This window comes from Granulicella sp. S190, from assembly GCF_009766095.1.
GTDB lineage: Bacteria > Acidobacteriota > Terriglobia > Terriglobales > Acidobacteriaceae > Edaphobacter.
On sequence record NZ_LMUD01000002.1, the window covers coordinates 370877 to 428547 of the forward strand.

General features: G+C 57.4%; 49 protein-coding genes, 1 tRNA gene and 2 pseudogenes (1 of these 52 cut by a window edge). 32 read left to right on the forward strand and 20 right to left on the reverse strand.

Annotated features, from left to right (window positions below; translation table 11 throughout):
* The 4 genes from larC to GSQ94_RS01410 form a co-directional block, all read left to right on the forward strand.
* Positions 1–1015, forward strand: a 1015-nt coding sequence (gene larC, locus GSQ94_RS01395) for a nickel pincer cofactor biosynthesis protein LarC (RefSeq protein WP_254063522.1), incomplete at its 5' end; no start/stop codon positions are given.
* A gap of 73 nt (positions 1016–1088) precedes the next feature.
* Positions 1089–2096 carry an aldo/keto reductase gene (locus GSQ94_RS01400; RefSeq protein ID WP_158941521.1) on the forward strand — a complete coding sequence of 336 codons (1008 nt, stop codon included), beginning with the start codon at positions 1089–1091 and terminating at the stop codon, positions 2094–2096.
* A gap of 228 nt (positions 2097–2324) precedes the next feature.
* On the forward strand, positions 2325–3101 hold the full coding sequence (gene larB, locus GSQ94_RS01405; protein WP_158941522.1) for a nickel pincer cofactor biosynthesis protein LarB: 777 nt from the start codon (positions 2325–2327) through the stop codon (positions 3099–3101).
* Positions 3102–3141: 40 nt separating this feature from the next.
* Positions 3142–3393, forward strand: a complete 252-nt coding sequence (locus GSQ94_RS01410; protein ID WP_158941523.1) for a hypothetical protein — start codon at positions 3142–3144, stop codon at positions 3391–3393.
* Positions 3394–4374: 981 nt separating this feature from the next.
* Here GSQ94_RS01410 and GSQ94_RS01415 read toward each other — a convergent pair.
* The 4 genes from GSQ94_RS01415 to uxaC form a co-directional block, all read right to left on the reverse strand.
* Positions 4375–5151, reverse strand: a complete 777-nt coding sequence (locus GSQ94_RS01415; protein WP_158941642.1) for an SDR family NAD(P)-dependent oxidoreductase — start codon at positions 5149–5151, stop codon at positions 4375–4377.
* 39 nt (positions 5152–5190) lie between these two features.
* Positions 5191–5691, reverse strand: a complete 501-nt coding sequence (locus GSQ94_RS01420; RefSeq protein ID WP_158941524.1) for a gluconokinase — start codon at positions 5689–5691, stop codon at positions 5191–5193.
* 28 nt (positions 5692–5719) lie between these two features.
* On the reverse strand, positions 5720–6994 hold the full coding sequence (locus GSQ94_RS01425; RefSeq protein WP_158941525.1) for a lactate racemase domain-containing protein: 1275 nt from the start codon (positions 6992–6994) through the stop codon (positions 5720–5722).
* 267 nt (positions 6995–7261) lie between these two features.
* Positions 7262–8665, reverse strand: coding sequence for a glucuronate isomerase (gene uxaC / locus GSQ94_RS01430; protein WP_158941526.1), 1404 nt, complete (start codon positions 8663–8665; stop codon positions 7262–7264).
* A gap of 215 nt (positions 8666–8880) precedes the next feature.
* Between uxaC and GSQ94_RS01435 the strand changes: the two genes are divergently transcribed.
* On the forward strand, positions 8881–9327 hold the full coding sequence (locus GSQ94_RS01435; RefSeq protein ID WP_158941527.1) for a rhodanese-like domain-containing protein: 447 nt from the start codon (positions 8881–8883) through the stop codon (positions 9325–9327).
* Between the two features lie 41 nt (positions 9328–9368).
* Here GSQ94_RS01435 and GSQ94_RS01440 read toward each other — a convergent pair whose 3' ends face one another.
* Positions 9369–9521: a hypothetical protein gene (locus GSQ94_RS01440; protein WP_158941528.1), complete on the reverse strand. Its 153-nt coding sequence runs from the start codon at positions 9519–9521 to the stop codon at positions 9369–9371.
* Between the two features lie 172 nt (positions 9522–9693).
* On the reverse strand, positions 9694–11544 hold the full coding sequence (locus tag GSQ94_RS01445) for a hypothetical protein (protein WP_158941529.1): 1851 nt from the start codon (positions 11542–11544) through the stop codon (positions 9694–9696).
* Positions 11545–11824: 280 nt separating this feature from the next.
* Here GSQ94_RS01445 and GSQ94_RS01450 point away from each other — a divergent pair, with 280 nt between their 5' ends.
* Together GSQ94_RS01450 and GSQ94_RS01455 are read left to right on the forward strand one after the other, a co-directional pair.
* Positions 11825–13987 carry a glycoside hydrolase family 20 zincin-like fold domain-containing protein gene (locus GSQ94_RS01450; protein ID WP_158941530.1) on the forward strand — a complete coding sequence of 721 codons (2163 nt, stop codon included), beginning with the start codon at positions 11825–11827 and terminating at the stop codon, positions 13985–13987.
* Positions 13988–14043: 56 nt separating this feature from the next.
* Complete coding sequence (locus GSQ94_RS01455; RefSeq protein WP_158941531.1) at positions 14044–15387, forward strand: Hsp70 family protein; 1344 nt, start codon at positions 14044–14046, stop codon at positions 15385–15387.
* Between the two features lie 25 nt (positions 15388–15412).
* Here GSQ94_RS01455 and GSQ94_RS01460 read toward each other — a convergent pair whose 3' ends face one another.
* Complete coding sequence (locus GSQ94_RS01460; protein ID WP_158941532.1) at positions 15413–16333, reverse strand: BadF/BadG/BcrA/BcrD ATPase family protein; 921 nt, start codon at positions 16331–16333, stop codon at positions 15413–15415.
* A 121-nt stretch (positions 16334–16454) separates the two neighbouring features.
* Here GSQ94_RS01460 and GSQ94_RS01465 point away from each other — a divergent pair, with 121 nt between their 5' ends.
* The 5 genes from GSQ94_RS01465 (at position 16455) to cobA (ending at position 24789) form a co-directional block, all read left to right on the forward strand.
* On the forward strand, positions 16455–20582 hold the full coding sequence (locus tag GSQ94_RS01465) for a sodium/solute symporter (protein WP_158941643.1): 4128 nt from the start codon (positions 16455–16457) through the stop codon (positions 20580–20582).
* A 115-nt stretch (positions 20583–20697) separates the two neighbouring features.
* Positions 20698–21372, forward strand: a complete 675-nt coding sequence (phoU, locus tag GSQ94_RS01470; protein WP_158941533.1) for a phosphate signaling complex protein PhoU — start codon at positions 20698–20700, stop codon at positions 21370–21372.
* A 280-nt stretch (positions 21373–21652) separates the two neighbouring features.
* Positions 21653–23377, forward strand: a complete 1725-nt coding sequence (gene cobG, locus GSQ94_RS01475; RefSeq protein WP_158941534.1) for a precorrin-3B synthase — start codon at positions 21653–21655, stop codon at positions 23375–23377.
* 9 nt (positions 23378–23386) lie between these two features.
* Positions 23387–24028 (forward strand): bifunctional precorrin-2 dehydrogenase/sirohydrochlorin ferrochelatase, encoded by a 642-nt coding sequence (locus GSQ94_RS01480; RefSeq protein WP_158941535.1) that lies wholly within the window; start codon positions 23387–23389, stop codon positions 24026–24028.
* The gene (gene cobA, locus GSQ94_RS01485; protein WP_158941536.1) at positions 24025–24789 is read left to right on the forward strand and encodes a uroporphyrinogen-III C-methyltransferase; all 765 of its coding nucleotides are present in this window, start codon (positions 24025–24027) and stop codon (positions 24787–24789) included. Before GSQ94_RS01480 ends, cobA begins: the two co-directional genes overlap by 4 nt.
* On the opposite strand, the gene GSQ94_RS01490 is transcribed toward cobA, so the two are convergent.
* Positions 24779–25645, reverse strand: a complete 867-nt coding sequence (locus GSQ94_RS01490; protein WP_158941537.1) for a PEP-CTERM sorting domain-containing protein — start codon at positions 25643–25645, stop codon at positions 24779–24781. The two genes, cobA and GSQ94_RS01490, sit on opposite strands and share 11 nt — an antisense overlap.
* A 485-nt stretch (positions 25646–26130) precedes the next feature.
* Here GSQ94_RS01490 and GSQ94_RS20945 point away from each other — a divergent pair, with 485 nt between their 5' ends.
* Entirely contained in the window at positions 26131–26640 is a 510-nt protein-coding gene (locus GSQ94_RS20945; protein WP_174240864.1) for a hypothetical protein, read from the forward strand.
* A 100-nt stretch (positions 26641–26740) separates the two neighbouring features.
* Here GSQ94_RS20945 and GSQ94_RS01495 read toward each other — a convergent pair whose 3' ends face one another.
* The 3 genes from GSQ94_RS01495 to GSQ94_RS01505 all read right to left on the reverse strand — a co-directional run bounded on the left by GSQ94_RS01495 (position 26741) and on the right by GSQ94_RS01505 (position 29585).
* Positions 26741–27508 (reverse strand): phenylalanine 4-monooxygenase, encoded by a 768-nt coding sequence (locus GSQ94_RS01495; RefSeq protein WP_158941538.1) that lies wholly within the window; start codon positions 27506–27508, stop codon positions 26741–26743.
* Positions 27509–27685: 177 nt separating this feature from the next.
* Positions 27686–28600, reverse strand: coding sequence for an IS110 family transposase (locus tag GSQ94_RS21230; protein ID WP_256369949.1), 915 nt, complete (start codon positions 28598–28600; stop codon positions 27686–27688).
* 184 nt (positions 28601–28784) lie between these two features.
* Positions 28785–29585 carry a MarR family transcriptional regulator gene (locus GSQ94_RS01505; RefSeq protein WP_158941539.1) on the reverse strand — a complete coding sequence of 267 codons (801 nt, stop codon included), beginning with the start codon at positions 29583–29585 and terminating at the stop codon, positions 28785–28787.
* An 80-nt stretch (positions 29586–29665) separates the two neighbouring features.
* Between GSQ94_RS01505 and GSQ94_RS01510 the strand changes: the two genes are divergently transcribed.
* From GSQ94_RS01510 to GSQ94_RS01520, 3 genes are read left to right on the forward strand one after another with little or no spacing between them, the layout of a single operon-like run.
* Entirely contained in the window at positions 29666–30637 is a 972-nt protein-coding gene (locus GSQ94_RS01510) for an alpha/beta fold hydrolase (RefSeq protein ID WP_254063525.1), read from the forward strand.
* 11 nt (positions 30638–30648) lie between these two features.
* Complete coding sequence (locus tag GSQ94_RS01515; RefSeq protein ID WP_158941541.1) at positions 30649–31668, forward strand: alpha/beta hydrolase; 1020 nt, start codon at positions 30649–30651, stop codon at positions 31666–31668.
* Between the two features lie 33 nt (positions 31669–31701).
* Positions 31702–32154 carry a VOC family protein gene (locus GSQ94_RS01520; RefSeq protein WP_158941542.1) on the forward strand — a complete coding sequence of 151 codons (453 nt, stop codon included), beginning with the start codon at positions 31702–31704 and terminating at the stop codon, positions 32152–32154.
* A 1158-nt stretch (positions 32155–33312) separates the two neighbouring features.
* Here GSQ94_RS01520 and GSQ94_RS01530 read toward each other — a convergent pair.
* Positions 33313–34101 carry an NAD(P)H-dependent oxidoreductase gene (locus GSQ94_RS01530; RefSeq protein ID WP_158941543.1) on the reverse strand — a complete coding sequence of 263 codons (789 nt, stop codon included), beginning with the start codon at positions 34099–34101 and terminating at the stop codon, positions 33313–33315.
* 136 nt (positions 34102–34237) lie between these two features.
* Here GSQ94_RS01530 and GSQ94_RS01535 point away from each other — a divergent pair, with 136 nt between their 5' ends.
* Both GSQ94_RS01535 and GSQ94_RS01540 read left to right on the forward strand, forming a co-directional pair.
* On the forward strand, positions 34238–34606 hold the full coding sequence (locus GSQ94_RS01535) for a helix-turn-helix domain-containing protein (RefSeq protein WP_158941544.1): 369 nt from the start codon (positions 34238–34240) through the stop codon (positions 34604–34606).
* A gap of 432 nt (positions 34607–35038) precedes the next feature.
* Positions 35039–35536, forward strand: a pseudogene (locus GSQ94_RS01540) (hypothetical protein); the annotation flags it as partial.
* Between the two features lie 81 nt (positions 35537–35617).
* Here the strand turns inward: GSQ94_RS01540 and GSQ94_RS01545 are convergent.
* Both GSQ94_RS01545 and GSQ94_RS01550 read right to left on the reverse strand, forming a co-directional pair.
* Positions 35618–36616, reverse strand: coding sequence for a polysaccharide deacetylase family protein (locus GSQ94_RS01545; protein ID WP_254063527.1), 999 nt, complete (start codon positions 36614–36616; stop codon positions 35618–35620).
* 114 nt (positions 36617–36730) lie between these two features.
* On the reverse strand, positions 36731–37495 hold the full coding sequence (locus GSQ94_RS01550; protein ID WP_256369950.1) for an SDR family oxidoreductase: 765 nt from the start codon (positions 37493–37495) through the stop codon (positions 36731–36733).
* Positions 37496–37724: 229 nt separating this feature from the next.
* Here GSQ94_RS01550 and GSQ94_RS01555 point away from each other — a divergent pair, with 229 nt between their 5' ends.
* Positions 37725–38342, forward strand: coding sequence for a TetR/AcrR family transcriptional regulator (locus tag GSQ94_RS01555; protein ID WP_158941546.1), 618 nt, complete (start codon positions 37725–37727; stop codon positions 38340–38342).
* Positions 38343–38720: 378 nt separating this feature from the next.
* Here GSQ94_RS01555 and GSQ94_RS01560 read toward each other — a convergent pair whose 3' ends face one another.
* The 3 genes and pseudogenes from GSQ94_RS01560 to GSQ94_RS01565 all read right to left on the reverse strand — a co-directional run bounded on the left by GSQ94_RS01560 (position 38721) and on the right by GSQ94_RS01565 (position 41398).
* Entirely contained in the window at positions 38721–39980 is a 1260-nt protein-coding gene (locus tag GSQ94_RS01560; RefSeq protein ID WP_254063545.1) for a chromosome partitioning protein ParB, read from the reverse strand.
* 25 nt (positions 39981–40005) lie between these two features.
* Positions 40006–40326 (reverse strand): annotated as a pseudogene (locus GSQ94_RS21235) (hypothetical protein); the annotation flags it as partial.
* A 121-nt stretch (positions 40327–40447) separates the two neighbouring features.
* Positions 40448–41398: a LysR family transcriptional regulator gene (locus GSQ94_RS01565; RefSeq protein ID WP_158941547.1), complete on the reverse strand. Its 951-nt coding sequence runs from the start codon at positions 41396–41398 to the stop codon at positions 40448–40450.
* 264 nt (positions 41399–41662) lie between these two features.
* Here GSQ94_RS01565 and GSQ94_RS01570 point away from each other — a divergent pair, with 264 nt between their 5' ends.
* On the forward strand, positions 41663–41983 hold the full coding sequence (locus GSQ94_RS01570; protein WP_158941548.1) for an AlpA family transcriptional regulator: 321 nt from the start codon (positions 41663–41665) through the stop codon (positions 41981–41983).
* Between the two features lie 133 nt (positions 41984–42116).
* Entirely contained in the window at positions 42117–43361 is a 1245-nt protein-coding gene (locus GSQ94_RS01575; RefSeq protein WP_158941549.1) for a site-specific integrase, read from the forward strand.
* Positions 43362–43513: 152 nt separating this feature from the next.
* Here GSQ94_RS01575 and GSQ94_RS01580 read toward each other — a convergent pair.
* Positions 43514–43589 (reverse strand) — tRNA-Ala (locus GSQ94_RS01580).
* 210 nt (positions 43590–43799) lie between these two features.
* Here GSQ94_RS01580 and GSQ94_RS01585 point away from each other — a divergent pair.
* Genes GSQ94_RS01585 through GSQ94_RS01595 form a run of 3 tightly spaced genes read left to right on the forward strand, consistent with a single transcriptional unit; the run spans position 43800 to position 45557 of the window.
* Positions 43800–44501: a sigma-70 family RNA polymerase sigma factor gene (locus GSQ94_RS01585; protein ID WP_158941550.1), complete on the forward strand. Its 702-nt coding sequence runs from the start codon at positions 43800–43802 to the stop codon at positions 44499–44501.
* Positions 44498–45172: a zf-HC2 domain-containing protein gene (locus GSQ94_RS01590; RefSeq protein ID WP_158941551.1), complete on the forward strand. Its 675-nt coding sequence runs from the start codon at positions 44498–44500 to the stop codon at positions 45170–45172. The genes GSQ94_RS01585 and GSQ94_RS01590 overlap by 4 nt, the downstream gene beginning before the upstream one ends.
* Before the next feature lie 28 nt (positions 45173–45200).
* Positions 45201–45557: a nuclear transport factor 2 family protein gene (locus GSQ94_RS01595; protein WP_158941552.1), complete on the forward strand. Its 357-nt coding sequence runs from the start codon at positions 45201–45203 to the stop codon at positions 45555–45557.
* Here GSQ94_RS01595 and GSQ94_RS01600 read toward each other — a convergent pair.
* A complete protein-coding gene (locus GSQ94_RS01600; protein WP_158941553.1) occupies positions 45554–46102 on the reverse strand; it encodes an AAA family ATPase in 549 nt (182 codons plus the stop codon). The two genes, GSQ94_RS01595 and GSQ94_RS01600, sit on opposite strands and share 4 nt — an antisense overlap.
* Positions 46103–46300: 198 nt before the next feature.
* Here GSQ94_RS01600 and GSQ94_RS01605 point away from each other — a divergent pair, with 198 nt between their 5' ends.
* From GSQ94_RS01605 to GSQ94_RS01620, 4 genes are all read left to right on the forward strand, one after another.
* Positions 46301–48109 (forward strand): tetratricopeptide repeat protein, encoded by a 1809-nt coding sequence (locus GSQ94_RS01605; RefSeq protein WP_254063531.1) that lies wholly within the window; start codon positions 46301–46303, stop codon positions 48107–48109.
* 140 nt (positions 48110–48249) lie between these two features.
* A complete protein-coding gene (gene rnc / locus GSQ94_RS01610; RefSeq protein ID WP_158941554.1) occupies positions 48250–49080 on the forward strand; it encodes a ribonuclease III in 831 nt (276 codons plus the stop codon).
* A complete protein-coding gene (lepB, locus tag GSQ94_RS01615) occupies positions 49077–49934 on the forward strand; it encodes a signal peptidase I (protein ID WP_158941555.1) in 858 nt (285 codons plus the stop codon). The genes rnc and lepB (GSQ94_RS01615) overlap by 4 nt, the downstream gene beginning before the upstream one ends.
* A 296-nt stretch (positions 49935–50230) precedes the next feature.
* On the forward strand, positions 50231–51319 hold the full coding sequence (locus GSQ94_RS01620) for a hypothetical protein (protein ID WP_158941556.1): 1089 nt from the start codon (positions 50231–50233) through the stop codon (positions 51317–51319).
* Positions 51320–51322: 3 nt separating this feature from the next.
* On the opposite strand, the gene GSQ94_RS01625 is transcribed toward GSQ94_RS01620, so the two are convergent.
* Entirely contained in the window at positions 51323–51460 is a 138-nt protein-coding gene (locus GSQ94_RS01625) for a hypothetical protein (protein ID WP_158941557.1), read from the reverse strand.
* A 172-nt stretch (positions 51461–51632) separates the two neighbouring features.
* Between GSQ94_RS01625 and GSQ94_RS01630 the strand changes: the two genes are divergently transcribed.
* From GSQ94_RS01630 to GSQ94_RS01645, 4 genes are all read left to right on the forward strand, one after another.
* On the forward strand, positions 51633–54536 hold the full coding sequence (locus tag GSQ94_RS01630; protein ID WP_158941558.1) for a S53 family peptidase: 2904 nt from the start codon (positions 51633–51635) through the stop codon (positions 54534–54536).
* A 30-nt stretch (positions 54537–54566) separates the two neighbouring features.
* Complete coding sequence (locus GSQ94_RS01635; RefSeq protein ID WP_158941559.1) at positions 54567–54989, forward strand: energy transducer TonB; 423 nt, start codon at positions 54567–54569, stop codon at positions 54987–54989.
* A 304-nt stretch (positions 54990–55293) separates the two neighbouring features.
* Complete coding sequence (gene lepB / locus GSQ94_RS01640; RefSeq protein ID WP_158941560.1) at positions 55294–56094, forward strand: signal peptidase I; 801 nt, start codon at positions 55294–55296, stop codon at positions 56092–56094.
* 43 nt (positions 56095–56137) lie between these two features.
* Positions 56138–57671, forward strand: the 5' portion of a protein-coding gene (locus GSQ94_RS01645; RefSeq protein ID WP_158941561.1) for an AsmA family protein. 158 nt of this gene lie beyond the right edge of the window; only the first 1534 of its 1692 coding nucleotides appear in the window; the start codon lies at positions 56138–56140; its stop codon lies beyond the right edge, outside the window.

The window sequence follows — 57671 nt, forward strand, 5'->3', positions numbered from 1 at the left end:
ACACACCCACGGCCGCTCCCTCTCGGTCATCCGTGACCTCATCAACGCCGCCTCCTTAGACCCGGCCATCAAGCAAACCGCAATCCACACCTTCGAGCTACTCGGCGCTTCCGAAGCCAAGATCCACAACGTACCCATCGAAAAAATTCACTTCCACGAGGTAGGCGCGGTCGACGCCATCGTCGACATCGTCGCCGCCTCCGCCGGCATCCACGCTCTCGCTATCGAAAAGTGGTACGCCTCCCCCATCAACGTCGGGGGCGGCATGGTCGACTGTGCCCACGGTCGCTTCCCCGTCCCCGCCCCCGCCACCGCCGACCTCCTCCGCGGCCTCCCCACCTACTCCGCCCACATTGAAAAGGAGCTCGTCACCCCAACTGGCGCAGCCATCCTTCGGACCATCGCTCCCACCTTCGGCCAGCAGCCCACCATGCGCGTCGAACACATCGGCTACGGCGCCGGCACTCGCAACCCCGCCAACTTCCCCAACGTCCTCCGCCTCAGCATCGGCGAAGCCGACCAAACACCGCACACCATCCCCGCCGAAAAACCCTCCGCAAAACCCAATCACCCTCACGACTCCGAAACCGTCACCGTCCTCGAAACCGCACTCGACGACCTCTCCCCACAGATCCTCGCCTACGTCTCCGAGACCGCCCTCGCACAAGGCGCGCTCGACGTCATGCTCACGCCCGTCATCATGAAAAAAGGGCGCCCCGGCACCCTCCTCACCGTCCTCTGCAATCCCTCCGACAGCCCTGCCCTCCAGCAGCTCATCCTCCGCGAAACCAGCACCCTCGGCCTTCGCATCCGTCAGGACAGCCGCGTCTGCGTCGATCGCCACCACACCCACGTCACCACACCCTACGGCGAAATCCGCGTCAAGATCGGCACCCTCGACGGCCAGGAGTGCAACATCGCGCCCGAGTACGAAGACTGCCGCGTCGCCGCTACAAAACACAACGTCCCCTTGAAGCTCGTTCAACAAACCGCCATCGCCGCCTACCTCAAATAGCCGGCACCCAGCCCTCTCGCACAAAGACGCATCCAACCATCAGGCAGCCAACCGCCCACGAGGAGCACACAGCATGGAGCGAAGAGACTTTCTCAAGACAGCAGCCGCAGCCAGCGTAAGCGCAGCGATCCCCGCGCAATCGCAAGCCCCCAGCCACCCCATCAAGCGCCCTGAATCCCCCGACATGATCTATCGCGAGCTCGGCACCACCGGCGAACGCGTCTCCGCCATCGGCATGGGCGGCTATCACCTCGGCAAACAGAAGGACCCCAACGAGAGCATTCAACTCCTCCACGCCGGCATCGACCGCGGCCTCACCTTCATGGATAACTGCTGGGACTATAACGACGGCATCTCCGAGGTCCGCATGGGCCAGGGCCTACGCAACGGCTACCGTCAAAAAGTCTTTCTCATGACCAAAATGGACGGCCGCACCGCGGACGAATACAACAAGCAGCTCGAGCAATCCCTGGGCCGCCTCCAGACCGACATGATCGACCTCGTCCAGTTCCACGAGGTCATCCGCATGGAAGACCCCGACCGCATCTTCGCCCCCGGCGGAGCCATCGAAGCCGCCATCGCCGCCCGCAACGCGGGAAAGATCCGCTACATCGGCTTCACCGGCCACAAAGATCCCGCCGTCCACCTCCGCATGCTCGAGACCGCGCAAAAGCACAGCTTCCACTTCGACACCGTCCAGATGCCCATCAACGTCATGGACGCGCACTTCCGCTCTTTCACCAAAGAGGTCATACCCGTCGCTCTCAAACAAGGCATCGGTATCCTCGCCATGAAGACCTTCGGCGACCACTTCATCCTCGCCAGCAACACCGTCCAGCCCATCGAAGCTCTCCACTACGGCCTCACCCAACCCGTATCCGTCGTCATCACCGGCATCGACAATCAGCAGATCCTCGATCAGGCCTGCGAAGCCGCCCGCACCTTCAAGCCCCTCGACCAGACCCAGATCAGCTCCCTGCTAGCCCGCACCGCCACGGCCGCCAGCGAAGGCAAGTTCGAACTCTTCAAGACCACCAGCCACTTCGACGGCACCGCCCAAAACCCAAAGTGGCTAGGATGAAGCCGCTAGGATAAAAAAAGCACAATAGTCTGACATCCGCGCCTCCAGCCTCAAAAAGTGACTACAAAACACCACCGAAGCACCAGGCTACGACACCAACCACCACGTTAAAACCACAGACTGCAGACCGCCACTTCACTCGGGTGCCCCATATCTCGATTTTGAGATGTGGGCATTCGCGAAGCGAACCAACTCATACTCCCACCACGAAAGTCCAAGCAACATCCAATGAACAAAACCACCCTCCTCGAACTCCTCGCCGCCGTCCAATCCGGAACAATCACCCCCACCACCGCCTCCCAGCGCCTCGCCGACATGCCCTACGAGGACATCGGCCACGCCCGCATCGACCACCACCGCACCCTTCGCCTCGGCCTCCCCGAGGTCATCTACGCCCAGGGAAAGTCCCCTCAGCAGACCACTGAGATCTTCACCCGCATGGCTGCCGCAGGCACCGACGTCCTCGCCACCCGCGCCAACGTCGAGACTGCCGCTATGGTTCTGGCCGCCCACCCAAAAGCCATCCACCACCCCTCGGCCCGCGCCATCACGCTCAGGCAATCCACTCAGGCAGACCCAAAAGGCCACATCGCCATCCTCAGCGCCGGAACCAGCGACCAGCCCATCGCCGAAGAGGCCGCCGTCACCGCCGAACTCTTCAACACAACAGTCACGCGACTCTACGACGTAGGCGTAGCCGGACTCCACCGCCTCCTCTCCGTCCGCGATCAACTCACCCAGGCTGACGTCGTCATCGTCTGTGCCGGAATGGAGGGAGCCCTCCCCTCCGTCGTCGGCGGACTCGTCGGCGTTCCCGTCATCGCCGTCCCCACCTCCGTCGGTTACGGAGCCAGCTTCGACGGCGCCGCTGCCCTTTTGGGAATGCTCAACTCCTGCTCCCCCAACGTCACCGTAGTAAATATAGACAACGGCTTCGGCGCGGCCTACACTGCCGTATTAATCGCACGAGCCTCGGTCCGCCGTAGCGGAACCGGGGAGGTATAGCCAGAGAGTCATTGGCAATCGTGTCGAAAGGCGGTCTCAAATGCTTCCGAATGGCGACAAACCATGGGCAAAAAAGCTCGCTGCCACCGTCATCTGCGTCACGGTTGTCGCTCTGATCGCCCTGACCTTCTTCCTTGAGAGCCGCAACATGCTACACATCCCTGAGATGGTTGGCATCTTTCTCCTCTTCCTCACCATCGTTCCACCAAACCTTGCCATCCTCTACCCCTGGATCCTCCCCAATCCACGCCCAACCAGCAACCACCACCCCACCAAATCACCCGTCCGCTAAACCCTATCCTCCACCTCCAGTACCGCAAGCCTCGCAGCCGCGGCCGACGACGCTCGGCCACAAAAACCAGCCACAACAACCGGTCACAAAGACCAGCCGCAACAACCGTCATCTCGACCGAAGCGGTTCACAGTCTCATCGTGAAGCGCGCAGTGGAGAGCCCCCCGCATTTTGTCTTAGCTTCGTTCTTAACACGTCAAAGCGCTCGTCTCTTGCGTCTGCCTGCCCCTTTGTTTGCCCTCCGTCGTTGCTTGCCCTTCTGTCGTTGCCTGCCCTTCTGTCCTATTGTCAATTCGAACCAATAGAAATCCACAGTCAACCGAACCCCGTCAACCCGGCCACAACAACCGGTCACAAAGACCAGCCACAACAACCGTCATCTCGACCGAAGCGGTTCACAGTCTCATCGTGAACCGCGCAGTGGAGAGACCCCCGCATTTTGTCTTGGCTTCGTTCTTAACACGTCAAAGCGCTTGTCTCTTGCCTCTGCCTGTCCCTTTGTTTGTCATTCCGCAGCGAAGCGAAGGAGTCTGCTGTTTTCCCACCATCAAAATCATCCTGAGTACCTTCGTTTGTCATCCGTTAAATTCGCGGTCGAAGTCGCCTTTGCCCTTTGCAATTGTTCTTGCGTTTTCCTGCCCTTTTGTTGTCATTCCTCAGCGAAGCGGAGGAATCTGCTGTTCCTTCCACCACTGTCAAGCCCTAAAGCTCATCAAATCCATCAAAATAATAGAGATAGCTGTGGCGCATGAGTTCCAGCTGACCAGCTACACTTAAAAAGCACGATAAAAAATGCATGTCGCGCCCAAGCTGCTCTTGGCCTCTAAACCACCTATTTTCAATATTTTAGCCTTAAACCCTTTGAATTGAATATTTTGCGATGCACCACTCCCTGTAAACTATAAGAAACAAAATACTTACGCGCAAAATACCCCCAAGGGGGAGGGGAGGGGGAGAAGGTCGACGAAAAAATGCAAAGACCTACTGGTTCACTCCGCTGGCAAGAAAACCGCCATCCACCACCAGAATCTCGCCCGTAACAAACGTCGAGGCATCGCTTGCAAGATAGATCGCCGCGCCCACCAGCTCTGAGGTCTTCCCGAACCGTCCCATGGGAGTCCGCATCAGCAACTCTTTGCCACGGTCACTCTCATCCAGCAGCTTCTGGTTGAGCGCCGTCCGAAAGACACCGGGAGCGATCGCATTCACGGTCACGCCCTGCGAGCTCCACTCCACCGCCAGGGACCGGGTCAACGCGCCAACCGCTGCCTTGCTCGCCGCGTACGCCGTGACCTCTTTCAGGCTCACGAACGTGTTCAACGAGGCGATGTTGACGATGCGTCCGTAGCCGCGCTCCAGCATATGCTTGCCGAAGATCTGGCAGGCCCGCAGCGTTCCCGTAACGTTCGTATCCATGATCCCGTCCCAGGTCTCCTCCGTCACGGTCAGCGTAGGCTCCCGCTTGATCTTGCCCGCACAGTTGATCAGGATATCGACCTTGCCGAACTCCTTCACCGTCCCATCCAGCAGCGCCTGCAGGGTCGCACGGTCGGCCACATCCGAGGCCAGCCGCAACGACCGCCGCCCCGTCGCCTCGATTGCCTTCGCCGCCTCATCCACCTGCTCCATCCGCCGCGAGCTCGCCACCACGTCTGCCCCCGCCTCTGCCAGCCCAATCGCCATGGCCAGTCCGATACCCGAGGTACCCCCCACCACCACCGCAGACTTACCACTCAAATCAAACAACGGATGCCCCATCGAATACGCCTCTTTCTCTCTCAAAAATCTTCTAAAAAATCAGACCTTCATAGCCGGTAACTGGACCAGAATCTCGCTCACAATCTGCTCAGGCGGTCGGTCGTTCCTGATCCGAACGGCATCGGTAGGGATCTCCAGCGTTGCAAGTTGACTCTCCAGCAATTTCCCGGTCATGAACTCATGCTTCCGCTCCGCGAGACGAACTGCCAGCATCTCCTTCGACGCCTCCAGCACCACAAAGCTTACCGTACCCTTCGGCATCCCCGCCTGAAGCGTCGTCCGGTAACTAGCCTTCAACGCCGAACACGCCATGACGCCGCTCTTCCCCACCGCATACCAGCCCTCCAGCACATGGTTCAGCGTCTCTAGCCACGGCTGACGATCTTCATCCGTTAGCGGATGTCCCGCAGCCATCTTCTGCTTGTTCGCCAGCGGATGGTAGTCGTCCGCATCCGCAAACACCGCATCTGTCCGCTCCGCCAGGAGCATCCCGATCGTACTCTTGCCCGACCCGCTCACTCCCATCAACACAACTACCATCTAGCAACACCCTCCAATCGGCACACCATCAGGCCTGGAAGCGACCCTCATAAGCCCAGAGCCCGAGACCAGGATTGGAGATGTAGAAGATCTCCTCCCCATCCACCATGTTCCAACCGTCCGCAAGCACGGCAGGGTCATACTTCGCCGTCATCTGCCCCAGATCGCCATACTCGAAGTGCACACCCTCAATCTCCTCCCGCGTCAGGTGCCCCGGGCAGTACCGAATGGTAAACCGCCCCTCGCTCGACCCATGAATAAGGTGGGCAGCCGCGCTAAGATTGCCGGCGAGTTGTGCATCCTCCTTGACTGCCTGAAGAGTACGGGGGGTACCGCAGTAGCCGTACTTTCGAATCAATACATCGATCGCTGCATCTTCGCCAAACTCGTGGACTCCAGGAGCAAGAACTATCAGTTCAGCACCATCGGCAAGCGCCATGCGAGTGCGATAGATGCTCTTATTTCCGAGCCAGGTGCTCTTGAACTCATGAGGATCGAGGAAGACAACTGCCTTCTTGATCTCGCGGTCCATCATCTTGAAGTTCACCTTGAGGCTGAGAGCTGCAGCTAGTTCGAAGCACTCTGCGTCATCACCAATGGAGAGGCCGCGAATGACCAGCCTCCCTTCTGTGTTCTTTGCTATTACAGTCTGCACGTAGACGATCGGGAGATGCTGAGCGAAGTGTTCGCTGGCGTAGTTGAGCACGCGGCGAACGGGGGTATCGGCGCGGCCCATCATGCGCTCCATCCCGTATACCGCGCCGAGGAAGTGGCTGCGATGAATGCCGATGGATCCTCCGGTGCCGACGAAGATGTTCTTGTTGTAGTTGGCCATCCCGACGACTTCATGCGGAACGACTTGGCCTATGGACAGGATGAGATCGTGGCCGCCGTCGCGCAGAAGCTTGTTGACCTGTGCGGGCCAGGTGTAATCGAGCTTTCCTTCGCTTACTTCGTACATGAACTCGCCTGGAACTTCACCCAGGGTGACGACGTCGTTGCGCCAGTCGTGGTTACGAAAGAGGGATCGCGGAGTAGCGCCGTACATCGTCGCTATCTCGTGATCTGTCATCGGTTTATGAGTCCCCAGGGCGGGGAGGATGCCGGTGAGTTTCTCTCCGTAGTACTGCCATGCCAACTCGGTGAGGGTGCCGCTCTGGGAGTGCATGCGAGTGAAGTCCGGTGGAACTGCAAGGACTTTTCTGCGTTCGCCAAGCTTATCCAGGGCCTGAAACAGGTTCGACTGTACTTCGGCGGGCGACATCTCTGTTGTTGGGCTTCCCGCAGCAAAAAAGAGGCTCATGGACTTTGATCTTACTCCCGGGTTACATAGATGCTTTAGGCTGACAGGTTCACTTGCTGAAAAAAATTCTGGGACCTTGCTGAGATTTTTTCCTCTGTTTTACAGGGTTTTTCGATGGGGGTTCCTGAAAAGGTGCGTTTTGGTGATGGTGTTTTGCTGGTGTAACTGTGGTGCGATGCATGGCTAACGTGGTTCGCAAGCCGCGCTTATTTCGTAGTCGAAAGATACGCCACGTCTTAGAACTTTATTTGTGGCCTTCCGCGTGCGTTAGAGCTTGTAGGCCTTTCTGACGAGGTTCACGGTGAGGTCCTGAATCACTTCAAACGCTTCGTCCTCGTCGATGCGATGCTCGGCCGCCAGACGCGAGAGAAAGGCGCAGTCGATGCGACGGGCTACATCGTGGCGCGAAGGGATGGAGAGCAGGGCGCGAGTGTCGTCATTGAAGCCGACCGTGTTGTAAAAGCCTGCGGTTTCGGTGGCCTGTTCGCGGAAGCGCATCATTCCCTCCGCCGAGTCGTGGAACCACCAGGGAGGGCCGAGTTTGAGTGCTGGGTAGTGGCCCGCGAGGGGCGCAAGTTCGCGCGAAAAGGTGGTCTCATCGAGGGTAAAGAGGATGAAGGTCAGGCGCTGATCGTTTCCGTAGCGATTGAGCAGGGGTTGAAGGGCGCGGACGTACTCCGTCTGGGAGGGGATGTCTGCACCCTTGTCGCGTCCGAACTTTTCGTAGAGCTTGCGGTTGTGATTGCGGAATGAGCCTGGGTGGAGCTGCATGATGAGGCCATCTTCCACACTCATCCCCGCCATCTCAGTGAGCATCTGAGCCCGGAAGTGCTCCTGCTCCTCCGGTACGGAGCGCCCTGAGATGATGCGGCCGTAGAGCGAGGCTGCTGCGGCAGGATCAAGATCTACAGTGAGTGCGGTGGGATGGCCGTGATCAGTTGCAGTCGCCCCCATTGACTTGAAGAAGGTACGACGGTTGCGGAGAGCATTGAGATAACCCTTCCAGGTGCCTGTATCTTCACCGGTGATCTCTCCGAGCTTCTCGATGTTGTTCAGGAAGCCTGCGTAGTCGGCATCGATCACGGCGTCCGGACGGAAGGTGGGTAGAATGCGCCCCTTCCAACCCGACTCCCGAATCGCTTTGTGGTATTCGAGGGTATCGAGGGGGGTGTCGGTGGTGGAGAGAACTTCGATGTTGAACTGCTCGTAGAGAGCGCGTGGGCGGAACTCCGGGGTCTGAAGTTTCTTTGCGATGATCTCGTAGTACTCGTCGGCGTTGTCAGGGCTGAGTCGCCTGGAGAGGCCAAACTGATTTTCGAAGGAGTAATCCAGCCACAGGCGCGTGGGGGTGCCGCGAAAGAGATAGTAGTTTTTGGCGAAGAGGCGCCACACCTCCTTCGGGTCGACCGAAGCTTGCCCTCCGTCAGCCTGGGGAATACCTAGCGACTCCAGCGAGACTCCCTGCGAGTAGAGCATGCGAAAGATGTAGTGGTCGGGCTGAATGAGGAGCGCCGCGGGGTTGGCGAAGGCTTCGTTCTCTGCGAACCAGCGTGGGTCAGTGTGTCCATGGGGAGAGATGATGGGCAGGCTTCTGACTGTCTCGTACAGTTTCGCGGCAATCGCCCGTGCTTCGCGATCAGCAGGAAAGAGCCTGTTTTCGTCGAGAATCATCCTTCATCACCTCGTGAGAGTGTCTAACCGTGTTTTCTTTGAGAACCCGGCCTAATGAGCGTATCAAAGATTTGGCCGTACCTCGAACAAATGGTGCTGCTCCGCAAAATCGGGCGTTGTGACGCTCTGTGGAGTCTTATCGGATCGCTAGATTGGGACAGACCAACAACTGGCTCCCTAGAGTAGACATCTAACCCGGTGACTGAGAGGAATGGATGACAACGATAGCGATCGTTATAGGAGTGCTTTGCGTCTTGCTTGCGGGGTGGTTTGCGGTAAGGCGCTTCCTCGCGAAGCGCGAAGTACAGGCAAGGAGCATCGACGCCGAAACGCTCTACAAACTGCTCGAGGATAAACAAGTTTTGCTATACGACGTTCGTCAGCCGCTGGATTTTCTTGCACACCCGGAGATTATTCCAGGGGCGAAGAGGATTGCGCCAAAGGACATCGAGGAACACACAGCGTCATTTTCCCGTGATCAGAACTCCGTCATCTATTGCACGGGAGGTGATCACGAGACCAGCCATATGGTCTTAGGGAAGGCGCGGGCGCTGAACTTCTCGCGGGTAAAGCTGCTTCGCGGGGGGATCGCCTCATGGAAGGAAAAGGGATATCCGGTGGAGGCGTTTACCGATTCGTTTCATCTCGACACGCCAAAGTAGACCGTGGCGGGAGCGCCTGTCTCGGCTCACCCCTCTTGCAGCTAGAGAACGCTCTTGACCTCGGCAACAAATGATCCAATGGGATTGGTCAGGGTGCTCTTTGCGATCGTTCCCAAGGATTCGCCACGACGGTACATGAGGTACGCTGCGACAACGCCAGAGATGACTGTGGCATACAGGATCAATTTGTTCACAGAATTCTTCGGTTCAACTTGCCGCTCTAATTCCATATCTTCTCCTTTGGCTGACTTCTGAATCCATAGGATGCAGATTCTACGAAGGTGGAACGAGAGCCATTGCGCTGCGGCTTTTTAAAGAAGAAAAGGCATCCCGAGGGATGCCTTTTCTCTTTGATGGCAGATGCTATTACGGGAGGTAGTAACGGAGGCTGGTGAAGACCATATTGTTGCTGGCCTTCGGCGCACCGTAAGTGGCAGTAGCAGATCCAAATGTGCCGCTAGTCAAACCGGACCAGCCTACCCGCTGAAGGTAGCTGTACTGCATGGTGTACTGCAGACGGCCGAATTTGGGGTTGTTGTAGAAGCGATATACGAACTCGCCGGTGAGCTCGGAGATTGCACGGGTTGCTCCCAAGCAGCTTGCGGCCGTGCCAGGGCTGTAAGGGGGGTTTCCGGAGACGCCGATGCTGCCAAGGCCGGAGGTTGGGGTTGTAGGCAGCGTCTCGATGCCGCAGCCAGCATTGGAACTGGAGATAGGTGCGTAGCCGACGAGCTTGCCGGCATCAGCACCTACAGTGCTGAGGTAGGTGGTGCGCTGTGCGTATTCCGTACCATAGTAAGCATCAAGATCGAGCTTCTTCTGCGGGTGAAGTTCGAGCGAGCCCAGGAACTGGTAGTTCTTGATAGGCTCGAGCGTTCCGTCGGGATGGGCAGTGACATCAGGCAAGGTAGAGGTGCCATAGCGGCCAACACCCGTGCCGCCGAGGCCGTGAAGGCCGAAGTCAGCAAAGTGGGTGACGGGAACGCGGACGTTAGCAAAGAATCCGCCGCCAACCTTCGTATTGTTGGTGCCACCAGCAGCAGATGGCGTGGCGAGAGTCTGGTTGGGATAGTAGCGATCACGGAACCAGCGACCCAAGCCGCCAGCCTCAAAGTGACCGTACTTCGCGTCGTAAGTAAACTTGACGATTACGTCTGGCGCGACGTTGTTGGAGTAGTTGGCAGTCAGGTTATAGAGACCGCCACCCGCACCAGCGTTTCCGATGAAAAAGTTCGCATTTGCGTTTGTGGCCGAGTAGATAATCTCAGCCTGCTCGACCGCGACCGCACCAGTAAAGCCACCGATCTTCTGCTGGAAGCGTACACCGGGCTGACGCTCCCAGCTGAAACCGACGTTGTACTGTGCGTCGATGGTAGCTGGCAGGTTCTCAGTGCGGTTATCCGTGCTCTTCTTGGTTTCGGTGACGAGTGACCACATCTGACCGCCAGTTACTGTAAATCCGCTGTTGGTTCCAGCCTGAGCGAAGATCTGGCGCTGGCGAAGAACGTAGCTGTTGCTCTGGTTTTCGTTGCTGCTGGCTCCTGCTCCGAGGAAGTCCGCTTCGACGTAACCTGCGAAGTGGAATGGTCCGGGGTTAGCCTGGAAGAGCGCACCGATTCTGCTCTGACGGCCGGAGAAGTTGAACTCGCTGGTGTTGGACTGAGCTGCGCCAGGGTAGGGGGTAGCATTGAAGGGAGTGTTGACATCAGCGTTGAGCGAGCGCTGACGATAGACTGATTCAGCCGCGAAGAAGCCTACCGGTGTGATGGCGACGCCCTTGTAGTGGATGGCCAGAGGCGATTCGAGTTCGTCTGAGATCGTCTTCTTGGTGTCGCTGATGGTCTGGGCGAGGCCGACGTTGGTGGTCTTGAGGTCGGTCACGGTGCTGTTCAGGCTGGAAACGGCGTCCGCGTTGGTCGAGACCGTGGTTGTGAGACTGTCAGCCTTGGCCGATGCGCTGGCAGCTGCTGCCTGGGCATCCTGAGCGGACTGCTGAGCGGTCGCGAGCTTCGCGTCCTTATCAGCATTCTGCTGTTTGAGGGCATCGATCTGCGCCTGCTGGCTCAGCATCTGCTCGCGCAGTTCGCGGATTTGGCGTGCCAACGGGCTCTCGACCGGGGCCTTCTTGTGAGCAGCCGCCTTGCCGGTCGTCTTTTTGGTGGCCGTGCTCGTCTGCGCCTGGAGCGATATTGAACTGATCACCAATATCGCGGCCATAGTCGCTCGTAGTTGCTTCGTCATGGAACCTCGCAGAAATTTTGAAAAGGCACAAGGACATCAAGAAAACGGGCCAGGCCTTGCAGGCCTCTCCAACTTTCTTCCTTTGCTCTTTGTTCCATGCTCACAAAGGTGTGTGAACGAGGAAATAATTTGTGCGGTATTCATGGAGAAAACACACTTCTCTTCGTTAATATTCGGTGAATGACAGGTGGTGTCGTTCGTGTTTGAGATGGATTTGGATACTGCAGATCGCGCAGAAGTGATTTAGGTTATCTCTATGTCCTCTCATCGCTTCGGTGCCCTGCTGGCCAGTTTTTGCCTATTCACTTCCAGCGTTTTTGCGCAATCGCCTCTTAAATTGATCCCGATTCCGCGTGAGGTTCATGCAACGGGGGATTTGGCGTTGTTGCACGGTGTTCGCATCCTCTGTGCAGCGCCTTGCTCTGCCGAGGATCAGTTTGCCGCAGATGACCTTGCGATGGCTTTGCAGGAGCGCGGGGTGCAAGCTGCTTCGGCGACGGGGGTTTCGATAGAGCTGGTGCGAGTTGGAGCTCACCCCGAGGCTCGGTTCAGCGACGAGATGAAGGCTGAAGGCTACATGATCTCGGCAAGCGGAGGCGGCTTGACGGTGATTGGGGATTCGGCGGCGGGAGTTTTTTATGGAGCGCAGACCGTCAAGCAATTGATTGAGGGAGATGGTGCACGCGCCGTTTTGCATGCGGCGAATGTGAGGGATTGGCCGGCGATGAAATATCGCGGTCTGGATGATGACCTGTCGCGGGGCCCGGTGACGACCCTGGAGTTTCAGAAGCATCTGATCCGGACGCTGGCTGCCTATAAGATCAACCTGTACTCTCCGTACTTTGAACACACGCAGCAGTATGCTTCGAATCCGCTGATGGCGCCTCCGGGTGGGAGCGTGACGGCGGAGGAGGCTCGAGAGCTGGTTGCTTATGCGAAGCAGTATCACATCGATGTGGTGCCGGAGCAGGAGGCGTTTGGGCACCTGCATCACAACCTGACGTGGGAGCAGTATCAACCGCTAGCTGAGACACCGCATGGCGCTGTACTGGCGCCGGGGCAGCCTGAATCGATTGCGCTGATCAAGCAGATGTTTACCGAGCTCGCTGCGCTTTATCCGGGGCCGTTTTTGCACATTGGCGCGGATGAGACGGTTGATCTTGGGTTGGGACAGACGAAGGCGGATGTTGATACCCGGGGACTCGCACCGGTTTACCTGGATTTTTTACAGCGGATCGTTACGGAGTTGAAGCCGCTCAACCGCCGCTTTTTGTTTTGGGGAGATATCGCACAAGACTCGCCGGATCTGCTGAAGGGGCTGCCGCAGTCCTTCAAGGACTCCACAATCGCGATCGCCTGGGTGTATAGCCCGGAGGCTCGCGGATACGATCGCTTCCTGACTCCGTTTACGAATGCGGGAATGGAGACGTGGGTGGCGCCGAGTGTGAATAACTTTCGCAAGGTTTATCCCAACAATAACTATGCGCTTGCCAATATTCAACGCTTCACGGCGGACGGCCAGCGGTTGGGATCGACGGGACAGTTGAACACGATCTGGAATGACGATGGGGAGGGTTTGTTCAACCAGGACTGGTACGGGATTCTGTTTGGGGCGGCAGCAGCATGGCAGAAGGGGGAGTCGTCGATTCCGGATTTCGAGAACTCCTATGCGCAGGTATTTCATGGTGACATGACCGGATATCTGAACGAAGCGCAGAAGGAGATGATGCTGGCACATGCGGTGCTGAAGGATCAGGCGAAGCAGGGCGATGGTTCGAACAGTATCTTCTGGTTGGATCCTATGTCGAAGGATGGGCAGAGGATCGGGGCGCAGGTTCTTCCGTATGTCCATGATGTAAGGCTGCATGCCGAACGTGCCTTGACCCTCATTGCGCAAGCACGAGCAGCTGCTCCGGCAGCGCCGCCGGTTTCGACGGGGCCCAAGACTTACGATCCTGCGGATTCGTACCCGAGTGCGTCTACAACCTTGCGCGAGACTGCTGCTATCGATGCGCTGGAGCTGGGAGCACGGCGGATGGATTTGATCGGACTTAAGTTTCAACTCTCCGAAGAGATCGCTGAGGGGTACCAACGCGCCTATGCGATGCAAAACACCACGGACAAAAAACAGCGCATGAGCGTGAGCCGTGAACTCTCGGATATCAACGGCGTCAATGGAAGGATTCAGGACTTCATCGACGCATACTCGCTCCTCCGCGATCTGTATGAGCAGGCATGGTATCGCTCGAACCGCGCCTATGCGCTGCGGCCTGTGCTGGAACACTATGACTACACGGTTGGAATCTGGGAGGGCCGCAGTGACCGGGTGCGAAGCGCGCAACGTCAATGGTCGGACAATCACACTCTTCCTCCGGCTGCCGATCTTGGCATACCGCCTCCGGCTCCAGCTGCAAAGTGAGTCTGTTTGGAACGGCGAGTACACGCAGATCGAAAAATCTGGCAATCTAGAAGATCATGTTTTCGACGGACGACCACGGCCCTTCATTAGGAATTGATTTCGGCACCACGAACAGCTCGATCGCTCTTGCGCGCGGCAACGGTGTGGTAGATCTAGTCTCATTCCCTACTTCGAACGCAACGACCGAGTCATTTCGCTCCGTGCTTTATCTGGAGCAGCAGAAGCACGCCAGCCGCACCCAGATCAAAGGATTCACCGGGCCGCAGGCGATCGAACACTATCTTTACGCCGAACACAGGGGGCGCCTGATTCAATCCCTGAAGTCGTATCTAACGAGCCGGACACTTACCGGAACCGAGGTGTTCGGACGGCGCTACACCATAGAAGATTTAATCTCGCGCATTCTTACCGATCTACGGTTGTCAGCGGAGCGGCAGTTTGGGCGTCCCATACTCCGCGCTACGGTAGGACGCCCCGTTCGTTTTGTTGGAGCAGACAGTGTAGAAGACGATGAATTCGCCGTGCAGCGGCTTCGACAGGCATTCCTTTATGCTGGTTTCGAGTCTGTCGAGTTTGAGATGGAGCCAATTGCGGCAGCCTACGCTTACGAGTCCACGCTCTATCATGACGAGTTGATCTTGATTGGGGACTTCGGCGGAGGGACCAGTGACTTCTCGCTGATACACGTGGGTCCCGGCGTTCGAGGACGTGGCCGAACAGCGAAAGACTTGTTGGGCAATAGCGGGCTCGGGCTCGCGGGTGACAGCTTCGACGCGCGGATTGTGCGTAAACTTGTCTCTCCCGCGCTGGGCTCGGACAGCTTTGAACGCTCCTATGCACAGGCACCAGATCGCCCAGGCAGCATTATCCCGGCGGCTCCAGCCTGGATTTACGCGAATCTCGAGCGCTGGCACTATCTCTCGTTTTTGAAGACGCGGAATGTGGCAGAGATCCTAAAGAGTGCTCGCGCCAGAGCTCAGGAGCCGGAGAAGATTGAAGCGCTGATCAATTTGATCGAGGAGGATCTTGGATATCAGCTTCATCAGGCGGTTCAGCGTTTGAAGGTTGATCTGTCGCGCCTCGAGTCCGCGGAGTTCAGATTCCGCGATGGCAGTATGGACCTAGTAGCCACTGTGGAACGATCAGAGTTCGAAGGCTGGATCGCCGAGGAGCTACAGTCGATTGAGAGTTGCGTCGATACGCTCCTTACCAGCAGCAATGTCTCTGCCCGAGAGATAGACCGTGTCTTTCTGACGGGAGGGACCAGTTTTGTTCCTGCGGTTCGACGCATCTTCGAGTCACGGTTTACCGCGTCGCGAGTCAGCACCGGAGATGAGTTTACGTCGGTTGCGCGCGGACTCGCCCTACGTGCTGAAGAGGCTCATCAGAGAGGCCGTTGATTCTTGCGGAGGAGTAGGCGCTGCGTTACGAGATTCGCTTTTCCGCTTCCCTTGCCCGCCATAGAGCGCCCTGGAGAGAATCAATGACGTCCTCCATGACTTTGACGCCCGGCGAGGAGGCCTTCAGGGAAGCTATCATCGCAGCGCGGACCAGCGAGATATGCTCCAGGATGCTGCCTGTGTAGGCTGCTTCAATCTTTCGCTTGCCACCGGACTCCTTCATCTTCAAGGCTACGAGAGCTACCTGCTCGGCAAGCTCTACCCCTGCACGCTCGAGAACTGCGATGGCAAGTTCATCGCCCGCCTCTGCACATCGCACGACGATGGGAACGAGAGCCGAGAGGTCCGGGCCTGGACGAACGTTGGCCATCTCGACGATTTCTCCGAGCGATTTAGCCTCCCAGAAGTTGCCGATCTCTTGAAGGAGTGTCGTGGCAATTCCACGGTCCTTGGCCCAGAAGCCGGCGCGTAGAGCCTCCTGCCCGATCCAGAAGCCGGAGCCCTCGTCACCTAGTGCAGGACCCCAGCCGCCGGCTTGATACATGGCTCCGTCGGCAGCGCGTCCGATAACGTTCGAGCCTGTGCCGGCGGCGATGAGAATACCTGGACCACCCCGGAAGGCGCCATCCAGAGCGATCTCCTGATCCCCTACAAGGTGAAGGTTACCGCTGACGAGGGATCCGACCTCGCGTTCAGCCCATTCGCGAACAGCGTCGATTGAAAGTCCTGCAAGTCCGATACAGGTTTGCGATATCTCGCCAAGGCTGACGTTTGCTGCCTGAGAGACCTCTTTCAGCATTGTCTGGAGGTGAGAGGTAGCATCTGCTTCGCTGACGCGCATCAGCTTTACGCTCCCCGCGGAAGCCTGCCCTAAGATCCTTGTCTCGTCCGCAAGGAGACATCGCGTTTTTGTGCCACCGGCGTCGATCGCCAGAAAAAAAGCCATAGGTGTAATGATAGGTCAGGTTGCGGCTGCGGGGCTATCGCAGGAGTGCAACCTTCGTTCAGATTGACTGACGAGATAGGCATGCTGCGTGCAGGCGCGCTGTCGCTATACACTTGCTCGAATGCATCCTGCCACCCTTTCAACACGCCTTCATCCCTTCGATCTGGCCCTGATCGTTGTTTACTTGATTGGGATTACGCTGTTTGGCCTTCGCTTCCGAAGTAAGAAAGATGCGAATTCGAGGTCGCTGCGGAGCTACTTTCTTGCCGACCAGAAGATTCCCTGGTGGGCGATCGCTTTATCGATTGTTTCGGCGGAGACCAGCACGCTGACGATCATCAGTATCCCTGGCGTGGCGTACGCAGGCGACTTTGGTTTTTTGCAGATCGTGATTGGTTACATGCTGGGGCGCGTAGTGGTGGCGCTGATCTTTCTGCCGAAGTACTTTGAAGGACGAATGCTGACCGCATACCAGTTGATCGATCAGCGCTTCGGGCATGTGCTGCATAAGGTAACGGCGGGGTTGTTTCTGTTGACACGAGCGGCGGCTGAGGGGGTTCGCGTGTTTGCGGTGAGCATCGTGGTGGGGATCGCAATCGGGACGCGCGATGTGCTTTCAATTGGGATTATCTCGGCGCTGACTCTGCTCTACACCTTTGAGGGTGGAATGGCGGCGGTGATCTGGACTGATGTGGTGCAGATGGTGATCTATATCGGAGGCACGATGGTGGCGATTTTTACGCTGGGAACGCATGTGCCCGGAGGGTGGTCGCAGATTCACGAAGTAGCAGCGGCGGCGGGCAAGTTTCGGCTGTTTCACTTCGCGCTGAATCTGACGCAGAGCTATACGTTCTGGGCTGGAGTATTAGGCGGGACATTCCTGACGATGGCCTCGCACGGCACGGACCAGTTGATGGTGCAACGTATGCTGGCGGCGCGAAACCTGCGGGAGTCGAGGCTGGCGCTGCTTTCGAGTGGCGCTGTGATCTTCCTTCAGTTCACACTGTTCTTGTTGATCGGCGTGGGGCTGTATGTGTTCTATGGATTGCATCCGACGACCTTCGCATCAGCAGACCGGATCTTTCCGACTTTTATAGTGCGAGAGATGCCGATTGGGATTGCAGGGCTGCTGGTAGCGGCGATTCTTGCGGCGGCGATGTCGAATTTGAGCGCGGCGTTGAACTCACTTTCGTCAACGACCGTGGTGGATTTTTATATGCACTGGCGTCCGGAGGCGGATGATCGGGAGCGTATGCTGATCTCGCGATCGAGCACTGTGGTCTGGGCTTTTGTACTGTTTGGAGTGGCTGTTTATAGCGTATTTGCCGGAGGCAAGGGGCATGTGGTGGAGGTGGGCCTGTCGATCGCGTCGGTCGCGTACGGCGCTTTGCTAGGGGTGTTTTTGCTTGGAACGCTGACCCGCTATGCGACACAGACTGGCGCCATCCTGGGGATGATCTGCGGATTCGCGCTGAACCTTCTGCTGTGGCTTTCTCCGGGGGTAATCAAATTGGGGCCGATCACGATTCCGCATATTGCGTTTACCTGGTACGTCTTGATTGGCTCTGTCGTTACGTTTGCGATTGGTTCTTTGGGCAGCTTGCTGTTTCGAGGGGATGGCACGACAAAAAACTCGCAGCGCTCTGCCAGTAAGGCAGCGGCGATTGTAACTTTGCTATCTCTTCCCTTTCTGCTTCCATCGCGAGGTACTGCAGAAGTAACGCAAGCGGAGACAAGCAACTTCAACGCGGTCTCGACGCTCGTGGATGAGGCGATGAGCGCGAAGAAGATACCAGGTGCGGTGGTGCTGATTAATCACGATGGAAGAACTGTGTTTGAGCGAGCCTACGGGAGCCGGGCGCTTGAACCGGTGGCAGAGCCGATGACAGAAGACACAGTCTTCGATATGGCTTCGCTGACGAAGTGTCTGGTGACGGCGACGGCGGTGATGCAGCTTTACGAGGCGCATAAGCTGCAGTTCGATGATCCGGTGGCCAGGTATCTGCCGGAGTTTGCCGCCAATGGGAAACAAGCCGTTACGATTCGTGAGCTGCTGACGCATTATTCGGGACTGCCGGAGGATATCGACCTGAAGGATACGTGGGGGCTGGCTGCTCCGGATAAAGCAGAGGGGATTCGGCGGGCGATGAATGCGACGCTCGAGACTGTGCCGGGAACGCACTTCAAGTATTCCGATATCAACTTCATCACTCTGGGAGCGCTGGTGGAGAAGATCAGTGGAGAGAGTCTGAACGAGTATGCGCAGAAGAACATCTTTGATCCCTTGGGGATGACGAACACCCGCTATCTTCCATTTGCAAGTGCATGCGGCCTGAAGGAGGTTCATGGTTCGGCTCTTTCACTTCCTTCGTCTTCGCCAGCGCGAGAGGTTCCATGCGCTCTTGATAGCTCTTTGGGGGTTCGAAGCGGGTGGGTTGTGAGTGCGTGGATTCCCAGAATTGCGCCCACTGCGTATGACAACGAGGGTTCGGCTGTGACGAATCCTGACTATGATCGGATGCTTCGAGGAACTGTGCATGACCCGACGACCCGGCGGATGGGAGGGGTCGCGGGACATGCTGGAGTCTTTTCTACTGCTGCGGATGTTGCGCTGTTTGCACAGGCGTTGCTTGACCGGCTTGCGGGAAGAGCGAGCGATTTTCCGTTAAGTCAGGCGACTTTGAAGCTGATGACGCAGCCGGAACAGCCGTTTACTGCCGTGACTGGCGCGACAATCTTTACACCGGATGGAAAAACGACTACAGGGGTGGCTTCGCGTGGCTTTGGCTGGGACGTCAACTCGGCGTTTTCGCGGCCGCGGGGCGAGGTTTTTCCGATTGGAAGCTTCGGGCATACAGGGTTTACGGGAACGTCGTTGTGGATGGATCCGGGCAGCGATTCCTTCGTTGTGATTCTGTCGAATGCTATTCATCCGCGCGGAGCACCTCCAATCTCAGTGCTGCGTGGGCAGGTAGCGACTGCTGCGGCTCGTGTCTTGCGCATCGGCGAGAGTTCAACTGCCTCCACAGGAACTTCCCCAACGCTCACTGGAATCGATGTACTTGAGGCCACTCATTTCGATGCGCTGGTGCGGGCTGCGAAACGTCATGGCAACCATCTGCGTCTAGGAGTGCTGACAAACCAGACCGGAGTAGATCGTGAAGGTCGGAGGACCATCGATATCCTGCAGCATAGTCTTCCCGAGGTTGAGTTGAAGACTCTGTTCTCTCCCGAGCACGGCCTTCTGGGAGTGAAAGATACGGTCAAGATCGGTAACGATGTGGACCCTGCAACTCAGCTGCCGATCTTCAGCCTCTATGGCGTGAAGCCTGAGCAGCGTCGTCCGAGCCTGGAGTCTCTCAAGAACCTCGACGCAGTGGTGATCGATCTGCAGGATGTGGGGGTCCGGTTCTATACGTATGAGGCGGTGGTCGGATATTTTCTTGAAGCCGCCGCACAGGCGCACATCGAAATCATCTTGCTGGACCGTCCCAACCCAAACGGAGGCATTGAGGTGCAGGGTCCGGTTTCGGACGCCGGTGCGGAGTCTTATAACAACTACATGCCAATGCCTGTCCGCAACGGCATGACCCTGGGAGAGCTGGCCCTCTACTTCAACAGCGAACGCCGGATTCCAAGCTCTACCTCTCCGAATATTCTGGTTCCTATCCATGCACAGCTCGTTGTGGTGCCGATGCATAACTGGTCTCGCGAGCAGTACTTCGATGAGACGGGTTTGAAGTGGACCAATCCTAGCCCGAACTTGAAGAGTCCCGCAGCAGCTACCCTTTATCCAGCCATTGGATTAGCCGAGATGACCAACATCTCTGTCGGTCGAGGCACGGATAAGCCGTACGAGCACATCGGAGCACCCTACATCAATGCGCCGGAGCTAGCCGCTTATCTCACTTCGCGCAAGATCCCAGGGGTGAGCTTTGCGCCGACCAGTTTTTCCGTCGCAGAGGACTCCAACCATTATCCATCTCATGGAAAGACAATCCCGGGGATCGACTTCACCGTCACCGATCGCAAGGCGTTCCACTCACCAGAGATGGGAATCGAGCTCCTCAGCGCGCTCCACCATTTGTATCCGGATTTCCAACTGTCAAAAGCCGCGTACCTAGTGACTAATGTGGACACGATGCAGGCGCTGACCAACAAGGACGATCCGCAAAAGATTGCGATGGGATGGGCGGCTGACCTGGCTGCTTTTGCACACCGCCGTGAGACCTATCTGCTCTATAAGTAGTTTTGGTGAGGCTGGGAGTATGAACCGTTCGCGCAACTAGAGCCACGATATTCATAGCCTACCGACAGTATTTACGTCACAATAGTGGAACGTTCTTAGATTGAGGGACTCCCCAATGCCCCGCATTAATTTTCAGCAGCAACTCGTCGCTCTCAAAGACAAGCTCCTGGCCATGGCGGCGCTCTCCCAGCAGGCGCTTTCGTTGTCCCTGGAGGCGTACCTGACTGGAGATTTAAGTCTCTGTGACCATGTGAAGGAGATAGAAGCGGCGATCAACACTGCAGAGCGTGATGTCGATGAGATGGCCTACGATCTGCTGGCCAAAGAGCAGCCGATGGCAATCGACCTTCGCTTCATTTTGTCAGTCATTAAGATCAACGGCGACCTGGAACGTATTGGGGACCAGGCTACCAACATTGCTTCACGTACTCAGTACTTGCACGATTCCCCGAAGATCTCTCTGCCAATCGATATTCCAGATATGGGCGAGAAGGTCGGAGTGATGATTCGCCGGGCGATTCAGTCCTTGCTGGAGGCAGACGCCAAGCTGGCGGAGTCGGTGTTGGCCATGGACGATGAGATCGACGACATGAACCGCGATGTGCAGAACGAGTTGATGGAGGTGATGCAGCAGCATCCAGTTGTCAGCGGACAGGCGCTGAATGCCATCATCATCTCGCGAAATCTGGAGCGCGCGGCAGATCACGCCACAAACATTGCAGAAGATGTCATCTTCTGGGTTCGCGGCTCGGACGTGCGGCACAAGCTCTCCCTTGCCGAAGCAGATTGAGTGACGGAGAGGCCGTCTTGGCACCTTGGCCAAGAGCGATCATCCATTGAAGTGGTTGGCTTCCTTGACGTGCGGTTCCGTCGCAACTAACCTAAGTTGATGGTGAGTTCGCCTTCAACGCCGTCAGAAGTCTGCTGCAGTTGTTGTCACGACTGCGTGCGCCGTAGCCTTTGCCAGTTTCGTTTCCTTCCCTTCTAGTAGCGAAACTCTAAGCAAAGCCATCGGTGCCCACTGACCTAGTGGGCTTTCTTATTTTGCAGATATAAAAGGACTCTTTCCCATGAGCAGCTCAGCTATACCACCCCTCAAAGAAACCAAAGCACAGAAGTCCGAACGGCTGAAGCTGGCGAAGAATCCCTGGGAAGCATGGGAGGAGGTTCGGCAGTTTGCTAAAGAAGGCCGTGACTCAGTTCTTCCGGAGTGGACTGGGCTTTACTTCAAATGGTGGGGGGTGTACACGCAGGGCGATGGTGTCGGCGCTACGGGGGGTGTTGGCGGCGAAGGAAAGGCCACCGAGTACTTCATGATGCGAATCGGTTTGCCGAACGGGATTCTGACCAGCGCGCAGCTGCGTGTGATTGCCGACCTGACGAAGAAGTACGCACGGAATCTCGCGGATATCACGACACGACAGAATATCCAGCTGCATTGGTTGACGATTGAGGCATTGCCTGAAGTGGTGGATGCGTTGACCCTGGTTGGGCTCAGTCCAAAGGGTGCATGTGGCGATGTGGTCCGCAATGTGACGGGCTGCCCTCTGGCTGGAATCGATGGACACGAGATTATCGACGCCTCACCTCTGGCTGTGGAGATTGCGCACAAGCTGACGGCGAACCCCGAGTTTTATAACCTGCCGCGAAAGTTCAAGATCTCCGTAACGGGATGCCCGTTGTGGTGCTCGTACCCTGAGATCAACGATGTTGCACTAACTGCTATCAGGCGCAATCTCGACGGCAAGGAAGAGATCGGTTATACGTTGCGGGTGGGTGGCGGCCTCTCGACAGAACCTCACCTCGCGGTACGGATTCCTGCTTTCATCCAGCAGGACCAGGCATACGCCGTAGTACATGCTACCGCCGAGATCTTCCGTGAACAGCAAGAGTTGCGTGAGAATCGTACTCGTGCCCGGATCAAGTACCTCTTTATGCGACACGGCTGGACCGCAGAGTCCTTTCTCGAGGCGCTTGAGACCAAATTAGGTTGCAAGCTGGATCCCAGCCCGATGTCTCAGGACGAGATTGCCGATGACGTTTACCGTGATCACATTGGTGTAACGCCACAGCGGCAGGCTGGTTTGTCCTCGGTCGGAGCCAGCGTTTTGCGTGGCCGCATCTCCGGAGATCAGCTTCATCAACTGGCTGAACTAGCCGAACAGTATGGGAACGGCGAGCTGCGGACGACGATTATGCAGAACATCCTCATCGTCAATGTGCCGAATGCGAAGACGGCTGATCTCACGTTGACGCTCAATGGAATGGGGCTGCAAGTCGATGTCTCCGTGTTTCGGCGCGGTGCGATTGCCTGCACCGGCACCGAGTTTTGCAAGCTTGCGATTGCCGAGACCAAAGGTTTCTCGAAGTGGCTGGTCAGCGAGATGGAAGAACGACTTCCGGGCTTCGATCAGCAGATTAAACTGCATGTAACCGGCTGCACGAACAGTTGCGGACAACACTGGATTGCCGATATCGGACTCGAGGGCAAGAAGATTAAGAAAGATGGGCAGTCGGTGGATGCCTTCTACTTTTGTGTCGGGGGGGCCGTGGGTAAGTTTGCACGGACCGCTCGGCCGCTGGGCTACCGCGCAGCTGCGGACGAGGTTCCAGACGCGATTGAGCGACTCTTGCGCGGATATCTCGCAGCGCGTCAGCCGGAAGAAGATCTTCGAGCCTACTTCGCCCGCACCGATGACGATAGCCTTCGCGCTCAGCTTGCGGGGACGGTAGTAGACGCGGTGGAACGCGATGCACCGCCTGTTGGCGCCGGCCGACATGCGCCGGGGGAGTAGCCTAGTTCCATGGATCTTTTCCCTATTTTTCTGAAGATCGCGGCCCGTCCATGCATTGTGATTGGTGCTGGAAACCTTGCCGAAGCAAAGATCGAATCGCTAAAGACAGCTCATGCCAAAGTGACGGTGATTGCACCCACAGCTTGTCCTCGCGTTCTAGAGATGGCTGCGGCCGGAGAGATCGATTGGCAGCAGCGAGAGTATGCTGAGGGCGATCTGGCTGGACAGTTTCTGGTGGTTGCCGCCACGGATAATCCTGCCGTGAACCGAGCTGTCTTTCAGGAAGCGACTGAAAACAACATTCTCTGTAACGCGGTCGATGATCCGCCCTTCTGCGACTTTTACTTTCCTTCGGTGGTCCGGCGGGGTGATCTGCAGATCGCTATCTCGACTGCTGGAGCGAGCCCAGCGCTCGCCCAGAGGCTTCGCAAAGAGATCAATGCGCAACTGCCGCTCGACGCCGGAGACTGGCTGACCGATCTGGGTAACCTGCGGCGCGAGGTGACGCAGATGGAGCCGTTGAACGAGGAGCGGAGGTGGTTGCTTCACCAGCTGGCGCAACGTGAGGTGTGCGGCTACGAGTCCTGCCCGTCCCGTTTACTTGCCCGCGAGCATGCTTTGAAAAATCCACTGCCTGAGAAGAAATCGTGAACGCAGCTGCACAGCCTGGAACCGTCTATTTAGCAGGTGCGGGCCCCGGGGATCCCAATCTACTTACCTTGCGTGTGCTGCGGCTTCTTGAGACTGCGGATCTTATTCTTCCTGACGACCTGGTGTCGGCTGAGATCTTGTCTTTGGCCCATGCCGGCGCCGAACTGATACCGGTTGGGAAGCGGTGCGGGCAACCGCGGATTACCCAGGCGGCGATTCACGTTCTTATGCTGGAGGCCGCGCGTGCGGGCCGGTCTGTGCTTCGAATGAAGTCGGGAGATCCGCTGATCTTTGGACGTGCAGGTGAGGAGATAGCGGCCCTGCGGGATGCCAGGATCCCTTTCGAGATCGTTCCGGGGATCACTACGGCGTTTGCGGCAGCCGCAAGACTAAGGACGCCTTTGACAGACCGCAGCGCTGCTTCGAAGCTGATCCTCGCCACGGCGCACCATGCCGCGGACAAGGTTGAGCTTGCGCCGAAGTGGGCAGGGGCTCTCCCGGAAGATTCGACGCTGGTGATCTATATGCCTGGCCGCAGGTTTCGCGCACTGGCGGAGGATCTTATCTCCTCCGGGATCCCCAACGTGACCCCATGCGTGGCGATCAGTAAAGCTACGACCGTTGAGGAGCACGTTTACAGTACGACTCTCGGTGCGCTTGATGATGATGCTGTTGGCCCGGCACCGGTGATCCTGCTGATCGGCAACGCCATTCAGGTGCAGGAACAGGCAGTAACCGCTGAGAGACTCTCTACGCTTTGAATCTGCGCCGAATTGCACCGGCTGCGCCGGCTACTCCGGTCAACACAAGAATATAGCTGGATGGTTCCGGGACAGCTGGAGTTACTGGTGTATCGGGGGTGCCAGGTGTACCTGGTGTGCCCGGTAGATCAGGTGTACTGGGTGTACCAGGAGTTCCGGGTGTGCCTGGTGATACAGGAGTGCCCGGAGAGCTCGGAGTTCCAGGGGTGCTGGGTGTGCCTGGAGTGCTGGGTGTGCCTGGAGTGCCGGGGCTGGATGGAGTGCCAGGGCTCGAAGGAGCGCTGGGAGACTTCGGAGCGCCCGGAGCTGAAGGCGGTGCTGAGGATACCGTTCCGGGGAGGCTGGGAGCATAGCCGCCGCCAATGCCTGGCAGATAGGGGTAAGGACCCTGGGGCGACTCGGGCGAGACCCCGCTGAGAACTGGAGACGAAGGAGCGCCGTTTGAGGCGATCAATTCGCCGGGGGCGGTCGGGAGCACGTCGACCGGGCTGCTAAATGGGCGCTCCGCGTGGAACGGCGCAGGAGTCTCTTCGGCCACCAACGGCCCGTCAGTGCTCTCTTCCGGCAAGACACCGCAGGCCAAGTTTACGTGGCGAAGCGTTTGGCGGGGAGTCATGCGAGGCCCCTTTGCAACAGCAGGGACCAGCTTAGGCTTAGGGTGAACCATGGCAAGCTTGCCTTCGGCGTAGAGTCTGGCGCGGCGCTTTGCCGCTGCGATGCGTTGGACCTGACGGGAGTGTGCCAACTCGCGGCGGTAAGATACGAACCACCGTTCACAGTCGGTAGACGCGCTGACACAAGTTGCCGAGGCACTTACAACGATCACCAGAAGCAGAAGATAGACGGAGCGACGCATAGTTCACCTTGGGAAGATCTCGTTCTTATTTAGGAAGAACTTGGAACGTTGGTACTGTTGCATATGCTGTTAGCAATCGGCTGACCAAAGTAGTTTGCACGTTCAACATGCTGAATCTTGCAGTATTTCGGTAAAACCTTTGCATGGTTGGGAATATATTACCCTGTCCTAGCGAATTGTTTTCCCTTTTTTTCTCTCTTGGAGTACGAAATTGCTGCTCATCCAGATTTTTTCGCCGTGAGTGCGCTGTATTGAGGTTGGCTTAGTATGGTCAGACCTCGGGTTGGCTCCCCCTTATGGCAGGTCATCCGTTCGGCAACTGTTTGCAGGTGGCTGCTCCCTGGCCACCAAGTTTGGCTATCACGCAACTTTTCTCCAGATTCGCGTTCTAATAAAGTAGGATGTCGGCTCTGATTCGACGGACCGAATCTCGCAAAGCCACTGACGCCTAGCGGCGTACTGGGCTTGGCTCAGGAGATTTGAAAATGCGCTTTCTACGTTATCTCGCTCTACTCTCCATCCTGATCGTTCCTGCCGCAGCTTACTCCCACGCCCAGGTATCGGTTGGCGTAGGAGTGGGCCTCGGATATGGGGACTACGGTTACGGTGCTCCGGTTTGCTCCTATGGCTATTATGGCTATGCCCCCTACTCTTGCGCTCCCTACGGCTACTACGGCCCTTCGTGGTTCAGTGGCGGACTCTTTATTGGTGCCGGCCCGTGGTATCGGGGTGGCTATTATGGCTATCGCGGTGGCTATGGCTACGGCTATCGCGGCGGCTACGGATACCGTGGCGGCATAGGTTACCGTGGCGGCTACGGCGGTTATCGTGGTGGCTACGGCGGCGGATATCGCGGGGGCTACGGTGGTGGGTATCGCGGAGGTTCGGTTGGCGGCGGCTACCGTGGCGGTGGTGGCGGATTCCATGGCGGCGGTGGCGGAGGCGGCTTCCACGGTGGTGGCGGCGGTCACGGCGGCGGCGGTGGACACCGGTAAGAGCTGAACCGTTATTTGCAACTAGAGCGGCTGCGGGCATTATGCCTGCAGCCGCTTTTCTCTGTCGTAACTCCGGAGGGAGCCGTCAGTCACTCCAGAGCTAGACCAGGCGACACTCTGCCTGCTTGGTGGCTTCGTATATCTGGTCGAACGATTCGACGGCGTAGAGCACGGGCTGCATCTCGCTGGTCTGAAACTCCTGATTGAGTACGGCGTCGAGGTTGAAGTCTTTGACTTCGCAGCCTCCGGCGAGCACCCGGGTGCACTCGCCGTGGGAGGAGATGAGGCCGCTGCCGTAGACCTTGATCTCGCCGTTCTGGCGGATGAGACCGAATTCGACGGTGAACCAGAAGAGGCGGCCCATGCGTTCGAGGGCCAGGGGGTCGGTGAGGCGAGCGCAGATCTTTCCGTAGCTTTCGAGGAAGTCGGCGAAGACGGGGTGGGCGTGCATGGGGACATGGCCGAAGACGTCGTGGAAGATGTCCGGCTCCGGGGTGTACTCCATGGAGTCGCGTGAGCGCAGCCATGTGGTGGTGGGAAACATGCGGGCGGCGAGCATCTCGAAGAAGGCATCGGCGGGCAGGAAGCCGCTGACCGGGGTGGACTGCCAGCCGGTTCGGGGCTGAAGGAGGGCGCTGACCTCGGAGAGGTTGGGGAGCTGGTGCTCCTGGAGGCCGATCTGGCGGAAGCCGTCGAGATACTCCTTGCAGGCGTGCTCGCGAAGCTGGGGCATGCGGCGAGTTACGAGCTCGCTCCAGATGGCGTGCTGTTCGGGAGTGTAGTCTGCCCAGGTTTGTTCGATGAGGTAAGGTGCGGCTACCTTCAGCTTGCCCTGAGCCAGATTCAGCGTTGAGGTTGCAATTCCCATGGGGTGTACTCGACTCCTTGTGCCAGCAGAAGGATACATCTTTCTGCCTACCATTGTTTCGGAGGGGTACCCCCTGGGGGTGTGGGTATTTTGGGCGTAAAGTCTTTACTTTGTTTTATTTACAGGGTGATGCTGCCTGTAAAGGCAATAAATTACTTAGCTAACCCAATCCGAAATTTATCTCTTGTTCTGATATTCGTCCTTTGGGGAAGTATTCCATCTTGGGCATTTGTACAGAGCATATCGAGGGTCTCCAGAATCATAGGCCAGTGCTCCAGTTCGACCGATGGTCGGGTCGACTTTAACTGTGAACACACAAACTTCTATGTTGTGCATTTTGCCCAAGGTTTCATACCTGACCTTTGCGTAAAAATAAACGCTCGGCTTATTTATGCCCCGAGCCGGATCGGTTTCAATCGGAAAGCTGTCCAAGACTTCTTGCGATGGCAGTTGTTGAAGATAGATATTATTCTCCACGGGGACCTCAGGTTCGAGAGGGATAAGCTCCTTGATCTGCTGCTCCACTGTCTTCCACTCACTCCACAGAATGTCGATGAGGTTGCGGATCTGCGGTGTCAGGTTGGCATCGGCGTTCTCGAGAACGTCGGCCATGGCGGCCTTCAGCTTCGCTGGAGTCTGTGCAAAGACCATACCGCGTTCGAGCAGGAAGGCCCTCAACTGGTTGATGACTGCCGTGCGCCGCGAGATGAGACGGTCGCGCACGCGGTGGATCGCCTGGAGGTCCAACTGGTCGTCCGTCTTAATCGGAACAAAGCGCATGTTCTTGCGTTCGACAGCTTCGGCAATGGCCTCCGCATCGACAAAGTCGTTCTTGTTGGACTTCACGAATGGCTTCACAAACTGGGCTGCGATCAGCCGGACATCATGGCCTTGCTTACTTAACGCCCGACCAAGAAAGTGAGCCCCGGAGCAGGCTTCCAGGCCGATCAGCGATGTCTGCAGGTTCGCGGTGAACGTTAGCAACTGGCGCTGCGTGAACTTCTTCTTCACAAGCACCTTGCCGGCTGCGCCGAGCGCCACAAGGTGAAAGGTAGTCTTACCCAGGTCGATGCCAACCGAATGTATCTGCATAGCGATGATCCTCCTTGTCACAAGCTGCTTCTACGATCTTCCTGCTCATGCAGGAGAATCAAGCGGCGGACCATCTCATTAGTCTGCTTGTCGCCAGTGATCAGCCGAGCTTCCCACAACCGCGTTTATCCGTACCAAGCGATATTCGCTACGGGGCGGAACATCAGCGGCCTTATCAAACTTCCTATATCGAGGAACTCGCAAGCTTGAATTCCAGCGTTTCGACTCCGCGAACCGCTCGAACTCTTTTCGTCTTTGGTTCGGAACGATTCAGTATTTTACGAAGGTCCACGAGAGAGGTAACAGCTTGCCTCTCAATGGAAGTGATGAGATCACCTTTGCGGAAACCAAGCTCTTCTGCCCGGCTGCCCGCTGCAATCTTGTTGACGAGTAGGCCCGGTATATCGGGCAGGCCAACAGCTCGCCGCATTTTCGTCGACGCACGGGAATCGAGCAGAGTCATGCCAAGGTAAAGCTGACGACCGTGAGCTACCTCCTCTTCAAGGCTGACCAACCATTTGCGCAGCAGGGCAATAAGCTGAGCCCTCTCAGCGCGATTAAGTCCGCCGACCAAGCTGCTTTCGTTCTCAAGATGTGCAGGAATGGCATCTTCAAGAAGGGCCACACCCTTGGCAGTTAAAGTGACGAAGACGGAGCGACGGTCTTCACTGTCAGGGGACCGCTTCACCAGTCCTTGCTTCTGAAGAGCATCTATTCTGAGACTCATGCTTCCGGATGTGCGGAAAAGACCGCGCATTAGATCGCGTTGTGTCATCTTGTAGGGATTTCCGTTTCGACGAAGTGCAGCCAGAACATCGAAGGAGGCCCTTGAAATTTGAAACTCTTCGAACTTCGCTTCAAGAGCGCGATCAACATGCTCCATGATGCGTCCCGCTCGCCCGATGATTTCAACCGGAGCAAGGTCATACTCAGGTCGTTCAGCTTTCCATTGTTGGACGACTCGATCAACGTGGTCTAGTGGCATAGCTCATATCATCGCATCAGCAGTAGCTCTGTCAAAAGCATTTTGATTCACATTTGCTTTACTTCAAGCAAATGTCTAGGATGAGTTCATTGCGCGGAGGAGTGATGGAGCTCAAGGAATATCAGATCGCCTCGAATGGCATCTCCCTGCACGTGACAGAGATAGGGGACGGTCCAGCCGTGCTCTTCTGCCACGGGTTTCCAGACACCGCGTATACGTGGCGCGGGCAGATGAACGCTGTTGCATCCTCAGGTTATCGAGCAATTGCGCCTGACATGCGCGGGTACGGACGCAGTTCAGCGCCCACAGATCCAACCGTATATACGCCGCTGCACACGGCAGGCGATATGGTCGGGCTCCTCGATGCTCTGAAGATTCCCAGTGCTGTGATCGTGGGCCACGACTGGGGCGCAACCCATGCCTGGAACGCCGCCATGATGCGTCCCGACCGATTCAAAGCTGTGTTCTGCCTGGCCGTGCCTTACTTTCCGCGTGGTGATGTTAGCGTCTTCGAGCGAATGCGGACAACAGGTCACGAAGACGACTTCTACATGTTCGAACAGATGAAACCGGAAGCCGATCAGATCTGGGCCGATGCTGCAGTGACAATTCCGGGAATGTTGTATTGGGCCTCGGGTTCAGCTCCGACTGATATGCGATGGAACCCTCTGGACCCTCGACGCAGTCTTCACCGTCCCGCTCCCGGGCCATTGCCCTCATGGGTACGGCCTGATTACCTTGCGCACAACGTGACGGAATTCCAACGCACAGGCTTTCACGGTGCGCTGAACTACTATCGTGCCGCCGAGTTCTATTTCGATCTGTCCGCCGCATGGAAAGGCGCGAAGATCACCCAGCCGTCGTTTTACATCTCCGGAAAGGCCGACGGCCTGGGGGCGCTTAATCCCCCTGCCGAAAAGCTGCGAGCCGGGCTTCCTGGACTCGTCGGAAACCTAGAACTCGACAATGTAGGCCACTGGATACAACACGAGGCCTCCGCCGAAGTCAGCGAAGAGCTCGTGAATTTCCTGCGCACGGTGAACCCTGCATAAAGGAGCTCGCGATGGCAACATCCTCCCCACTCACGGACACCACCTTCAGTTCGCGACGCCACACTACGCACTATTGGCAGGCTGGACCTGCCGATGGGCCTTTGTTGATCTTCCTTCACGGCTGGCCCGAGATTGGCCTGGTCTGGCGCGCGCAGATGGAGGCCTTCGCCTCCGAAGGCTGGCATTGCATTGCGCCGGATATGCGCGGCTATGGTGGTTCGACTGCGCCTGTCACCCCGGACGCCTATGCCCTGAAAGAGATCGTGGAAGACATGGTCGAACTGCATGACCACCTCGGTGGAAACCCGGCCATCTGGGTAGGGCATGACCTCGGAAGTCCGGTTGTCGGTGCGCTGGCCGCACATCACTCCGAGCGAAGCCGCGGCGTTGTCTTTATCTCCGTTCCCTACATACCAGAAGCCTTCGCGCTATCCAATCTCCTGCCGCTCGTAGACCGCCAGCTATATCCCGCCGATCAATATCCCTACGGACAATGGGACTACTATCGCTTCTACCTGACCCACTTCGATCGGACGGTCACGGACTTCGATGCGGACATCCCGGCGACCCTCGCGGCGATATACCGCAGCGGGAATCCTGAATCCGTGGGCAAGGTGTACCGCTCTGCGATGATTACGCGCAATGGAGGTTGGTTCGGATCGGCACATCGTGCTCCAACCGTGCAGCCTGATGACGCACTCTGGCCCTCCGCTGACTTTGAAACTCTGGTCGGAGCCTTTCGTATCACGGGATTCCGACCTGGAAACTCCTGGTATTTGACCGACAGCATTAACATCGCGTACGCGCACGAGGCGCCGAATGGCGGCAGGTTGCGCCAGCCGGTGCTGTTTATCAACGGAGACTTCGACGGCCTCTGCGATATCACCTACAACCGTTTCGGTGAGCCGATGCGCAACGCGTGTCAGGACCTTACCGTTACCAGTCGGCCTTCTGGCCACTGGCTGCCTCTCGAACGCAAGGCGGAAGTGACCGAAGCCATGCGTTCCTGGCTCAAAACAAAGGCGCTGTAATTTCGTGACAAGGGTATTCCCCAAGGAAAGACAATGACCTCACTCAGCACGCCACCTGCCTCCAGCCCCCTCGCTTCTCTGAAGATCAACCATGCAGCCATTCGCGTGCCAGATTTTGACGAAGCGGTTGCCTGGTATGCCGACAAGCTCGACTTTCGGTCGAAGCAAACAGTGTCCGTAGCCGGGCTCAGCTTCGGCTTTCTCTATCCAGCCGGCGACGATGGTTTCCATTTTGAATTGATGGCCGGCCCGGGCGCGGGGGAACGCCCCGCTTCTAAAGATCTGCATGACAGCTACAACATGTCTGGATGGCATCACCCCGGTTTCAGTGTCGATAGCGTGGACGCTGTGATCAACGAATTGAAACGCCGCGGCGTGACCGTCGCCAGCGAGCCACACGACGTACCCGCAATGGGTCTCCGAGTCGCGTTCTTTGCCGATCCCTGGGGGAACCTCTTCGAGGTTATCCAGTCCATCGCCCCATAAGGAGGCCGGGGCCGATGCCAAAGATATTCAAGAGGTGTTAGTCCTCATAAGTCGGCTTGTCGTCAGTAATCGCTTGTTGACGATAGGCGCGCTAGCATTATCTATGCAATTGTCTCTTCCCGAACAAGGATGATGAAGATGGAAACGGCGAGTTGTACTGAGCAGTTCATCATCAAGCGATTCGATACGCCACGGCGTTCTCATTCCTTTGGCGTATAAGGCGAGGGACAACCACCAACGCACCCGCGCGGCTTGGGTCACATGAAGTGTCTTTTCGCGTATGAACTGCGTACTTTGACCCCTGCGAGCCGAATACGCTTTCACCAAGTCGTGAAGGTCAAATGATTCACCGGGAACCTCAAACTTCTCATAGTCAGACCAAGACTTCGGTATATAAATCAGGCACACCGCACCTGGTCGCGAGGCCCGTACACTATCAATCGCGTTCCATCCGGATCTTCCCGGCGCGACGCACGGCCACAAGTCGGGCAGATATGTACGTGGATTAGCAAAATGCGGGACCAACTTGTGTCCTCTTCGTTCACAGCGCGGTGCTCTGGGTTTGTGTAGGCGCGGCTCTGGGATCTTCGCAAATGTCTACCTCGCCAAGCCGCGCCAAGCACCACGTGAGCAGCCATTGGACTTTTCTTTGTTAGTTCCCATGAGTGCATCGGGATGGATTCAGCAAATTCTTTAGAGCGTTTCCGGTCGCAAGAAACCTCGCCAAAGTCCCAAGTTCCAGTTCAGTTGGCCCTACAGGAACTTGGCAGGGCCATCCGTCAAGAGAGGTCCGTTACGGAATCCGTCGACTTTCTCTGAAGCTCCCTAGGATCTCCAGAAACATCTTCTCGGTATCGACGTACTCATGGAAACCGAAGCGGCGAGCCTTCGATCGTCTGCGAAACAGTGGTCATCCCAAGAGAAGACGAAGTCGCCGAAACCCCACGATGAGACGTCCTTATATGGTGTCTCTAGGAGGTCTGTGCTTCTCAATGATTGCGAGACAGAGTGATTCCTCCTTCATGACAGGTCTAGGTGCATGGGAAGAGCCGGTGCCCTTCGTGCTTCCAACTCCGTCATGTACGAGTGCCATCTGGGCATTACGAATCTCGTCGTAGGTGCACGCCACTCCTAGCCCATAAACGGTGGGTGAAGCCCTCATATGAACAGATCAGGATTCCTGAGGTGTGCCAATATGCCATTCAGCTCCGGAGCTACGTCTGTCGCAAGCTGATGTCGATCCGGATAGTCGCCGTTATTCTGGAATCGGAATGGTATTGGCGGATCGGCGAACAATCCATTAAGCCGTTCCTTCAGGGCCTTTTTCGCGAGTTCGACTCGCGCATGCGTCATGCGAACCGAGTCGTAAACAGCGAAGGTGGGAACGACTTCCATCCCAGAAAAGAATAATGTTCCGTGAGTGATAGGAAAGAGCATCTGCTCCAGCGAACCATTGATGCCCCGCCCGCCATAGTCTTCTATGGGGCCGCCTACCGTCACGGAGAGCAACGCTCGCTTACCCGCAAAGCCTCCTTCTCCGTAGCGGTATTGATTGCCCGCTCCTTTGTAACCGTATGCTAAGCCAAAAGCGAAAACGCGATCCACCCAGCCTTTCAGAATTGCCGGAAAGCTAAACCACCACAACGGAAATTGGAAGATGACCGCGTCAGCCTGGCTCAATTTCGCCTGCTCTTCCTGAACGTCAGCCGTTTGCGTGGCATTTGCATACGCGAAACCTGATTCTCGAATGAAGGCGAGCCTTTCCTCGCTCTCTCGTTTTAGAAAGTCGTCAGCGTCGAAGACCGCCTTCCAGTTCAACCCATAAAGGTCGCTCTCGATAACGCGATGTCCGGACTCCGCCAGATGGGTCTTCGACACTTCGACGAACGTGCGTGTCAGCGATGTGGGTTCTGGATGAGCATGTACTAGTAATACGGTCTTCTGCATTCGGCCTCCTCTAGATGGTGATTCTGAATTCTATGGATGTACAGATGAAGGTCGACAGCTATAAGTTGCATTAATAGTTATACTTACACAAATGTGATGTACTATCAAAAAGAATAGTGTCAGGGAGAAGAATGTCATGAAGCAGCGCCGTTTCAAAGACTATGAACTGGAAACTGGATGCGGAGTGGAGGCATGTTTGGAGGTTATCGGCGGAAAGTGGAAAGGACTCATCCTCCACCACCTTATGGAACATGGAACGCTTCGCTTTAGTCAGCTTCAGAAGCTAAAGCCGGACCTAAGTCCGCGGATTCTCACTGCGCAACTTCGGGAATTGGAGCGGGACGAGGTCATCCTTCGCAAGGTCTATCCAGTCGTTCCACCGAAGGTGGAGTACTCGCTTCTGCCCGCTGGAGAATCCTTGCGAGAACTCATTCAGGCTATGCAGAACTGGGGTGATAGTTTCCTAATTCGCAGCAATGCACCTGTGCGAAAAAAGGTTCGCTGAATTAGCTGGTGTGAGGAAGCACGCACCTATGTCTTTTGAGCGCAGCAGGCAGGCAAAGGGGGATGTGCCGAAGGCCCTCCGCGAACGCCACGACGCTGCGCCGCTGCTGGAAGAGCGAGACGAGTATTTGAACTATTTGCTTCACCGGGATACCAGCACACGGCGGGTTGTCGTCAGTAATCGCTTGTTGACGATAGGCGCCCTAACATTATCTATGCAATTGTCTCTTCCCGAACAAGGATGATGAAAATGAAAATGGCGAGTTGTACTGAGCAGTTCATCCGAACGGTTCCAAAAGCTGAGCTTCATGTGCATTTGCAAAGCACGCTGGAACCCAAAGTGCTGTTTCGACTGGCTGAGCGGAATCGGATGGCGTTGCGGTGGCCGTCAAAGAACGCTCTTCGCGCTGCTTAGCAGTTCGCTAACCTTGAGAACTTCCTCGCACTGTACTTTGAAGGTTGCCGGGTCCTCGTGACCGTGCAAGACTTCTACCATGTAACCTCTGCAAATCTTGCGAAAGCCAGCCAACAGCAGGTGCGGCGAGCGGAGCTGTTCCTCGGGCTACGGAAATTTGCTGAGAGCGGCGTGCCGCTCGAGACCATCTTGAATGGTGTGCTCGGCGCTATCGAGGATTCGCGGTTGAGCAGCACCGTGAGCGCCGCATACATTCTGAGCGTTCACCGCCACAGGCCTATTGACGAAGCCTTGCAGCTTCTTGATTCCGTAGTTCCCAGGTCGGAGCACATCGTCGGTGTCGGCATGGGAGGCCCTGAGGTGGGCTATCCTCCGGGCAGGTTTAAGCCCTATTACCTGAAGACCAGAGCGCTGGGTTACAGAACAACCGTCCACGCTGGAGAAGAAGGACGGGGCTGGAGAAGAGATGCGGAGCTTCTTCGGCTTCGCCCCGTTGGCTGGGTCTCTTGCATCTAGCCCTTTACGATTGAAATCCCTATCATCAAGGGCGCTAACTACCGGCTATCCTTCAACGGTAAAAACAATTGAGACGACCAATCAATTACCTTGCAGCCCCGAAATGCTTGCCGACCCACGGTGCACAATCGGTGTATCCTCCCTGTGTTCGAGCGCCCACTTCGCAATTTCATCCTTACGCGCAAACCAAACGTCGTCGTGGCCCTTCGCATACGTTAAGAATCGATCAAGTACGCGAATACGATTCGGATGGCCATTGATCCGGTCGTGCATGCCTATGAGCATCAACCTGCGGCGGCCCGCGCCCTCTTCGTACAACTGGTCGAACTCGTCTTTCAGTGCCTGTTCATAGGCAAGGGGGTTGTAGCCCTCCAGTGGGAAAGACGAGATATCGTTCATGCTGAGCGTATAGGGGACGGTCACGAAGTCCTTGCCCTTGACCGGAATAATGAAGGGTTCATCGTGGCTTGGTTCATCGATGGTGTACAAGAAACCTAACTCCTGAAGTGTCTCCAGGATGTTGACCGAGTTGCGCATGTAGAAGGCGTTCCAACCAACAGCCGTCTGCCCTGTAATCCGATGAATGGCTTCTTGTGAGTCGGCGATGAAGCGTTTCTCTTCCTCGCGGGAGAGGTTGTAAGAGGACGACCATGTGCGGCCATGAGCTGCTGCTTCATGCCCGCGACGTACGACCTCCTGAGCTACATCAGGAGCATTCTCAATGGCTTTACCGACCATGAAACACGAAGCCTTGATGTTGTGTTTATCGAATAGGTTGAGTGCCCTGGGTATTCCTTCGTAATGCCCATATGCGAAGAACGCATTCGCCGGGAGGTCTGGTAGACCGTCTAGGATTGGACCGAAGGCGCTCTGGGCACCCGAGATGGGCTGCCCTCCGCCTTCGAACATGAGAGAGATGCTGACGGCCAAGCGTGCTCCGTTAGGCCAGAACGACTTTCCTTTAGGTTGACTCTGCATGTCTTCGTTTTCCTTCGTTGTTGCGGCAAGGCTGGAATTTCCGTTCATGAGGGCTAATGCTCCAGCCGCGCCGGCACCAACCGAAAATTGTCTGCGAGTCATCTCCACGGTGCTTTCCTTCCGCGTTCTAAATACTGATTGCATGTAATTAGTAAAGAGTGGCAACTCGTGCCTCTCTTTACCTATTGACGGGTGACACCTTCGCTTCCGCTGGGATCAAACTCCCGTCTTGCCACCATCTACGACATAATCGGCTCCAGCTACGAAACTGCTTTCATCACTCGCAAGAAAAAGAATGACGTTCGCTGACTCGTCTGCGGTACCCATACGCTTGAGTGGGACAGATGAGGCTAATAGTTTTCTGAGTTCGGCATCCCGCGTCGGATCGCGATCCACCAGACCGGAGATCGCCGGAGTGTCCGTGGGACCTGGACTAACAACATTGACCCTGATGTTGCGATCAGATAGTTCAGCAGTCCACGTTCGCGCCAGCGAGCGCACGGCTGCCTTCGTTGCCGCGTAGATGCCAAAATTTGCGACCCCTTCGATGGATATTTGCGACCCGACAAGCACTACGGACGAGCCGGAATGCAAAGAAGGAAGAGCTCCCTGAACCGTGAAGATCAGCCCTTTCACGTTCGCATCAAACGTCCGGGAGTAATGATCTTCGGTGTACTCTCCTAGCGCGCTGAACTCCCCACCACCGGCATTGGCCACAACAATATCGAGCTGCTGGTGCTGTTCAGCAATAACGTCGTACATGCGGGAAATATCACCCAGGTTCGACACATCGACTTTGATACTTTGCGACTGCTCGCCCAGAAGTTTGCTGGCCTCTGCGAGTGTGGCCTCTTTTCGCCCAGTTATGTAGACAAAAGCTCCTTCTTTGATAAACAACTTTGCCGTTGCCAACCCGATCCCGCTATTGCCTCCAGTGATCAACGCTACCTTGCCACTCAGTCTGCTCATTCGACTCTCCATAGATATTTAGTGTTTGCTGCGGTTGCGGTTGTAAAGATCGCCGATATTGCCCACCAGGCTGGCATACACAATATCCGGCTATTCGCGCGTCATAGCTGCCCTCAATAGCTCACGCGGGCGGGAGCAACTCGCGATCCATTCTCGAATAAGCATTACAGAAAGATCGCGTACGATCATTACAGATGTCGGCGACTCTGCATCGGATTCAAGAATCTTGCGTCTAAAGAATATGAAGACCTCGAACAAGCTCGGAAGACCTGCTGCCTTCGACAAAGACGCCGCGCTCGATGTCGCGATGCGTCTGTTCTGGAAACAGGGTTACGAAGGCACGTCCATGGCGGATCTCTCGCACGCGATGGGCATTCACCCGTCCAGTATCTATGCAGCGTTCGGCGATAAGCAGGCACTTTTCGCGCTTGCGGCGAAACGCTATATCGAAGTACCGGGACAGTACATGGTGCGGGCGCTTGCAGAGCCGACATTTGAAACATTCATACGGGCTGCGTTTTACAACACGGTGGAGTTCCTGGGTGGCAAGGAATACCCGGCTAGCTGCTTTACATTGACTGGGTCATTGTCCTGCGGTGTAGACACGGAACCTGCCAAGGCTCTGATGCTCGATATACGGCTTCGGAATGAAGCCGTGCTCAAGGCCCGTCTTCTCAAGGCCAGAAGAGCCGGAGAGTTCTCCAAAGAAGAGAACATCGACGATTACACCCGCTATCTTTCGTCGCTACTCAGTGGTTTGGCAGTTCAAGCCGCGAACGGCTCCACGAAAGCCCAGCTCAAGCGAACCGCTGAACTGGCTTTGAGGCATCTGGGAATCGGCTTGCTAAGCGAGGGTTAGTCCCGAGGCACACCAGGATGTGATCGGACGATAAGAATGCTCAACCTGCCACGGGTGTTGATTCTGGCAGTCAGTCTTTGCCTTCTTGCGAGTTGGGGTTTGAAGTGCTGATCCGCGGCGGCCCGACGAACCTGTTCCGCTTAAGGGCGGCGATCAGTCCTCATAAACGGATTTCACGTCAGATAGGCACCGCAGGCATTCAAGGGCAAAGTGCAGAAGGGGGAACGTCTTCTGCCGCGCAGCCGGCGGGCGGAAGGCCGGAAGGAAGATGGAAGTGGGTGCAGGGAGAAACCGTCGAGGTGTCTCCCTGCCGCCGTTTTGTGGCGGATACAACGCAAGCAAAGGGCGGCAGGTTCGCCGCCCGTCTGCCTGTCGCAACTAAGCAGCTTTCTTCGCGACCTTGGCCGCTGGTTGCGCTGCCTTCTTCGCCTTGTCCTTCACTGCGAACTCCTGCTTCACCTTTGCGGCGATGGCTTCGGTGTCTACCTTGTAGGCGGTGGCAGCTTCCTTGAGGATCGCAGCGGGATTCCCCCGCAAGGACGCCAAGAGGATGCTAGCTTCCACCATCAGACGGGAGAGCGTGCCTTCATCGGCTCGACGAACAAAGGCAGTCAGAGCCTTGCCGATGCCTCCATCATCCCGCTTCTGGCGGATGCCGTGCTGCCTTGCCAGCATCTCGACGCGGTTCTCATCCATGACGCTTACCAGCTTTTCGAGAATGAATAGCAGGTCACGCTTGAGCAACCGAACCGGAACGGCAGCGCTCACAGCGGCAAGGACACGGAGGCCGGTCGTGTTGGCGACGGCTTGTTCCTTGCGCTGCTTCTCCTGCTCGGCCTTCCATTTCTCATCGTTGCGGCTGGTTGACTGCTTCGGATGATGGACGGGGCAGGACGGATTGGCACACACCTTGTGGATGGTGCCAACGTCTGCGCCTTCGGTGATGATGGCCTCGGTGGTGAACTTGCACACCTTGAACTCGGGCCGCTTCGCGTCGTCTTTCGACTTCGGCTTGTCATCCCGAATCGCGGTATACCTGTTCCTTGGCAATACAGGGCTTCCATCTTTCTGTGCGCCATAGGCCGCGCTGATCTGCACCAGTTCCGGCTTCGCCGCAACGGTCTGCGCGATGTGCGCTGAGACTTTGGCCGCGTAGCAATTGGGATCGGTGCATCGGTCGCCCTGCCTTCCGAGGTCATCGCCGAACAGCAGCTTGTTGTGTCCTGTCCTCTTGGGGCAGTCGGCACAACTGCCAGCGGTCGGGACAAGCTGCGCATCGCGCTTGTTGAACGGCGCATCTTTCAGGACTAACAGGATATTGCTGTCAATCCAGAATTGCAGGTTGCGGACGGGCAGCAGGATACGAGCGGGTTTCGATCCGCCGTTGTAGACCTCCTTGAAGCAAGCTTGAAGCGCGGCTTCCTGCTGATCGGCGGGCAGCTTCGCCAATAGGAGTGCATGGCCGACGCCAATCTCATCGGCGTAGAACGCATCGACTGCTGCGGGTACGAGGTCGCTCAATCTCAACCTCGAAGCCACGAAGACGGGAGATTTGCCCACCTTCGCCGCGATCTGCTCGATGCTGTACTTGGGGTCTTCCAAGTCCAGCAAGGCGCGGAACCCCTGCGCCTCTTCCATCGGGTGGATTTCGGACCTGACAAGGTCCTATCCATCCGGCTCCCCAACCGAGCACTCCGGCACCAAACAGCGCGCCGAAGAGTCCTGGGATCGCGTCCTGAAAGCGACCCGACATCATGCGGATTCCCGCGAAAATGAGACCGCCGAAGCAGATGACGGCGCCAGCATAAATCGCGAAAGTTTTGAACGTGCCCATTAAAGTTTGAGCGCCAGAGAAGTCCATCGTTCCCTGTGCGTGAGCAACACCTGCGAAGGCGAACGCGACAAGCGTTGGCCCCATCACACGCGCTGCGTGGAGTAGTTTTCGATGAAGATTGTGTGTTCGGAAGCATGAACGAAGTGGCATTGGCATTCTCCTGATGGCGTATTCGCTTCGCCATGAGTGAAACCTAAAGCCGCTTCGTTTCCTCGTCCAACAGTTCCTATCTATTTCGCCACACATTTTGTCTATGGCTACGGTCACGGGCTCAACCGAGCAACTCTAGTTGCTCGGGATGTCGCGTCTTCGACGGACGCTTGCTTCTCCTCGAAGCTGACCAGGTCTGCTGAAAGAATCGTTCGATGAATGGGAGCGCAACATGATCCATGTGGCTCGCATGAACAAAGGCGGTATCTGCCGTCCAATTGACACCCGCAATCGGTCGCGTAATTAAGCCAGGATCAAGAGGCGTTAGCTGGTCGATCAGCGCAAGACCGTAGCGCTCTTTAACCATCCATTGAATCTCTGAGGGAGTGCGAGCGGCGCAGGCTAAATGAATCGGGATGCCTACTTCCTTGAACATTTCTACCAGTCGTGTATGTGCCGAGGGATGCAGCTCTGGGTCGCGGAATATTGTGATGCGTTCCGCTACTTCATGAATGTCGAGTTGCGCGCGATCAGCGAGTACATCATCGGACCGCATGCAAACCACTAAGGGAGACTGAGCGATCTGCTGGACGTTGTAGAGAGTCGCATCCACTGGCAGGGGAATAATCGCACAGTCGAGCGCCCTGGCATCGAGTCGTTGCAGGCACAGCAGAGGATCGCCGCTCCACAGTTGAATGGCGCATCCGGGGAACATCCCTTCATAGTTCTCTCGAAATCTTTCAAGGAGCTTCGCATTGATGAAAGAGGAGAAGCCGAGGCGCAACGGTGGCACCTCATTGCGCTGGACAGCGAGGGCCATTGCCAGAGTTTGGTCCCACTCTTTCAGCGTGTTCTCTGCGAAGCTCGCAACGATGCGGCCCGCCGAGGTGAGCTTGAGACCATTCTGCAAACGGGCGAACAGCAGAAGCTCAACGGTGTCTTCGAACTTTCCTATTTGAGAGCTGAGTGACGACTGTGCAACGAAGACTTGCTCGGCGGCGCGGGTAAAGTTCAGCGTCTCTGCGGCCGCCTTGATGTATCGGAGGAGACGGAATGTAAGGGAATCTGACATCGGCCTTGGTACTCCACTTGGCTTTCGTCGATCCCACAGGCCCAAGCATCGGCTGTGGAAAACCTGCGCTTAAATCCATTGTTGGTAACAAATCGCAAATGTCAATTAGGCTCCGCGCGGTGACCGGACTCCTCCAGATAACCGTCCGCAGATTCAGCTTCGCTGGAGCCATAGACAAAAACTGTGGCGAAATCGGAAAAAAGTGTTGGACTGAAACTCGCTCCGGCTTCACGCTCAACTCTGAATCGTTCGCGTGAGGTGCTTATGAATAGCTCGTCCGAAACCGTTCTTACCGCCAATCATTCTGCAGCGGGTGTAAGGAATGAGTCCATCGAAACGCAGATTGGCCGTGGCCTACGCAAGCCGCCGCGGAGCGTCGCGGAATTCGAACCTCTGCTCACAGCCGATGAGGTAGCCAAGCGCCTCAACGTCAGCACGGATTGGGTGTGGGATCATTCCTCTCGTCGCAAGCCGCTTCTGCCTGTCATACGGATGGGAGACGGCACGTTGCGCTATCGGCCCAGCGGGATTGAGGCGTTCGTGGATGAACAGGAACGCAGATCGGCATTGCGTCACAGAGCATAGCTACACGCTTCCACAAGCACTCCCCGCAGCGATCCCCAAGTTGTCAGGGGTAGTTAATCTTGTCGAATATCCGCGTAAACAAAGGATAAAATGGGCCTAGCCCGTTATTCCGCCCACAGAAATTGAGGAATACATGGGAACCTCGTATCAGAAGGGGTGGGTCAGGCTACGCGGAAAGAAGTGGTACGGATACTTCCGACGCATGGAGATCGATCCATCTACTAGTGAACCCAAACCGGCTGTCGCTCAAGTGATCCTCGGATTCAAGAGTGAGATGTCGAAATCGCAGGCCAGGGAAAAGCTGGAGGGCGAGATCGCCAAGCTGGGTAAACAGCCACTCAACGGTGACAAGTCCATGGTCAATGGAGCTGTTACCTTCGGATGGTTCGTACTGCACCGCTACTTGCCGCTGAAAGAGGCGGACTGGCGCGATGAAACTGCCAAAGTAAAGAAGCACCTCATCCAGGCTGATCTCGTTGACGAGTTCGGGGATGTGAGGCTGGAAAACTTCGACAAGTTCACGCTTCAGACTCACCTCAACAAGCTAGCCAAGACGCGGTCGAGAGACAGAGTCTTGCAGATTCGGGCATACATCAAGGCGATCTTCGCTGAGGCGGTCGATCAGGATTTTCTTCCGAAAGATCCTGCGCGCACGCTAAAGACTCCCGCGAACCTGCGGGAGACGGACAAGACGGTGCTGAGTTGGGAACAACTCGCAGCGGCCTTGGCCAGGCTCGGCCTGCGTGACCGGATTCTGCTCAAGCTCGATATGACGAATGCGCTTCGACCGAGCGAGCTGTTCGCGTTCCGGTGGAAGTGCCATCGCGTGGAAGCGGTCTCGCTCACCATTGTGGAGACCATCTACAAGGGGAAGATTCGGTCCTACGGAAAGACAAAAGGAAGTCTGACCGAGGTGCCGATTGCGAAGGACCTCTCCGACGATCTCACTGCCTGGCGGCAGACCAGTCAGGAGCAGTACGACAGCAAAAAGAAGAAGCATGGGCCGCCGCCATCGGATGAGGAAGCGTTTCTATTTCCGAACCGGGACGGCTCCTTCATGGACCCGAGCAACTATCGCAAGCGGGTCCTGCACAAGCTGGCAACGGAGCTCGGTCTGCCGAAGCTCACGTTCCAGGTCATTCGGCGCACGATCGCGACGCTGGCCCAGAGGAAGGGGACAGTGAAGGACGTGCAAGGGATGATGCGGCACTCGCGCGTGGCGACGACCACTGACGTCTACATGCAGGAGTTGCCGGAGGGTGTGCGCGCTACCGTGGATTCCATTCACCTGGAGTTGCAGGGCACGATGAAGAAGCTGGCAGCGAAGGGCAAACAGCGGGCACCAGTCGTCGCTGCAAATGCGGCGATGGTGAATTGAGAGCAAGATTCAGAGGGAAAGTCAGCCGAAGCGTGGCGCTTCAGAGAGGAGAAGGAGACGACTGACATGGCTTGGCTGCACGGCAGCTTGAAATTTGCTGCCAATTTGCTGCCAAACGTTTGGAGGGGGTTCCGCTAAGTTGTTGAGATATTTGGTGGACCTGATCGGGATCGAACCGATGACCTCTTCCATGCCATGGAAGCGCGCTCCCAGCTGCGCCACAGGCCCACTCTCAGGAAGGACTCTACCTATTCTGGCTGAGAGCTCGATATTAGTCAACGTCGGCGGGAACTTATCACCCCTCCTGTGGTGTCTAAAGCTAATAGAGTGAGCGAGCACTCTGCCTCCGGAGGCGCAGTTTCTAACACCCTTGAGGGAGTCGCGCCCCCTAGAGTTGCGTAGCGATTCATCAAGTCGTAATGTATGAGGACACCCGATATGCAGGCGGGCACGATAGTGGGCAATCTAGCCAGCGCGATAGGCATCACCACCGAAGACGTTGCTCTCGTCGCTGACCTCAAGGCCGGCTCCGAAGAGGCGTTCTCTGTACTCATCGCGCAGTATCACCAGCCTCTCTACTCTCTCATCGCCCGCAGCCTCAACGACCCCGCCGATGCCGCCGACATCACGCAGGAGGTCTTCATCAAGGTCTTCCGCAGCATTCGCGGCTTCCATGGCGAATCCACCCTGCGCACCTGGCTCTACCGCATTGCCCTCCACGAGGCCTCTAACCAGAGGCGTTGGTGGTCACGCCACAAAAAGCAGGAGATCACCATCGACTCCTCCTTTGAGTCCGATCCCGACGCCGAGAACGCCCAACTCAGCCTCGCGGCTACGCTCGCCGACCGCTCCGGTTCTCCCTTCGATCATGCTGCTCAGTCCGAGATCCGCGAGCGCGTCGAAGCCGCACTCCGACAGGTTCCCGAAGTATTCCGTACCGTCGTCGTCCTGCGCGAGATCGAAGGCTTTGCCTATGAAGAGATCGCCGAAATCCTAGATGTGAACCTCGGCACCGTGAAGTCGAGACTCACCCGAGGACGCTCTGCCCTGCGCGCCATTCTGAGTGCGGACGGCGTCCTTGCGGAAAACTCTGCGTCCTCCTCTACCTCTCAGACATCAAAATTGGCGGTGGCCCTATGAACTGTCTGAAGTGCAGATCCTCTTTCTCCGCGTACCTTGATGGCGACGTCAGCGGCCAGCAGATGCAGAAGATCGCTCTGCACATGGAGACCTGCACCGACTGCAAGCAAGAGTTCGCTGCATGGCGCGCCACCCAGCAGGTGCTCTCTTCCATCGGCACCGCAAAAGCTCCGGCCGACCTTGGCCTCCGCCTCCGCCTCGCCATCTCGCACGAGCACTCCAAACGTAAATCCAGCTGGCTCGACACCATCAGCCTCAAGTGGGATAACGCAGTTCGTCCGCTTCTGCTGCAGGTATCGGCAGGGTTTGCCGGCGCTGTGGTGCTCGTCGGAGGAATCGCACTCTTGCTGGGACTCGTCGCCGCACCCGAGCCTGTCCTTGCAAACGATGAGCCTCTCGGCGCGATGACCTCTCCCCACTTTCTGTACTCCTCGGTCAACCCTCACGCCATCGTCACGGATCGCGACAGCGTCATCGTCGTTGAGGCCTCGGTGAACTCCGAAGGCAAGGTCTATGACTACCGCATCGTCTCCGGGCCGGAGAGCCCGGCGGTCGAGAGCCAAGTGGTAGATCAGCTTTTGACCAGCGTCTTTGAGCCGGCCAGCGTCTTCGGCGCCCCAGTGCGCGGCAGAGTCGTGCTGACATTCTCAGGAATCTCGGTCAACGGCTAAGCGCCGGCCGGATCTCCTCACGAAGCCAATGCAGACTGTCAACGATCTCCTGATCGCCGCCTACAAACACTTCAACGCCCGTGACATCGACTCTGTCCTGAAGCTCATGCATCGCAACGTCGACTGGCCCAACGGGATGGAACACTGTCGTGCGCGCGGTCACGCAGAGGTCCGCGACTACTGGACTCGTCAATGGGGTATTCTCGATCCTCACGTCGAACCCATCGACTTCACCGCCGAGCCCGACGGACGTACCACCGTTCATGTCCACCAGGTAGTTCGCGAGCTCAACGGCAAAGTCCTCGTCGATCAGATGGTGCAACACGTCTACCTCGTAGAGGACGGCCTCATTCGCAACATGGAGATCCGCAACAGCGAGTCCTAAGCCTGGTCACAACTCCCGTGTATTGAGTCGTCAAGGTAACGGACGATTCGCCGAACGCTCTCTGTCAGAGTGATAGCTCCGGTATCTAGGATCTCGTATCCGCCCTGGAGTGCTTCTTCATGCAGAAACCGGCTCCATCCCATCATGCTCTCGTTTGCTAACTCTGGCTGTTGCCGATCATTCGTGATCCTGTCGATACGTGTTTCGTCGTCGCACTCCACCAGGATCACGCGAGCGTCGGAGATATTGCACTTAGCAAGCCCTTGCTGAACGAATGCGATTCGCATCTGACCCTCGAACAGGACACGGCCACCGCCTTTAACGATGGGAGCTATCCGCTCAAACCAACGCAAGGTCATGGCGCGTTGCCACGCTCCACCCGGTTGGTGGCCAGGTCCGAATTGTTCCATGACCTCTGCCGATGGAATGCCGATGCTGTCAAAATGAAAGATCGTAAACTCAGGATGCTTCGCTTTGATAACGGAAGCGATGGTTGTCTTCCCTCCGCCGGATGCTCCAGTCAGCACGACAAATGATCCATCCATAACCAAAGATGCTCCAGTCTTTTCCGCATGATATACGCTGTTCATCACCCGGAACCGCAATGCAATCAGCCCCTAGAGCAGCTTTTGTGGCTGGTATTAAGCGCCGCCGAATCAAACGGTCAGCTAACGAGACTTCGAGCAGGTTGCCACCCCTCCCCCCGCTCCCATAAACTTCACGGGAGCGTCGAATCTATTATCGTGTCCCTTCCAGCAAAATCGTCTGTTCATCGTCAGCCAGTGTTCTCTCTCCTGTGCCTCGCGTCCTCTCTTCTCCTCAGCCCACTTGCCGTCATGGCGCAGTCCAGTTCGTCGAGCAGTAGCAGCTCCGACGCGGCACACGACGCGACCGTCACGAAAGAAGCGCCCGCCAAGTCCGCGCCTCGCATCGCCCAACCTGAAGCTGGCGGATCTGCCATCACCCTCGAAACCAGTGAGCCTCTCTTTGATCTGGCCGTCGCGTTGAACGTCTGTGGCTACGACACAGACCTGTCCAACTCCGCCCCGGTGCGCCGTCAGATCCGGGATGAGATCAACACGGAGGTTGCCGCCTCTGAGCCCGCTCGCACCAGCCGGGACGCTCTCTGCGGCTACGTCCGCGAGCACACCCTCAACGATGCCAGCCTCAATCTCGCGCAGTACATCTCGCTGGCTCTCTACCTCTCGCCGCCGCCCAGCCTCACCCCTACCGTCGATGAAACCGAGCTCCCCCCGGACTCCACCCAGGTCGTCAACATCCTCCCTCTGCTCCGAACGTTCGCCGACGATGTCCATCTCCACGCTATCTGGGTCGAACATCGGCCGGACTATGAAGACCTCCTCAAGCGCGTCCACGATCCCCTCACGCGACTCATTCTCAACACCAACATCTATCTCCATCTGCCGGTCAGCAGCTACGACGGTCGTCGCTTCCTCGTCCTGCTGGAGCCGATGCTCGCTCCCTCCACCACCAACGCCCGCATCTACTCCAACGACTACATCGTCGCCACCTCGCCCGCAGCCGAGCCTCTCGGCGCAGTCCACATGGACGACATTCGCCACATCTATCTCCACTACGAGATCGAGCCGCTGGTCTACTCCCGCGCCTCGGCCATGGAGCGCCTCCAGCCTCTGCTCAAAGGCGTTCAGGATGCGCCTCTCGAATACACCTACAAGACCGAGATCGTGCCCCTCATCACCGAGTGCATGATCAAGGCCGTCGAAGCCAGAACCATGGATGTAGGTCTCGCGAAGCCCGTCAAGCCTACTGCCGTGAAGGAGCGTGTCGAGATCGAGCAGTACAACGCTGCCATAACCTCCTACGATCATGAGGCCGAAGCCATCCGCCGCAAGGCAGTCGATCTCTCCATGCGTCAGGGCTGGGTACTCACCGAATACTTCTACAACCAGTTCGGTCAGATGGAGCATGAGTCCGTCAGCCTCAAGGAGTACATGGGCGAGATGGTCTACGGCATGGATGTCGAGCGCGAACGTCATCACGCCCAGCAGATCGCCTTTCTTCCCGCAGGCAGCCGCGATGTTCTGCGTCGCGCCCCGCAGCAGCTCACCGGCCTGCAACTCGCCGAGGAGAAAATCTTCAAAGGCGATCTCGCCGGAGCCTCAGACATCGCCAACAAGGTTCTCGCCGATCCTAAAGGCGATCACGCCCAGGCCCACTACGTCCTCGCCCGCGTCAACCTCATGCAGCGCCAGCCGGGAGAGGCCTTCGCCGACTTCCAGGAGGTTCTCGACTCCTCAAAGGATCCCCGCACCCTCGCCTGGTCGCACATCTACCTCGGCCGCCTCTACGACGTAAAGGACGATCGTAAGAAAGCCGTAGCCGAGTACCAGGCCGCGCTCACCGTCCGCGACGCCCAGCCCGACACCAAAGCCGCCGCAGAAAATGGAATCAAACAGCCCTTCGTCGCTCCAAAGGTCGCGCACCAGGCACAGGACGACGATGACGACGCTCCGCTCGACCCCAGCGGCAAAGCTGAAAAGGAAGCCTACCGCCCCCCGCCCCCACACTAGCTGCGGCGGGTGAGGCAGGCTGCCAGAGCTAAATCCACCAGAGCCGTTCGATACCAAGTGGATTCATCTCGCGCAAACGAACCAAAACAGCTCCAGCGCTCAGCCGCCTCTGTCCGGTAAAGTAGAGCCGAGGGGAGTCCATGACGACGCGTTACAGGAAGACCGGACGATCACACTCGAACGACGCCCCCCCGGCCCTGTTCGATCACGTCTTCCAGCGTCCCAACCTCCTCACCTGGGCTCTCACCCACCGCTCGCTCGCCTACGAAACCAACCCCGAAACCCTCCCCGACCCCACCGCAGACAACGAGCAGCTCGAGTTCGTCGGCGATGCCGTCCTTGGCCTCGCCGTCGCCGAATCCCTCTTCCGCCGCTTCCCCTCCTCGCGCGAAGGGGAACTCACGCGCCTCCGTGCCTCCCTCGTCAGCCGCCGCCACCTCGGCGAAGTCGGTGCCCGCATCGATCTCGGCTCGCTCCTCCGCCTCGGCCGCGGCGAAGAGCAGAGTGGCGGCCGCAAAAAGCCCGCCCTCCTGGCCAACGCCCTCGAAGCCGTCATCGCCGCTCTCTATCTCGACGGTGGCCTCCCTGCCGCTCGCGCCTTCATCGAAAAGCACATCATCGAACCCGCGCTTCCTGACCTCCATCTCGCCCTCGGTGGCAGCAAGACCTTCAGCGGAGCCATCGGCGATCATAAATCCGCCCTGCAGGAGCACCTTCAGGCCACAGGCGCCGGCCAGCCTCACTACGTCCTCACTGACCAGAGCGGCCCCGATCATCAGAAGCGCTTCCGCGTCGAAGTTCGCATCGACGACAAATCCGGCGGCTCCCGCGCCCTCGCCGAATCCGAAGGCTCCACCAAGAAGCAGGCCCAGCAAGCTGCCGCCCGCCTCGCCTTCGAGCGCCTTTTAGAAGAAGGCCGCCTAGTTGCTGAATCCGCCGCGCTCGACGTAACCCCGGAGGTGGTTGAATGACCCAACCCGCCGCCGTCAGCAACCCCGACATCCAAACCGCGACCTCCGAAGCTCAACAATCCCGCCCCCGAGCCTTGAACCCCGTCCCAACACAGCGCAGTCAACACCCCCATCACGACCATCCCAGCGTATTCACCGCTCTCCAGTCCCTTCTCTACCTCATCGTCATCGCCATCTTCATCATCACCTTCTGCGTCCAACCCTTCCGCATTCCGTCAGAATCCATGGAATCCACCCTCCTGGTAGGCGACTTCCTCCTCGTCGACAAGCAGGCCGCAGCCCCCGACGGCGCAGGCACCCTCCTCCCCGCTGCCGCCGTACACCGCGGCGACGTCATCGTCTTCCACGACCCCGTCGACGCCTCCCTCCACCTCGTCAAGCGCGTCATCGGCCTCCCCGGAGACCACCTCCGTCTCCGCGAAGGCCGTGTCTACATCAGCGGTCGTGCCCTCACCGAGCCCTACGCCGTCTACCGCGCCAGCCCGCCCGACAACTTCCGCGACAACTTCCCCCGCCTCCAGTCCGCCGACCCCGAGATAGACTCCCACTGGTGGATCCGCATGCGCTCCCTCATCGAAAACAACGAGCTCATCATCCCCACCGGCAACTACTTCGTCCTCGGCGACAATCGCAACGACAGCGAAGACAGCCGCTATTGGGGCTTCGTTCCCCGCGAAGCCATCGTCGGCAAACCCCTCGTCATCTACTTCTCCCTCCAGCCCCACGAAGCCGACCAGGGCGGCAGCTTCACCCAATCCGCCGAAGCCGCCAACCCCAGCCGCCCGCGCAACGGCAAGCTCGACTCCCTCGTCGACTTCGCCCGCTGGGGCCGAACCTTCCAAATCGTCCGCTAGCTCGTATCCAAATCGAACTGGCATTTCGAGCGCATCGAGCCATCATATTAAGCGTCATCCTGCCCAATTGGTCGCTGGCGAAAACTGTTGCGGAGCCCTATAAGTGTTGATATAATTGGACATAAGCTCAAGACGGTGACCCTCCCTGACCCTGCAAGGGGTCATGATCCCGTGTGGGAAGCTCACCCTAAGAAATAAAGTGAGCTGGGGGGATAACACCTCCTCGCGACGGGCAGTTCTGCCTCCGCTGGGGAGAGAATCACCGATCTCACAGCTTTCCAGGAGCAATACACATCATGCACAAGCAGTCTAGTTTGAAGCACTGGCGGACCTCCGCCATCGTCGTTCTTGCGGCCCTCGCGGTAATCGCCTCGGCCTCGCAAGCATTCGGCCAGGGACAACCAAACGAGTCTGACCACTACACCGTTGAAACATTTGAGGGCAACAAGCCCCTTTTCGCGTCATTTGGTCTCAGCGAAGCCAGGGATTCGAATGGCAACCTGCTCGATGTCTGGGTAGGGCAGGACGACCCCCAGCCAGTGTGGATGTCGTACAACCACGGTACTCCCTTCCAGGTCAGTACGACCACGACCAAGGCCGGTGTGGCGGTGGCTCCCTGGGGAACGGACAGTTTCATCGTCCTGCAGACTGGCACGGACAGTAAAATCTACTACACCTTCGTCAGTGATCCTAGCCACACCTCGGGCACATGGTTCCCCATTCCGGGCCAGACTACTCAACCCGGGTTGGCCGTATCCGCAGCGCAGATCGGCACGGGTTCGCAGTATGTCTTCGTGACCTACCGGGGGTCGGGAAACGACCAGCGCATATATGGTACCTATATAAACCCTCAGGGCAATTGGTCATCCCCCACAAACTTCGCCGGTGGGTTATCGACGACGGGACCCGCTGTTTGTCTGAACAATGCGGCGGATAGCCTTTGGGCCGTGGCCTACGGCACGGACGATCAGCTTTGGGTAACCCATCAAACGCTCGGATCCTCTTCCTGGAATAATTGGGCGGGCACAGGCCGATATACCGGCCACCTCTCCGGCAATACCTCCTTCCCGGGGCCCACTTGCGCTGCGCTTAGCAATGGCAATGTGGTGGTGGATTACTCGGCCCCCCTCTCGTCCAACAACCCCGTCTTCATCACCTATTACGCCACATACAACAATGGCGGCGGGTTGGTTTACGGATGGAACGAGGACACCACCAAGTTTCAAACCCTTGAGACCGTCAATCTGGTCTCGTCAGGCGACACCGTGTGGGCGCTCCTCTGGGATCAAGGTTGCGAGAATAATTCGGAAAATCCCAACTGTGCTATCCAATATGGTGAAGAAGGCGATGGTCTTATGTTGTGGAAACAGGTAACCCAGCAGTAGCCTTCAGGAAAGTTCGTCTTCTGGCGGCAGCGCAGCAGTAGCGGAGGGGCGCGACCAACTCGCCCCTCCACCGAATGCCCATATCTCGACATCTGAGATGTGGGCATTCGCGCGAAGCGTGAAGTAGGAGACATCAGACATTCCGAATGCTGAGGATACCAGCTGCCAGCGCGCCGGCAAGCTCGACTCCCTCGTCGACTTCGCCCGTTGGGGCCGAACCTTCCAAATTGTCCGGTGACTCCCCAGCCACTCTGTGCTAAGGTCTCTTCCAGTCCCAAAATCACCTAGGTCCTGGAAAGATTGATCACCCTGTATGAAGCGGATTAGCCGAGTCGTTCCGCCGTTCTTTTTGACGGTCCTGTTGTTTTGTTCCTTCTCTGCCTTTGCCCAAGCCCCCGCCCACCCCCCAGCTCCAAGACTCACCAGGGCCATCGCGGCCACCGGCAGGGCCGCGCTCATAGGTTCTCGCACCCCGCAGGTTAGCCGCGGAAAAGATCTCGGCGCAGTGTCCCCCCAGATGTCCATCTCCGGCATCACGCTTGTCTTCAAGCGCTCCGCTGAGCAGGAAAACGCCCTGCAGGAGCTTCTCACCGCGCAGCAAAATCCTTCTTCCCCGCTTTATCACCGCTGGCTCACGCCCGACACCTTCGCCGCCCGCTTCGGCATGGCAGACGAGGACCTCGCCACGACGGAAACCTGGCTGCAATCACAGGGTTTCCACATCGACAGCACCTCCCGCAGCCGCGACCGCATCACCTTCTCTGGCACCGCCGCCGAAGTACAAGCAGCCTTCGGCACCGAACTGCACAACTATCAGGTAGACAGCGAACAACACTTTGCCCCCGCCGCCGACCTCACGCTTCCCACAGAGTTAGCCTCAGTCACAGCAGCCGTCCTCCACCTCTCAAACTTCCGTCCCAAACCAAACGTCAAACTACTCACCCGCCCCCAACCCGACTACACCACGCTTTCAACTCAAACCCACTATCTCGGCCCGCAAGATATCGCGACCATGTACGACCTTATCCCTCTTTATCAGAGTGGGTTTACGGGTTCTTCCCAGAGCGTTGCTATCGTCGGTCAGTCTTATGTGGACACCAATTTTTATTCTCAGGTGATGCTCTTCAGAGGAAATGTCTCGTCAGGCTCTACAGGCAACATTAGCCTTGTTCTGGTTCCTGGCTCTGGCGTCGAGGCCATCTCGCAGGGCGATCAGGGAGAATCAGAGATCGACCTCGAATACTCCTCCGGCATCGCCACGAGTGCGAACATCTTTCTCGTCTATGTAGGTGCTAACCAGAACTACGACGTCTTCGATGCTTTGGCATTCGCCATCGACCAGAACATCGCACCCGTGGTCAGCATCAGTTACGGAGTCTGTGAGGCGCTTCTTAGTCCAACAGACCTCGATCAAGGAAATGCAACGTTTCAGCAGGCTGCAGCGCAAGGTCAAACTCTTGTCGCTGCAGCAGGCGACAGCGGCTCTACATCGTGTGGGCCCTTCACCGATGGCGGTATCACGCTAGCTCAACAGCAGGCACTCGCAGTCTCATATCCTGCGTCCAGCCCCTACGTCACCGCAGTCGGCGGCACTCAGATGGCAGCGGGGACCTTTGCCCCAGGATCCAGCCAGTACTGGTCAAGCGCCACAGGCGAGAACTTGATTGGCTCTCTACTCTCCTATGTTCCAGAGGTAGTTTGGAACGAAGATTCGCCGTCGTTCGGTATTGCCGCAGGTGGCGGTGGTATCAGCACCCACTTCTCTCGTCCCACATGGCAAAGTAATGTTCCCGGTATACCCTCAGGAGCGTTCCGCTTACTCCCCGATATCGCTCTTCAGTCTTCTGTTAAGGCTCCAGGTTTTCTTTTATGTTCCAGTGACCCGTCCCTGACAGACTCAAACGGGCAAACGGCAAGTTGCTCCAACGGACTTGGAGGCAGTAACACTAACTTTCCCACCGCTGGCGGCACCAGCTTCGCTACTCCTATCTTCGCTGGTCTCATAGCCATCCTTAATCAGGCGCGCCAAGAGACCGGACAAGGAAATATCAATCCAACGCTCTACGGTCTCGCATCGAACCCCGCATCCTACGCTTCAGTCTTTCACGATATTGTCTCTGGTACGAATGCCTGCGTCTCGGGTGACGCTACATGCGCCGCACCAGGGGAATCCAACTACACGGCAACGCCGGGATACGACGAAGCCACAGGATTAGGCAGCGTTGACTTCGGCCAGCTGGCGAACGCGTTACCCCCGAGCGCAACGACGAAGCTCATGCCGACCACTATCTCGATCAATTCCGCAGGCACTGATACTCCCGGAGACATTACCGTTCAGATCGTCGTAGCGTCGACATACTCTCCCGTCGCCGCTTTCCTTCCCACCGGTGGCGTCTCGGTATCCCTCGATGGCGCGGTAGTGGCACCGTCCCTTCCGTTCCCGTCGACAAATCCATCAAACTTCAGCTCAACCGTTACTTATTCCTTCCCCCAGCCAGCCGCGACCGGCTCTCACGTGATGATCGTTGCCTATCCCGGCGACGCAACGCACTCACCTTCAGTCGCAACGTACAGCTTTTTGGTAGGTACAGTGACGGCTACGGGCAGCTTCACTGTTGCAGCCGGCAATCTCACCGTTGCCAACGGTAGCACCGGGACCACTCAAATCTCGGCCGCACCCGCCGGCGGTTACAGTGGCAGAGTCTCTTGGTCACTCGCGGCAACAACTACGAATGGCACTGCCAAGGTGTGCTATTCCATTGCCCCACTAACAACCAGCAACCTCAATGCGAAGGACTTGCAGGACATTTTTGTGGAGACACTCGCCATCGGCGTAGGCACCGCCTGCAGCTCCGCACCTCCCGCAGCCCGCCCGAGCCTGCGCCCGCTCACGTTACGCGCTGCCGCGAAGCAGGAGCCCACATCCAAAGCCCCAAGAGTCGCGTTCTACGCCGGACTGCTCCTGTGCAGCTCACTCGCAGGGTGGAGACGTAAAGCTCGCCTGCTGATTCTTCTACCCCTCGCACTCTTGATGCTGGCCAGCTTCGGTCTCGCAGGCTGCGGAGGGTCAAGCAACAGCGGCTCCGGCAGCACCACACCACCAACCGCAACACCACCGCCAGCTACGATATCGACCTACACTCTCACCCTTACCGGCACCGACTCCGTAAATACCTCGATCACAGCTTCAACAACCTTCACCCTTACGGTGAATTAGGCTGTCACTCCAGGCGGCCAGGAGACTCATTTGAAGTTCGCCTTTGCTATTTTGTTCGCTGCTGCTCTGTTTTGTGCGTCTTCCCCTGCTCAGTCCTCCGAGCAGAAAGCCCCGGTTGAATCTGAAAATGCGCCTGCTTCTACAGACGCAAGACCTCCCACGATCAACGACAAGATAGCAAAAGACCATCTCCTTAAGCGCGTCGATGCCCCGTACCCCCCGCTTGCCACAGCGGCGCATGTCTCAGGCACGATTGTCCTTGGCGTTGAAATCGACCCAGCCGGTGCTGTAACAAAAGTAGTCGTTCTTAGCGGCCCCGAGATGTTGCGCAGCGCAGCGGTCAACGCCGTCAAGCAGTACATCTACAATCCGTTTCTCATCAATGGAACGGCTTCGAAGGTGCGCACGGCTGTTCAAGTAAAGTTCGAGCCGTTTCATTCAAAGAGCAGCTAGTTCGTTACAAAAGCTTGGCGCAAAATAAATCTGAAGTTCGTGGCGTATTTTTCAGACCCCAAAAAGTGACGGCTAAAACACCACGTTCCCCACGCATTCCACCACGCTGACACCACCCAAAAACCGCCTCTACGCGCTCACTTTTTTCAAAAAACCCCTGCAAAACGCTAAAATCCTCTCCCATCACCACAGTCAAAAAAAACGAAACAAATCTGCTTCAGCCACCTTTCGAAAACCTCCCCGCCCGCCCCCTCCCATCAGCGATACACTGATACCTGCATCTGAGGACCACTGGAGAAGAGTCTTGCCCGATATCGCCACAACCGAAGCCACCACCCCAGACGTCGTCGAGCAGGAGCAGGCCGAGACTCCGCTCGAGTCCCTCGCCTCCATCTGCACCGTCCTCGCCATCGGTCTCTTCGTGATGACCTTCATCTTCCAGAACTTCGAGATCCCCTCCGCCTCCATGGTGCAGACACTGCTCATCGGCGATCACGTCCTGGTCGACCGCATCGCCCTCGCTCCGCCCGCAAAGTGGGCGCCGTTCACCTACTATCGCGACGTCCGCCGCGGCGACATCATCGTCTTCTTCAAGCCCGGCGAGCCTGATCTCTTCCTCGTCAAGCGCACCATCGGCATCCCCGGAGACCGCATCCACCTCCGCAACGGCATCGTCTACCTCAACGGCGTCGCACAAAACGAGCCGCAAGCCGGCATGCCCTCCTCAGACGGCGATCCCCAGCACGCCTTCGATCCATACCGCGACGACTTCCCCTCCGTTCCACCGGACAACTACGGAAATGTCACCGCCAGTTGGGCCTACGAGCTTCCCAGCCACATCGTCGATGGCGACCTCGTCGTCCCCCCAGGCAAGGTCTTCGCCATGGGCGACAACCGCACCGAGAGCCTCGATGGTCGCTACTGGGGCTTCGTCCCACGCGAGAACATCGTAGGCCGCCCCCTCTTCGTCTACTGGTCTTTCCAGACGCCTGCCGATCAGATCAACAAGCAAAGCATAGGCGAGCGCATCGGCTTCATGGGCCACATTCTCCTTCACATCTTCGACGAGACACGTTGGAAGCGCACGTTCCATCTCATCAAATAAGAGGTAATCCCGGCGCGGTACCCACCGCGCCGGACCATTGTTCATGCAGGAACCCAATCCCACCTACGAGCCCCACGTCTATTCCAGCGAAGCCGCGGAAGCAGATGTTGCTCCCACTCTAAGCAGACATACGCTGCGCCGCCTTCTTTACTTGGCCTTCGCAGTCCTTGCGATCATGCTGCTTATCCTGTTGCCGCCTTACATCAGTGTCAATCGCTATAAGCGCCGCATCGCCACCAGCATCGGCGATAGCCTCGGGCGCCCTGTCCACCTCGACAGTGTCTCTCTCAACCTTCTTCCGCTCCCCGGCTTCACGCTCGAAAACTTCGTCGTAGAAGAAGATCCGGCCTTCGGTTCCGAGCCTGTGATTCGTGCCAACTCGGTCCGCGCTACCCTCCGTCTCAGCTCCCTCTGGAGCCGACGCGTCGAGTTCTCCACCATCAGCTTCACCGAGCCCAGTGTGAACCTTGTCCATACCGCAGCAGGGAAGTGGAATCTTGAGAGCATTCTTCTCCACGCCGCCCACATCGACGCAGCTCCCACAATTCAGAAGAAGGCCGGGCCGGCTCCGCGCTTTCCCTACATCGAGGCCACCGGCGCTCGCGTGAATCTCAAATTTGATCGCGAAAAATCCCCAATCTCTCTAACCGATGCCGACTTCGCCCTTTGGCTGCCAGATCCGCAGCAGTGGCATCTACGACTCTCTGCTCACCCAACCCGAACCGATACCGACGTCTCAGACACCGGCATTCTCGAACTCGAAGGAACTCTCGGCCGCGCCGCCTCTCTTGGTCAGGTTCCCATCAGTCTGCGCGGCGAGTGGCGCAACGTTCCTCTCGGTTCGGCCAGCCGCTTTCTCCTCGGCCGCGACGCGGGTCTCCGCGGCGAGATGGTTCTTACTGCCAACGCCCAGGGCACCGTCAGTGACAGCAAAATACAAACCCGCCTGCGCCTCACTGACGCGCGCCGTGCCGACTTCGTTCCTGCTCAGCCCATGAACATCGACCTCCAGTGCCTTGGGACCGCAACCGGAGACTTCCGCGCCGTTGAGGACCTTCGCTGTAGTTGGCCGGTATCCGATGCTCCTCCGCTGGTCGCTCTCACCGGCACTCTTCCGGACCTTCGAGCCCCAAAGTCTGCAAGTCTACAGATCGGAACACCTGGTCTTCCTGCTGGAACCCTCCTCGACTGGCTGCGCGTCGCCAGCGCCCGTGTCCCCGCCGACATCTCTACGGCCGGCACCCTCACTGGAAATCTTTCCTACGCTCCCAGTGCCTCTGGTGGTTTGCCGTGGCAGGGTGCCCTTGTTATAGCCAATGCCAGCCTCGTCAACCCCCACGCCGGACCCACGTCTTTGGTCACTGGCGAGGTTTCCCTTCATTCCACCTCTGCGGTTGCTCCCAACACTCACCGCAAGGTGACGGCTCGAGCCAGTGAGGGCTTTCAATTGGCTCCGACGTCTCTCGCTTTAGGGGGCAAAGATCCTGCAATCCTGGAAGGCAGCTTCGACGCCTCCGGCTGTACCTTCCACCTCTCTGGAATGGCCTCTACGGCTCGCCTGATGGCACTGGCAACAG

Coding starts and splice junctions, on each gene's coding strand:
- GSQ94_RS01400 (WP_158941521.1), top strand. CDS start 1,089: ATGGAGCGAAGAGACTTTCTCAAGACAGCAGCCGCAGCCAGCGTAAGC.
- larB (WP_158941522.1), top strand. CDS start 2,325: ATGAACAAAACCACCCTCCTCGAACTCCTCGCCGCCGTCCAATCCGGA.
- GSQ94_RS01410 (WP_158941523.1), top strand. CDS start 3,142: ATGCTTCCGAATGGCGACAAACCATGGGCAAAAAAGCTCGCTGCCACC.
- GSQ94_RS01415 (WP_158941642.1), bottom strand. CDS start 5,151: ATGGGGCATCCGTTGTTTGATTTGAGTGGTAAGTCTGCGGTGGTGGTG.
- GSQ94_RS01420 (WP_158941524.1), bottom strand. CDS start 5,691: ATGGTAGTTGTGTTGATGGGAGTGAGCGGGTCGGGCAAGAGTACGATC.
- GSQ94_RS01425 (WP_158941525.1), bottom strand. CDS start 6,994: ATGAGCCTCTTTTTTGCTGCGGGAAGCCCAACAACAGAGATGTCGCCC.
- uxaC (WP_158941526.1), bottom strand. CDS start 8,665: ATGATTCTCGACGAAAACAGGCTCTTTCCTGCTGATCGCGAAGCACGG.
- GSQ94_RS01435 (WP_158941527.1), top strand. CDS start 8,881: ATGACAACGATAGCGATCGTTATAGGAGTGCTTTGCGTCTTGCTTGCG.
- GSQ94_RS01445 (WP_158941529.1), bottom strand. CDS start 11,544: ATGGCCGCGATATTGGTGATCAGTTCAATATCGCTCCAGGCGCAGACG.
- GSQ94_RS01450 (WP_158941530.1), top strand. CDS start 11,825: ATGTCCTCTCATCGCTTCGGTGCCCTGCTGGCCAGTTTTTGCCTATTC.
- GSQ94_RS01455 (WP_158941531.1), top strand. CDS start 14,044: ATGTTTTCGACGGACGACCACGGCCCTTCATTAGGAATTGATTTCGGC.
- GSQ94_RS01460 (WP_158941532.1), bottom strand. CDS start 16,333: ATGGCTTTTTTTCTGGCGATCGACGCCGGTGGCACAAAAACGCGATGT.
- GSQ94_RS01465 (WP_158941643.1), top strand. CDS start 16,455: ATGCATCCTGCCACCCTTTCAACACGCCTTCATCCCTTCGATCTGGCC.
- phoU (WP_158941533.1), top strand. CDS start 20,698: ATGCCCCGCATTAATTTTCAGCAGCAACTCGTCGCTCTCAAAGACAAG.
- cobG (WP_158941534.1), top strand. CDS start 21,653: ATGAGCAGCTCAGCTATACCACCCCTCAAAGAAACCAAAGCACAGAAG.
- GSQ94_RS01480 (WP_158941535.1), top strand. CDS start 23,387: ATGGATCTTTTCCCTATTTTTCTGAAGATCGCGGCCCGTCCATGCATT.
- GSQ94_RS01490 (WP_158941537.1), bottom strand. CDS start 25,645: ATGCGTCGCTCCGTCTATCTTCTGCTTCTGGTGATCGTTGTAAGTGCC.
- GSQ94_RS20945 (WP_174240864.1), top strand. CDS start 26,131: ATGCGCTTTCTACGTTATCTCGCTCTACTCTCCATCCTGATCGTTCCT.
- GSQ94_RS01495 (WP_158941538.1), bottom strand. CDS start 27,508: ATGGGAATTGCAACCTCAACGCTGAATCTGGCTCAGGGCAAGCTGAAG.
- GSQ94_RS21230 (WP_256369949.1), bottom strand. CDS start 28,600: ATGCAGATACATTCGGTTGGCATCGACCTGGGTAAGACTACCTTTCAC.
- GSQ94_RS01505 (WP_158941539.1), bottom strand. CDS start 29,585: ATGCCACTAGACCACGTTGATCGAGTCGTCCAACAATGGAAAGCTGAA.
- GSQ94_RS01510 (WP_254063525.1), top strand. CDS start 29,666: ATGAGTTCATTGCGCGGAGGAGTGATGGAGCTCAAGGAATATCAGATC.
- GSQ94_RS01515 (WP_158941541.1), top strand. CDS start 30,649: ATGGCAACATCCTCCCCACTCACGGACACCACCTTCAGTTCGCGACGC.
- GSQ94_RS01520 (WP_158941542.1), top strand. CDS start 31,702: ATGACCTCACTCAGCACGCCACCTGCCTCCAGCCCCCTCGCTTCTCTG.
- GSQ94_RS01530 (WP_158941543.1), bottom strand. CDS start 34,101: ATGCAGAAGACCGTATTACTAGTACATGCTCATCCAGAACCCACATCG.
- GSQ94_RS01535 (WP_158941544.1), top strand. CDS start 34,238: ATGAAGCAGCGCCGTTTCAAAGACTATGAACTGGAAACTGGATGCGGA.
- GSQ94_RS01545 (WP_254063527.1), bottom strand. CDS start 36,616: ATGACTCGCAGACAATTTTCGGTTGGTGCCGGCGCGGCTGGAGCATTA.
- GSQ94_RS01550 (WP_256369950.1), bottom strand. CDS start 37,495: ATGGAGAGTCGAATGAGCAGACTGAGTGGCAAGGTAGCGTTGATCACT.
- GSQ94_RS01555 (WP_158941546.1), top strand. CDS start 37,725: ATGAAGACCTCGAACAAGCTCGGAAGACCTGCTGCCTTCGACAAAGAC.
- GSQ94_RS01560 (WP_254063545.1), bottom strand. CDS start 39,980: ATGGAAGAGGCGCAGGGGTTCCGCGCCTTGCTGGACTTGGAAGACCCC.
- GSQ94_RS01565 (WP_158941547.1), bottom strand. CDS start 41,398: ATGTCAGATTCCCTTACATTCCGTCTCCTCCGATACATCAAGGCGGCC.
- GSQ94_RS01570 (WP_158941548.1), top strand. CDS start 41,663: ATGAATAGCTCGTCCGAAACCGTTCTTACCGCCAATCATTCTGCAGCG.
- GSQ94_RS01575 (WP_158941549.1), top strand. CDS start 42,117: ATGGGAACCTCGTATCAGAAGGGGTGGGTCAGGCTACGCGGAAAGAAG.
- GSQ94_RS01585 (WP_158941550.1), top strand. CDS start 43,800: ATGCAGGCGGGCACGATAGTGGGCAATCTAGCCAGCGCGATAGGCATC.
- GSQ94_RS01590 (WP_158941551.1), top strand. CDS start 44,498: ATGAACTGTCTGAAGTGCAGATCCTCTTTCTCCGCGTACCTTGATGGC.
- GSQ94_RS01595 (WP_158941552.1), top strand. CDS start 45,201: ATGCAGACTGTCAACGATCTCCTGATCGCCGCCTACAAACACTTCAAC.
- GSQ94_RS01600 (WP_158941553.1), bottom strand. CDS start 46,102: ATGGATGGATCATTTGTCGTGCTGACTGGAGCATCCGGCGGAGGGAAG.
- rnc (WP_158941554.1), top strand. CDS start 48,250: ATGACGACGCGTTACAGGAAGACCGGACGATCACACTCGAACGACGCC.
- lepB (WP_158941555.1), top strand. CDS start 49,077: ATGACCCAACCCGCCGCCGTCAGCAACCCCGACATCCAAACCGCGACC.
- GSQ94_RS01620 (WP_158941556.1), top strand. CDS start 50,231: ATGCACAAGCAGTCTAGTTTGAAGCACTGGCGGACCTCCGCCATCGTC.
- GSQ94_RS01625 (WP_158941557.1), bottom strand. CDS start 51,460: ATGTCTGATGTCTCCTACTTCACGCTTCGCGCGAATGCCCACATCTCA.
- GSQ94_RS01630 (WP_158941558.1), top strand. CDS start 51,633: ATGAAGCGGATTAGCCGAGTCGTTCCGCCGTTCTTTTTGACGGTCCTG.